The following is a 55,320-nucleotide window of genomic DNA, read 5'->3' as shown; positions in this document are numbered from 1 at the left end:
GCGTCACCTCGGCGGCATGGCCGATGGCGGCCTCGCGCTCCTCCGCCGTGCGCTTGTGCTGGGCGCTGCCCTGGTAGCTCTGCAATCCGCCGAAGCGCAGATGCCGGCTGCCGGCAATCATCTCCGCCAGCGCCACCGCCGCCGGCCCGGGCGCCACGCCGCAGCGGGCAGCGCCGCAGTCGATCTCGACCAGCACGGGGATTCGAACGCCCGCGGCCTCGGCGGCGGCCGCGATGGCCGCCACCTGCTCCGCGTCATCGGCGCAGACCGCCACATCGGCGATGCGCGCCAGCGCCATCAGCCGGTTCAGCTTGCGCGCGCCGACCACCTGGTTGCTGACGAGGATGTTGGGGATGCCGCCCCAGGCCAGCGCCTCGGCCTCTGCCACCTTCTGCACGCATTGCCCCACCGCGCCGCGCGCCATTTGCAGCTTTGCGATCACCGCCGATTTATGCGTCTTGGCATGCGCCCGCAGCTTCGTCCCGGTCGGCGCCAGCAACGCTGCCATGGCGTCGAGATTCGCTTCGAAGGCGTCCAGGTCGAGGATCAGGGCCGGCGTATCGACCTCTTCCTCGCGCATGCCGGGCTCGGCGGGTGGTGGTTGCAGCATGGGACTCTCCGCTGGGCTGGCGGACAGCTTAGGATGGAGATGGGCGTTCGTCTCGATCGGCTGCCAGACTCAAGGTTTCCAAAGGCCTTTCGGCCTTTGGTGGGGGGAGTTTGAGGGGGGCGAAGCCCCTCTCATCTTGCCCTATATTGGGGTATGGCCCCTCGCCGCCCTCCTGTCCCCGAACCCGATGCGGATTTGTTCGGTGCCCCGCCCCCGCGCCGCCCTGAGACCCCGCCCGGCCCTCGCCCGCTGGCCGATCGCTTGCGCCCCCAGGTGTTGGAGGAGGTGGTTGGCCAGGATCACCTGGTAGGCCCCGAGGGTGCGCTCACCGGCATGCTCGCCCGTGGCAGCCTGGCTTCGCTGATCCTCTGGGGCCCGCCCGGCGTCGGCAAGACCACCATTGCCCGGCTGCTGGCGGAGCGGGCCGGCCTCGATTTCGTCTCCCTCTCCGCGGTGTTTTCCGGCGTCGCCGACCTCAAGCGCGCCTTCGACGAGGCCCGGGCCCGTCGCCGTGCCGGCCGCGGCACGCTGCTCTTCGTCGATGAGATCCACCGCTTCAACCGCGCCCAGCAGGATGGCTTCCTGCCGGTGGTGGAGGACGGCACGGTGACGCTGGTCGGCGCCACCACCGAGAACCCTTCCTTCGTCCTGAATGGCGCCCTGCTCTCCCGCTGCCAGGTGCTGGTGCTGCGCCGGCTGGACGATGCGGCGCTGGAGAAGCTGCTGACCCGCGCCGAGGAAGAAGGCGGCCACCCCCTGCCCCTGGATGAAGCTGCCCGCGCCACGCTGCGCGCCATGGCGGATGGTGATGGGCGCTATCTGCTGAACCTCGCGGAACAGCTTCTCGCCCTGCCGGAGGGCACGCAGCCCCTCACGCCGGAGGGTCTGGCCGAGCTGCTTTCCCGCCGCGCCGCGCTCTACGACAAGGACCGGGAAGAGCATTACAACCTCATCTCCGCCCTGCATAAGTCGCTGCGTGGCTCTGACCCGGATGCGGCGCTCTACTGGTTCGCCCGCATGCTCCAGGGCGGCGAGGATCCGCGCTACATCGCCCGCCGCCTCACCCGCTTCGCGGCGGAGGATGTCGGCATGGCCGACCCGCGCGCCCTGCCGCTGGCCATCGCCGCCTGGGAGACCTATGAGCGCCTTGGCTCCCCGGAAGGCGAGCTGGCGCTGGCGCAGCTTGTGGTGCATCTCGGCACCGCGCCGAAATCCAACGCCGTCTATGCCGCCTGGGGCGCCGCCCGCCGGGCCGCGAAGGAGACCGGCAGCCTGATGCCGCCCATGCACATCCTGAACGCGCCGACCAAGCTGATGCAGGAGCTGGGCTACGGCTCCGGCTATGAATACGACCATGAGGCGGAGGACGCCTTCTCGGGCCAGAATTACTTCCCGGACGGCATGCGGCGGCAGAGCTTCTACCGCCCGACCGGCCGCGGGGCGGAAGCGGCGGTGCAGGAACGCATGGCGGAATGGGCGAAGCTCCGCGCCCGGAAGGGCGGGGCGTGAACCCGGCCTTCACACCGCTCTCCCTGGCGCTGGTGGCGCTGGGCGGGGCCATCGGCTCGGTGGCGCGCTATGTCGTCTCGGTGCAGGGGGTGCTGCGCTTCGGCACGCATTTCCCCTGGGGGACGCTGGCGGTGAACGTCATCGGCAGCGCGCTGATCGGCGTGCTGGGCGCCCTGGCTTTGCCGCAGGAGGCGCGGCTGTTCCTCATCACCGGCATCCTCGGCGGCTTCACCACCTTCAGCGCCTTCAGCCTGGAGACAGAGCTGCTGGCGCAGCGCGCACCCTTCCTGGCGGCGGCCTATGTCGGGCTTACCCTGGTGCTGGGCCTTGGCGCTTGCGCCCTCTGCTATACGCTGCTGCGGCGTCCATAAGCGGGGCGAACAGGCGTGATCGACATCATCGGCTGCTGGCGGCTGGTGCGGACGCGAGCGACCGGGGCGGATGGCGCGCCGATCGCCGACCACCAATATGGGCCGGAGCCTGCCGACGCGGTCGACGCCGTTCTGCAGCGTGAGGACGCACCGGCGTGAAGCCGGCACCTTCGGGAGCAACGAGCATGAAATGGGAACACCTCGTCATCGAGGAGACCATGAACTCCGAGGAGCTCAGCAGGCTGGGCGCGGACGGGTGGGAACTCGTCGCGGTCGTGTCCCCGGGGCACTTCATCCTGCACTACTTCTTCAAGCGGCAGGTTGCCGCGTGATTTCACGATGCGACAGCCCAGTCGAAGGGACGACGTCATGAGCAAGCCGGAGTTCTTCACCTACCCGGGCTTCGGGGAGCGCGCGCGGGAGACGCTGCACTATTCGCAGGCCGTGAAGGTTGGCAACCGCGTCGAGATCTCGGGCCAGGGCGGCTGGGACGACGATCTGAACTTCCCTGACGCGCTCGAGGAGGAGATCGAGCAGGCGTTCCGGAACGTGGAACGGGCGCTTGCGGCGGCCGGGGCGAGCTGGCGCCATGTGGTGCACATCAACACCTACCATGTGGGCGGCTTCCCGCCCGAGGTGAACGAGACGATGGGAAGGCTCAACCGGCATTACATGCCGGACAATCCTCCGATCTGGACGGAGGTCGGCGTGCAGTCGCTCGGCCACCCCAGGATGCGCATCGAGATCAGGGCCACCGCGATCCTCCTCTGAAGCGGGCACTGGCGTGAACGGGGGGTGGCGATGGCGCGGCGGACCTGGAACGCAACAAGGCGAACGTGATCGCCTTCTACGAGCTGATGTTCAACGCGTGCCGCCCGGCGGAGGCGATCGCGCGCTACGCCGGCGACGACTACATCCAGCACAATCCGCAGGTCGACACGGGAACGGACGCGTTCGTCGACTACTTCGACCGGATGGCCCGCGAGTGGCCTAGCAAGCGGGTTGAGATCAGGCGGGTGATCGCCGAGGGCGATTTCGTCGTGGTGCACTGCCGCCAGCACTGGCAGGGCGATCACGACTATGCGGGGATCGACATCTTCAGGCTCGACGCGCTGGCAGGCTAGTCGAGCATTGGGACGTGCTGCAGGTGATTCCGCAGAACGCCGCGAACCCGCACGGAATATTCTGACGGTTCCGCCGATTTCTCGACACGCCGCTGTCGGCATAGTCGCTAGAGCAGATCGCCGGAGGGCGGCATCGCTCGGAGGCGTGAATCTGCTCTACAATCCATAAGCTAGAGCGGTTTCGCGCTGCACAGTCAGCGTGAAACCGCTCTAGAGCTTGATCGGTTGAGGTCGAATCGACCGAAACCGCGAATCACGCGACCGAACAATGAGCTAGAGCGGGGCGGGTGAGCGCAGCTCAACCGATCACGCTCTAGTGTCCTGACCCCGGTCTGGGTTTTGCGGCTGAGCCGTCGGGTCTGAAACTCCCACCGGGGTCCGGCGACCGGTCCGGGTCGCCGACGGGAGTGGAGAGGGCAGAGCCCTCTGCCCGGGGGTTTGGGGGCATTGCCGCCACGGGCGAAGCCCCCCGAGACAGCGTCCTGCTGCCGCTACACCGCCCACCCCGCCAGGAAGCCCTCATACACCGCCTCCTCCGCGCTGCGCGGCGCCAGGCAGTCGCCGGCCAGATGCAGCTCCAGGCCCAGCCCGGCCAGCTCCCGCTCCAGCGTGGTCTGGGAAGCGTGGCCGGTGGCGAGCACCACCGTCTCGATGCCCTCGCGGATCACCGCCTCACCCGACGCCGCGTGCTGCAGATAGGCCTCGCCGTCGCCCACGCCGAACAGCCGCATGTCCGGCAGGATCTCCACCCCCAGCCGGTGCAGCCGCGCCAGCCAAGTGGTACGCAGATACATCTGCAAATTGAAGCCGGCATGCGGGGCGTCCACGGCCAGCACCACGCGGTGCCCTTCCCGCGCCAGCTTCTCCGCCAGCCCCATCCCCACCCAATCGGCGCGCCAATCGGCGACCAGCACGCTGGCGCCCGGGTTGGCGCCGCCCTGCAGCACCGCCCAGGCGGAGAGCACATGCCCTTCCTCCCGCCCCTCGATCGCCGGCTCATAGGGCGTGGCGCCGGTGGCGACCACCACCGCATCCGGCGCCAGCGCCGCCACCAGCGCCCGGTCCACCTTCGTGCGCAGCCGGATCTCGACGCCGGCCAGGGCCAGCTCCCGCTCCAGATTGGTGACGAGGCCGCCGAATTCCGCCCGCTCCGGCAACAGCTCCGCCAACCGCGCCTGGCCGCCGAGCCGTGGCCCCGCCTCGCACAGCGTCACGCGATGCCCCCGCTCCGCGGCCACCACCGCCGCCTTCATCCCGGCCGGCCCGCCGCCCGCCACCAGCACGCGGCGGGGCGCCGCGGCGGGACGCGCCGCCCCAAGCTTCGCCTCCCGCCCGCTCACCGGATTCTGGATGCAGGACAGCGCATGGCCGGTATGGAAATGCCCGATGCAGGCCTGGTTGCAGGCGATGCAGGCGCGGATGTCCTCCAGCCGCCCGGCCGCCGCCTTCCGCGGCATCTCGGGGTCCGAGATCAGCGCCCGCGTCATCCCGACCATATCGGCCTGGCCGGCGCGCAGCACCTGCTCCGCCACCTGCGGCTGGTTGATCCGCCCGGCGGTGAAGACCGGCAGCCCGGTCGCCGCCCGCATCCGCCCGGCCAGCGGCGCGATATAGGCGGGCGGGATGTCCATGGGCGGCACCACATGCACCGAACCCGCCTGCCCGGCCATGGAGCCCAGGGTGACGTTCACGTAGTCCACCGCCCCCAGCGCGGCCAGGGCCCGGCAGGCCTCGATCGCCTCCGCCGCCTCCAGCCCGTCCGGCTCCCGCTCCTCGATGGAGATGCGCAGGCCCACCAGCCTGCCGTCGCCCACCGCCCGGCGCACCGCGGCGAGGCTCTCCGCCAGGAAGCGCAGCCGCCCCTCGGCCGAGCCGCCATAGCGGTCCGTGCGAAGGTTGGTCCGCGGGTTGAGGAATTGCGCGTAGAGCAGCCCATGGCTCGCCAGCAGCTCCACCCCGTCCAGCCCGGCCTCCGCCATGCGGGCGGCGCCGGCGGCGGCGGCCGCCACCAGCTCCTCCACCATTTCCGTCGGCATTTCCCGCGGCATGGTCTGGAAGCGGTGGTCCGGCACGGCGGAGGCGGCAAAGGCCACCTCCCGCAGCCCGCCGCGCAGCCGCTTGCTCACCCGCCCGGCATGGGAGAGCTGGCCGAAGAGGCGCGCGCCCTCGGCATGCACCGCCGCCGCCAGCGCCCGGTAGCCCGGGATGCAGCGATCGTCGCAGACGATCAGCTCAGGCGAATCGCTGAAGGCGGAGGGGTGGAAGCGCGCCGATTCCACGATGATGAGCCCCGCCCCGCCCCGCGCCCTGGCGGCGTGGTAGGCGATCAGCGCCTCCCCCGGCGCGCCTCCTTCCGCCAGGAAGGTCTGGTGGCCGGTGGAGAGGATGCGGTTGCGGATCTCCAGCCCCTTGAGCCGCAACGGGGAAAACAGCATCTCCAGCGGCCTCGCCATGCCCCATCCCCCGTAACGGCGCCGTGGCATTGAAGGCGGCGGGGGCCGCCGTCGCAAGCCGCCCGGCCGACCCCGGGGGGGGTTCCAGGCCGGCCGGAGCCGCCGGCACGACGCTGCCCAGGACGCGCGATATCCGGAACGGACCGTCGCTCCTGGTCGAACGATCTTCCCTGCCGGCCCAACCCCCCGGCGGCCCCCAGCCCAGGCAAGCGCCGGCGCGATCACGATATGCTGCAACGCACCATCCATCTTGCAGTGCAGCATAGGCAGTTCTATGTCAGTACGGAGTACGGGAGATTGTGCCGCCACGGCCCTTACCTGAGACCGCCCGGCCTCCCGGCCCGGCACAGAGAGGGTCGCATGAATCGTAGGTTGTTCCTGGGCGCCGCGCTGGCGGCGCCCGCCCTGTTCCGCACCACCGCCGCGAAGGCCACAACGCCGGTGGATGTGGAGCTGATCCTCGCGGTGGATGTCAGCCGCTCGGTGGATCCGGAAGAGCAGGAATTGCAATTCTCGGGCTATGAGGCCGCCTTCCGCGACCCGCGCCTGATCGAGGGCATCATGGGCGGGCCGCTCGGCTCCATCGCCTGCACCATGTTCACCTGGTCCGACTGGCATATCCAGAACACCGTCGTGCCCTGGATGCATCTGGACAGCCCTGCGGCGGCCAACCGCTTCGCCGATGCCGTCGCCAATGCGCCGCGGCGGACCTGGCTCTACACCTCCATCTCCGGCGCCATGGACCATGCCGCCAAGCTGTTCGGCCAGGGCTTCGAGGGCACCCGCAAGGTCGTCGACATCTCCGGCGACGGGGTGAACAATTCCGGCCGGCCGCTCGCCGAGGCGCGGGCGGAGGCGCTGGCCCAGGGCATCGTGCTGAACGGCCTTGCCGTGCTGGACAAGACGCCGACGCCGCTCTCGCTGGCCGCCGCCCTGCCGCCGCTGGATGATTACTACCGCAACGAGGTGATCGGCGGCCCCGGCGCCTTCCTGGTGGTGGCGGAAGGCTTCGAGGCCTTCGAGGCGGCGGTGCGCCGCAAGATCATCCGCGAGATCGCCGCGGTGCCGGAAGCGGGGCCGGAGATCGAGCGCTTCGCCTGAGGCCGGACGGCCTCGGCGCCACTGTCCCGCCTCCGAAGTCCTGCGGACTTCGTTCTCGGGCCACCAGCTTTTGTTTCAGTGGCCTGCTTGTCCGCTGCCTTCGCTGGAAATCCAGCGAATTCGCGGGCAGGACACCAGCGGGTCGTCAGGCCAAGCGGGGCGGGCGCGGGGAGCGGGCCGAACTGCCGTCAGCGGATGGCGCCGCCGGCCCGGGGCATGGGCCTGGCGCATTGCCGCAGGCCTGGGGCGGGGCGCCGCAGCAGCCGCGAAGCGCCACAGGGGGCGCCCTGGCGACGGACCGCGGCAGCAGGCCGCCTGTTCCCGGAATATTCCGTTTCGGCTTCCGTGTAATTCTCAAGACATTCGGGGAGCCCGATCTTCAGGCCGGGCGTCGACCCTTCTGAACTCAAGGGGATATCGGGCCCGACCGCGAATTTCGTAGGTCCACCTGCAAATTCCTCGGCATTTTCGTTCTTTCTTCATTCCTACCCGCTCTGCTGCAGGCAAGGTCAGGAGGCAGGCAGGATGCCGCTCAGCAGCATGGGCCGCGCAAGCATGAGCCGCGCATTGAATGCGGCGGCCGGAGATTTCGCCCACAGCCTGCGCCGCAGCCTGCTGAGCGAGTTGCGCGGCGCCTGCCAGCGCGGCGAGCTCTCCCTGCACTACCAGCCCCGGGTTGCCCTGCCGGATGGCTCGCCGCGCGGGGCGGAAGCCCTGCTGCGCTGGACCAACCCCGTCTATGGCGAGGTCTCGCCGCTGCGCTTCATCCCCCTGGCGGAGGCCTCCGGCCTTATCCTGCCGCTCGGCGGCTGGGTGCTGCGGGAAGCGGCGAAGGAGGCCGCCACCTGGCCGGGGGGCGGCATACTCTCGGTCAATGTCTCGCCGCGCCAGGTGGAGGCCGGGGTGCTGGAAGCCCAGCTTGACCGGGCCCTGGCGGAAAGCGGCCTGCCGCCGGAGCGGCTGGAGCTGGAGCTGACCGAGACCCTCGCCCTGCCCGATACCGCGGAAATCCGCAGCAGCCTGGCCCGGCTGCGGCAGCGCGGCGTCGGCCTGGCGCTGGATGATTTCGGCACCGGCCATGCCTCGCTGGCCCGGCTGCGCCGCCTGCCCTTCTCCTCGGTGAAGCTGGACCGCCTTTTCCTCGGCAATTTGCCGCAGGATGCGGAGAATGCCGCCATCCTCCGCGCGGTGCGGCAGATTGCCAGCGCGCTGCGGCTGAAGCTGGTGGCGGAAGGGGTGGAACAGCCGGAGCAGCGGGATTTCCTCACTGAGATCGGCTGCGAGGAGGCCCAGGGCTGGCTCTTCGCCCGGGCCATGCCGGCGGGCGCGCTGCGGGACTATTGGCGGCGCGCGGCCCTGCCCGCCGCCGCGGCGCGGCCGGCGCCGAGCCTGGCCGCCGCGCTGCCCTGCTGAAAGGACCGCTCTGCTTCCTGAGTCGGCGGGTTGAGCCGTCGGGTCCAAAACTCCCACCGGGGTCCGGGGCCAGGTCCTGGCCCCGGCGGGGGTTCGGGGGCAGCGCCCCCGATCCGGCTGGCGCTTATGGGCCCTCCGCCCTCGCAGCGGCGGCCGTGCCATCAATGCCGGCCCAAGCCCCATCCCGAACCCCGATACTAGTCCCCCCGGACGCCGCCCCGGCCTATGCTGCTGCCATGACCCAGCCGAGCCAGGAGGCCATCGCGGCCGAGATCCTCGCCCAGACCGGTGCCTGCGGCCCCGGGGCCTCCATCTCCCCCAGCCAGGTCGCGCAGGCCCTGGCGGGCGGGGAGGAGACCGCCTGGCGTCCGCTCCTCACCCCCGTACGGCAGGCGGCGCTGGCGCTGCAGGCGGCGGGCGCCATCGAAATTCTGCGCAAGGGCAGGCCGGTGCCGGCGGCGGAGGTCCGCGGCGTCATCCGCCTGCGCCGGCGGGCGGAAGCGGCGGCATGACCAGCCTCGCCGCCCTGCTCGGCCGCGGCGCGGCGGGGCTGCCGCCGGCCGAGCCGGTGGAGTTCTTCGGGCTGAAGCTCCCCGCCTCCCCCAATACCTGCCTGGCCACGCCGCCAGGGGCGCATCCCCAGGCGCATCTCGCCACCCCGCCGCTCGGGCTGCCGGTGGAGCAGGCCTGGCCGCGGCTGCTGGCCGTGGCCGCCCGCTTCCCCCGCACGACGCTGCTGGCGAACTGGCCGGAGCGTTTCCAGGCGCAATGGGTGCAGCGCACGGCGGTGCTGAATTTCCCGGACATCATCGCTGCCGAGCTGGGCTCCGGCCCTGCCGGCACCGGGCTTTTCCTCTATTCCCGCAGCCTGTTCGGCTATTCGGATTTCGGGGTGAACCGGCGCCGGGTGCAGGCCTGGCTGGCGGCGCTGGAGGCTGAATTCGGGCAGGGCTGAGGGGCCGCAGCCGGGCTGGACATGGCACCGATACGGTGGCGGCGCCTTCCTCCGGCGCCCCGCACCGACGCCCCCACCTCGACCCTCCCCCGCAAGCGGGGGAGGGAAAGGGCGGCGGCTAGGACATCTTCAAGTCGGCGGAATCGCCGGACGCCTTGGAAAATCCAATCGAACAAAGGGCCGGAGCGGGTCCGCCGAGCACAGGCGAGATGAAACCGCTTCAGTATCCCGATTCCGAAGTCCCGCGGACTTCGTTCTCGGGCTGCTAGCTTGTGTTTTCGGCGGCCTGCCTGCCCGCTGCGTTCGCTGGAAAACCGGCGAACTTCGCGGGCAGGACGCTAGAGCAGATCGCCGGAGGGCGGCGTCGCCCGGAGGCGTGAAGCTGCTCTACAATCCATAAGCTAGAGCGGTTTCGCGCTGCACAGTCAGCGTGAAACCGCTCTAGTGCAGCAGCACCGGCGCCATTTCGTGCTGCAGGATAGCCGCCACGGCCAGTTCAGCGTTCGGCGCCGCGCCGATCGGCTGGCCGTCCGCGCCATGGATCGCCACCGCCCGCACGCCATTCACCATGACGGGGCGGAGATAGGCGATCTCGCCGGTGCCGAAACGCGCCCAATCGGCGGGGGAAAGCTGTTTGAGAGCGATGGCCGCGCCCACCGGGGCGTTGCTGCCATCCGTGCTGTCACTGCGGTTCATCTCTTACTCTCCGTTTCACGGGTCCCGAATGGGCCCCCGGCAAGGTCATTGTTTGGTCGCGCGATTCACGCCTTCGGGCCTTGCCCGCAAGCGATCGCGCGCCGGCGCCCGCGGGGGCTCAGCCCCGGTTGGCACGCCCTTCGACAACGGGCTTCGCCGCCCCGTTGACCCTGGTGTTCAGCGGCGCCTGCTGGCTGCCGCCATTGATCTGGATGGTCCGCACCCGCACTTCCGGCTGCGGCCGGCGCAAATCCACGTGCAGCAGCCCGTTGTCGAGCCAGGCGCCCTCCACCTCGATCCCTTCCGCGAGCACGAAGGCACGCTGGAATTGCCGGGCAGCGATGCCGCGATGCAGGAAGATCCGGCCTTCCGAATCATCCTTCTGCCGGCCGCGGATCACCAGCTGGTTGTCCTCCTGCGTGATCTGCAGGTCCTCCATGGCGAAGCCGGCCACGGCCAGGGTGATGCGCAGCCGGTTCTCGGCCGTCTGCTCGATATTGTAGGGCGGGTAGCCATCGGCGCTTTTCGCCACCCGGTCGAGCATCTGTTCCAGATGGTCGAAGCCGAGGAAAAGCGGCGAGCCGAAAACCGATGGACGCGACATGCGGAGGGGCCTCCTCATCCAGAGCGAAGCGGTGTGAAGGAGCCCGAAGCACCCCGTCACGGCTGGGAATGTTGTCAGCCCGGGGATCGGTTGCAAGGGGTCGAGGGCGGGGTCTATCTCCCCGCCATGTCCGACGCCGCTGCCGCCACCAACACCATCCCCATCCTGCTGGTTCCCGACCCGCGGCTGCGCGCCAAGGCGCGGGCGGTCGGCGCGGGCGATGCCGACCAGGTGCGGCTGCTGGCGCCGCGCATGCTGGATGCGATGTACAAGGCGCCGGGAATCGGCCTGGCGGCGCCGCAGGTGGGGGTAGGGTTGCGGCTGGTCGTCATCGACCTGCAGAAGGAGGAGAAGCCGGCGCCGCTGGTGCTGGTGAATCCGGAGATCGTCGCCGCGTCCGAGGAGCTGGCGACGAGGGAGGAGGGCTGCCTCTCCCTGCCCGGCCAGTATGCCGAGGTGACTCGCCCCGCCCGGGTGAAGGTGCGGTGGCAGGAGCTGGACGGGTCGAAGCGGGAGGTGGAGGCGGAGGGGCTTCTGGCCACCTGCCTGCAGCATGAGATCGACCATCTGAACGGCATGCTGTTCGTGGACCATCTCAGCCCGCTGAAGCGGAACATGCTGCTGCGCAAGCTGGCGAAGGAGCTGAAGGCGAAGGCGCGGGGATGATGGGCGGGGGCGCGTCCCCTCCCCCGCCAGGCGGGGGAGGGCCGGGGTTGGGGGTGCTTGGTGCCGCCATGATAACCGTGTCCGGCTCCAGCCACGCCCCCACGCCAGCCCTCCCCAGCCTTGCAGGAGAGGGAGGTGCCCGATGAGGCTCGCCTTCATGGGCAGCCCGGATTTCGCCGTGCCGGCGCTGCGCGCCCTGCATGCGGCAGGGCATGAGGTCGCCGCGGTCTATTGCCAGCCGCCGCGCCCGGCTGGCCGCGGGCAGAAGGAGCAGCCCTGCCCGGTCCATCGCGCCGCCCTGGCGCTGGGGCTGCCGGTGCGCACGCCCACCCGCCTGAAACGCGATGCCGCCGAACACGCGGTCTTCGCCGCGCTGGGGCTGGAGGTGGCGGTGGTGGCCGCCTACGGCCTGATCCTGCCGCCGGCGATGCTGGAGGCGCCGCGGCGCGGCTGCCTGAACATCCATGCCTCGCTGCTGCCGCGCTGGCGCGGGGCGGCACCGATCCAGGCCGCCATCCTGGCCGGAGACGCCGAAAGCGGCGTCACCATCATGCGCATGGAAGAAGGGCTGGACACCGGCCCGATGCTGCTGCGGGAGGCGGTGCCGCTCGGCCCCCGGATGACGACGCCGGCGTTGCACGATGCGCTGGCGGAGATGGGCGCCCGGCTGGTGCTGCGCGCCCTGGCGGAGAACCCGCCGCCGGTGCCGCAGCCGGAGGCGGGCGTGACCTACGCGCCGAAGCTGACCAAGGCGGATGGCAGGCTGGACTGGTCCCTGCCCGCTACCGCCCTGGATGCCAGGGTGCGGGCGCTGAACCCCTGGCCCGGCACCTTCTTCCAGCACCAAAGCGAGGCGATCCGCCTGCTGGCAGCCGAACCCGCCGCGGGCGCCGGCCCGCCCGGCATGGTGCTGGATGCGGCCGGGCTGGTCGCCTGCGGCGAGGGCGTGCTGCGGCTGCAGCGGCTGCAGCGCCCAGGGCGTGGGCCGCTGGCGGTGGGGGAGTTCCTGCGCGGCTGCCCGCTGCCGCCGGGCATGGTGCTGGGATGAGCCCGCCCGGGCCGCGCCGGGTTACGCCTGGGGGTGGCCGATGCCCCTCTATGCCCTGACGCTGGAATATGACGGCGCCCCCTTCGTCGGCTGGCAGCGGCAGGAGAACGGACTCTCCGTCCAGCAGGTGCTGGAGGAGGCGGCAGCGAAGCTGAATGGCGGGGAGCTGCCCCTCGCCGTCGCCGCCGGCCGCACCGATGCCGGCGTACATGCCGAGGGCCAGGTGGCGCAGATCGCGCTGACCCGCGAGCTGCCGCCGGACCGGCTGCGGGAGGCGCTGAATTTCCACACCCGGCCCCATCCCGTCTCCGTGCTGCGCGCGGCGCTGGCGCCGGAGGGGTGGAATGCGCGGTTCTCCGCCGTGCGGCGCGGCTATCGCTACCGCATCCTCAACCGCCGCGCCCGGCCGGCGCTGGAGGCAGGGCGGGTGTGGCATGTGCAGCAGCGGCTGGACGTGGCGGCGATGCATGCGGCGGCGCAGAGGCTGCTGGGGAAGCATGATTTCTCGGCCTTCCGCGCGGCGGCTTGCCAGGCGAAATCGCCGCTGCGGACGCTGGAGAGGCTGGATGTGGCGCGGCAGGGCGATGAGGTGGTGATCACCGCGGAGGCGCGCAGCTTCCTGCATCACCAGATCCGCAACCTGGCGGGGACGCTGTTCGAGGTGGGGATGGGACGGCGCGGCGAGGCGTGGCCGCGGCAGGTGCTGGACGGGCGGGACCGGACCAAGGCGGGGCAAACGGCGCCGGCGGAGGCCTTGGTATTCGCGTTCGTGCGCTATGAGCCGGAACCGGCGTGGTGTGATTGAGGGAGGGCTCTGCCCTCCCTCAAACTCCCACCCGCCAAGGGCCGAAGGGCCCTTGGAACCTTTGAGTCTTGGACCCGTCGGTCGAAGCGCAAACCTATAGGTTTCCAAAGGCCCTTCGACCTTTGGCGGGGAGAGTTTGAGAGGGGCAGCGCCCCTTTCAAGCGGTCACAGCAGTGGCGACTTCTTATGCCAGTCGGTCACAAGCTGGAACGCATCCCCCGCCCGCAGCACCGTGGCTTCGGCAAAGGGCCGCGCCGCCAGTTGCAGCCCCACCGGCAGCCCGCGGTCGTCGAAGCCGCAAGGCACGCTCAGCGTCGGCAGCCCGAGATAGTTGAAGGGTCGGGTATTCGCCGAGACCGCCATGAAGCGCGACCAATTCGCCGGATCGGCGTCGATATCCGTCTCCGCCAGCGTCGGCACCCTGGTGCGCAGCGTCGGCGTCGCCACCACGTCGAACCCCGTCAGCGTCTCCGCCACGAATTGGCGAAGCAGCGGCCCGCGCCGCGACAGCGCCTCGATGTACAGGTGGCCGGGGATGGCGAAGCCGCCATAGATCCGGCTGCTGAGATGGATGGCGTAGTCGCCCGGGAATTCCCGCATCCAATTCGCATGGATCGCCGGGCTTTCCGTGCGGCTGACCAGCGATACATAGGCCGCCACCGCCTGCATGCTCGGCGCCTTCACGCGGGTGATGCTGGCGCCGCGATCCGCCAGCACCTGCAGCGCCGCCTCGAAGGCGGTGACCACCGGGGCATCAGCGCCGTCGAAGAAATAGCTCTCGCAGACGGCGATCTTCAGGCCCTTGACGTCGCCGGTCAGCGCCGCCTCGTAATCCGGCACGGCTTCCGGCGCGCTGGTCGGGTCCTTCGGGTCCCGGCCGGCCGTCACCTTCAGGAAGCGCGCCGCGTCGCGCGCCGTGCGCACCAGCGGCCCGACATTGTCGCAGGAGAAGGAGAGCGGCATCACCCCATGCCGCGAAACCCGCGTCTGCGTCGCCTTCAGCCCCGTCACGCCACAGATCGTCGCCGGCAGCCGGATGGAGCCGCCCGTGTCGCTGCCCAGCGCCGCGGTGAAGAACCGCGCCGCCACGCCCGCGCCGGAACCGGAGGAGGATCCGCCCGTGCAATAGGCGAGGTTCCACGGATTGTGGCAGTCCCCGAAATGCGCGTTGTGGCCGGTGGGGTTCTGGGCGAATTCCGCCATGTTCAGCGTGCCCATGTCGAGCGCGCCTGCCGCATCCAGCCTTTGCAGCACCGTCGCCGTCACCGGCGGCACGAAATCCTTGCGGATCTTCGAACCGCAGGTGCTGACCTTGCCGGCGCGGTAGTACATGTCCTTGTGCATCATCGGCGCGCCGGCGAGCGGGCCGAGCGCCACGCCGCCCGCCCGCGCCTTGTCCTGCGCCGCCGCGGCTTCCAGCGCCGCCTCCCGGTCCAGCCGGATCACGGCATTCACCTTGCCGTCATGCGCATCGATGCGGGCAAGGCAGGCGCGCAGCATCGCCTCCGCCTTGATGTCGCCGGCGGCGAAGGCATCCGCCGCCTCCGTCATGGACAGCGCGGCGAGGTCGGAGCTGCCAAGGGGAGAGATGGGTACGTTCATTGGCCCGGCTCCTTGCACTCGCGCAGCGCGGCTTCGAAGCTGCTCGGCTCATCCTCGAACACCATGCTGCCGCGCAGCGCCGCCAGCTCGGCCATCAGCCCCTCGAAATCCACCAAGCCCTGCCGGGCCGCGGCATTCGGCACCGAAACGCCGCTCCAGCGGCGGATCGCCTCCATCATCGGCACCACGAATTCCGGTTCCACCGGCATCTGCTCCCCCTTTCGGCAATGGCGCCGGTATTCAGCGCCTCGCGGCCAGGGGTAGCAAGCCGCGTGCCCACGTGGCAGCCTGGGCGCAACAAACGGGGAAACGCGGCCATGGAGGTCACCGGGATCACCAGGCAGGCGAAGGCGGAAAAGCCCTTCGTCCCGGCCCGCGGGCGGGCCTCTGCCGCCCGCGCCTCCCACATCGTCGGAACGACCGCGCGCCGGGCCCGGGTGCCGACATCGGCCGCGACGCCCTGCCCCTCATCTGGATCGCACAGGATTTGAGAAGGGCGCCGCGGCACTGCCGCAACCCCGCCTCGAACGCCATCCGCAAAGGCCGAAAGGCCCGTCGAACCCTTTAGTTCGGAGCTCGTCCGCCCATGCAGGTCGTCCTGACGGAACCCATCGAACCCGGCGGCATGGCCGTCCTCCGCGCCGCGGGGCTCGACATCGTCGAGGGCCCGGGCGGCGAGCAAAGCCCGGAGCAGCTCCGCACCCTCTGCCGCGACGCCCACGCCGTCATCGTGCGCCAGAAACTGCCGGACGACCTCGCCTCCGCCTGCCCGAAGCTGCTCATCGCCGCACGGCACGGCGTCGGCGTGGACCTCATCCCGGTGGAGAACTGCACCGCCAACGGCGTCCTCGTCACCAACGTGCCGGGCGCCAATGCGGATGCCGTCGCCGAATTCGTCATCGCCCAGATGCTCGCCGCGGCACGCCGCGTCGAGACCATGAGCCGCGTCCATCTGGAGGAGGGCTGGAAGCCCGGCCGCGCCATCGCCGGCAGCGCCACCGAGCTGCGTGGCCGCACCCTCGGCATCGTCGGAATCGGCGCCATCGGCTCGCGGCTGGCGGAGATCGCCCATCACGGCTTCCGCATGCAGGTGCTGGGCTTCCAGCGGCGGCGCGAGGCGCTGCCGCCCTTCGTCGAATACGCCGACCTGCCCGCCCTCTTCGCCAGCAGCGACTATATCGCCCTCGCCTGCCCGCTGACGCCGGAAACCAGGGGCCTCGCCTCCGCCGCGCTGATCCGCAGCATGAAGCCCAGCGCCTGGCTGCTGAACGTCTCCCGCGGCGCCGTGGTGGAGGAGGACGCCCTGGTCGCCGCGCTGCGCGAAGGCGCCATCGGCGGCGCGGCGCTCGACGTCTATGCGGTGCAGCCGCTCGGCGCACAGCACCCGCTGCGGAAATGCCCCAACGCCATCCTCTCCCCGCATGTCGCCGGCCTCTCGCGCGAGAGCGCGGCGAAGATGAGCCAGGTGGCGGCCGAGGAGGTGGTCCGCGTGCTGCGCGGCGAGCGCCCGCGCAACCTCGTCAACCCCGAAGCCTGGGACGGGAGGCGCCGGCCATGAAGATCACCAGGGTCCATGCCACCTGGGTCAGCGTCCCCATCCCGCCGGAGCGCCAGCACCTCTCGGATTACGGCAAGCAGCCCAGCTTCGACAGCGTCATCATCCGCATCGAGACCGATGCCGGCCTCACCGGCTGGGGCGAGGCCAAGGCCGGCGTCGCCAGCACCGCCGCCTGCGGCGGCCTCGCCGCCATCATCAACCGGGACATGGCGCCGCTGCTGCTGGGCGAGGATCCGCGCGACATTTCCCGTCATTGGGACGTGCTCTACAACGCGCCGCGGCAAGGCTTCGCCCTTGACCGCGGCCATGTCTTCCCTGCCCTCGGCCGCCGCGGCCTGTCCATCAGCGCCATTGCCGGCATCGACACGGCGCTGTGGGACATCCTCGGCAAGTCGCTCAACGCGCCGGTCTGGCGCCTGCTCGGCGGCCGCCGCGCAGAACGCATGCCGGCCTATGCCTCGGGCGGCTGGGCGCCGGAGGAGCGCATCGGCGAACAGCTCCTCGGCTACGTCAGGCAGGGCGGCTTCCGCGCCGTGAAGATGCGCGTCGGCAGCATGGACGGCCCCGTCGCCCGCTCCGCCGCCCGGGTCCGCGCCGCCCGCGCCGCCCTCGGCCCGGAAATCGGCCTCGCCGCCGACGCGCATGGCACCTGGACCGTCTCCGAGGCGAAGACCTTCTGCCGCATGGTCGAAGACTGCGACCTGATGTGGTTCGAGGAACCCGTCACCGCCGATGACAAGCAGGGCCAGGCGGAAGTCCGTCGCAGCAGCGCCGTGCCCATCTCCTCCGGCGAGAGCGAGTTCACCCGCCACGATTTCCGCGAACTCGCCGAGCTCCGCGCCGCCGATGTGCTGCAGCCGGATCTTGCCATCGCCGGCGGCATCACGGAAGGCGTGCGCATCGGCGCCATCGCGTCCGCCTTCAACCTGCGCCTGGCGCCGCATCTCTGGTCCGGCGCGCCGGCCTTCGCCGCCGGGCTGCATCTCGCGGCCAGCCAGAGCGCCGGCTTCATCCTGGAATACAGCCTCGGCCACAACCCGATGCTGCACGACCTGATCGAGGAGCGCTTCCCGGTGGAGGATGGCTTCGTCGCCGTCCCGGACCGCCCCGGCCTCGGCATCACGGTGAAGGAGGCGTTCCTCGCTCAGCACGGGAGGGAATGATGAAGATCCGCGAGATCAAAGCCTACCCCACCAGCTTCCCCGTCCCGCCGGGCGGCGTCCGCCTCGGCATCGGGCAATCGGTGAAGCGCGACTGCGTGATGGTGAAGGTCACCACGGAGGATGGCATCACGGGCTGGGGCGAGAGCCATCACGGCCGCGCCCATACCGCCATCGCCCGGCTCATCGAGACCACGCTGAGCCAGCTCATCCTCGGCATGGATGCGGCGGATACCACCGGCATCTGGGCGCGCATCTACAAATACCAGCTCGGCAGCCATGGCATGGGCGCGGCCTGCGCCATGGCGATGTCCGGCATCGACATGGCGCTGTGGGACATCAAGGGGAAGGCGGTGGGCTGGCCGCTCTACCGCCTGCTCGGCGGCGCCCGCCGGCCGGTGCCGGCCTATGCCGGCGGCGTCGCCCTGGGCTACCAGCCCCCGGCGCAGCTCGTCGATGAGGCGGCGCCGCTCATCGCGGCCGGCTATCGCGCGGTGAAGCTGCGGGTCGGCGATACGGTGGCCGACGACATCGCCCGGATGGAGGCGGTGCGCCAGGGTTTCGGCGAGGGCCTCGCCATCCTGACCGATGCGAATACCGGCTACGGCATCGCCGATGTCCGCCGCGTCATGCCGGCGATGGATGAGCTGGATATCGGCTGGCTGGAGGAGCCCTTCCCGGCGCATGACCACCATCTCTACGCCCAGGCGGCCGAGCATGGCCGCACGCCGCTGGCCGCCGGGGAGAACCACTTCACCCGCTTCGAATTCACCCGGGTGCTGGAGGATGAGGTCATCACCATCTGGCAGCCCGACCTGTCCAAATGCGGCGGCATCACGGAGACGCTGCGCATCGCGGCCATGGCCAGCGCCTTCAAGATTCCGGTGAACCCGCATTCCTCCATGACGGGCGTGAACCAGGCGGCCTCCATCCATCTGCTCGCCGCCATCGAGAATGCCGGCTATTTCGAGGCCGACGTCTCCCGCAACAACCTGTTCCGCGACCAGCTCGGCAGCGAGCCCTGGCGCGTCGGTGCCGACGGCAATGTGCTGCCGCTGGAGGCGCCCGGCATCGGCGTGGAGGTGGATGAGGCGTTTCTCGTTGCCCATCCGGCGATCGAGGGACCAGGATACGTATAGCATTCCCCATGACGTCGCTGCGCGCCGTCATGGGGGCCGCGGGGGTCGCCGTATTCCCTGAGCATCGCACAGCCTGAAGCGGCGAAGCCGCTTCAGGACACCAGGCAACGACCTGGGCAACAACCGACAAGACGGGAGGATACTTCGGATGAGACGCCTGCTGCTCACGCTGTTGCTGCTGCTCGCCGCGCTGCCGGCGCGGGCGCAGGATTTCCCCAGCCGCGACATCCGCATTCTCTGCGGCTTCGCGCCCGGCGGCACCTGCGACCTGCTCACGCGGCTGCTGGCGGAACACCTTTCGCCCATCTTCAAGGTGAATGTGGTGGCGGAGAACCGCACCGGCGCCTCCGGCATGATCGCCGCCGATACGGTGGCGAAATCCGCGCCGGACGGCCATGTGGTCGGCCTCGCCACCATGGCGATGCACACCATCCTGCCGGTCATGCCCGGCATCCGCATGCCCTTCGAGGTGGATCGCGACCTGACGCCCATCGCCAATGTGGCGAATATCTACAATGTGCTGGTCGCCAACCCGAACGGCCCCTTCCGCACCATCCCGGAGCTGATCGCCCATGCCAAGGCCAACCCCGGCAAGCTGAGCTATGCCAGCGCCGGCAATGGCAGCAGCCAGCACCTGGCCGCCGAGCTGTTCCTGCGCCGGGCGGGGATCGAGATGCTGCATGTCCCTTATCGCGGCGGCGCGCCGGCCATCGTCGATATCGTCGCCGGGCGCACCGACATGATGTTCGGCAATTTGCCCGAGTTCATGGGCCAGATCCGCGATGGCGGGCTGCGCGCCGTGGCCTTCGGGGCGCCGCGCGCCAGCCCGCTGCTGCCCGGCGTGCCGCTGATCTCGGCGACGCTGCCGGATTTCGCCATCCGCAATTGGTTCGGCATCGCCGGGCCCGGCCGGCTGCCGAAGCCCATCCTGGACCGCTGGGTGGCGGCGCTGCGCCAGGTGGCGGCGGATCCGGTCTTCCAGCGCCGCATGGCGGAGAACGGCATGGAGGTGATCGTGGACGATCCGGACAGCTTCGCCTCCACCATCGCCCAGGACCGGCAGCGCTGGGGTGAGGTGATCCGGCAGGCGAATATCCGCGCGGACTGAGCTTCGCTCATTAGGATCGGAGCTCCGCCCGTTGGCGGCGGGCCGCCAACCTCCGCCGGGGAGGATACTCCTCCCCGGCCCCTGGTGTGAGTCGGCAGGTTCAACCTGTCGGGTCTAGAACTCTCACCGGGGTCCGGGGAGGGGTCCCCTCCCCGGCGGGGTCCAGGGGCAGCGCCCCTGGCGGGGGCAGGGGGCGGAGCCCCCATTCACCTCCCCCGCCGCCGCCCCGCCTCGGTCAGCGCCTCGCAGCGGTTATTCTCCCCCACGCCGAGTTGGATGGTCGGTAGCAGCGCCAGCGGCGGGAACAGCACGCCGAGTCCCGCCGCCGCCCCGGCCCGCGCCGCCAGCTCCCCGACCGCCGGCCGGATGGAGGGTTCCTTGAACCGCCCGGTAATGCCGATCGGCGTCGGCAGGGAGCCGATGGAGAACCGCTTGCTCTCCGTCTTCATCCAGATATCCAGCGTCTCCCGCGACAGCGAGGCGTCGCCGCCGCCGCTCACCAGGTAGCTGTCGGTGTCCAGCATCAGGGTCCGCAGCTGAAGCTGCCCGCGCCGCAGGCCGAAATCCCCGATCAGGCACTGGATCTCCGTCCGCGCCGGGATGCCGAGGGCGGAGAGCAGCGCATTGCCGAATTGCAGGCCGGAGAGATCGACCAGCAGCGAGGAGAGGTTGCCGCCCACCGTCACCACCGTCAGCGCCCCGTCGCCCCGCCCCAGCAGCTCCGCCAGCGACCGGCCGGTGGCATCGATGCGGCCCACCCCGCCGAGCGAGCCAGCGCCCCCCGCCCCCGCCGCCCGCATCAGGCGGGAGATATCGACGCGCCGCAGCTCGATCTCCGCCTGGGCCCGCAGCGCGCCGTTCTCCTGCGGCGTCAGCGTCGCGGTGGTGCCGATGCCGCCCTGGCCGATGCCGAAGCGCAGCGGCCGCAGCCGGATCACCCCGTCCTCGATGTCGAGCCGCGTCTCCATGCTGTCGAAGGGCATGCCGCGGCCCTTGATCTGGGCGGCGCGGTAGCGGAGGTGGACATCGGCGAAGCGCAGCCGCGGCACGCTCACCGGCGTGTCCGGCAGCAGGCGCGGGCTGGCTTCCTGCCGCGCCGCCTCCCGCCGCTGCTCCCGCGTCGCGCCGGGCGTGTCGGGCCGCACCGGCTCGGCGCCGATGAAGCCGCCGAGATCCTCCAGATCGACGCTGCGGGAGGTGAGGTCGGCCGCCAGCACCGGCCGCGCCCCGCCCGGGGTCACGGCGAAGGCGCCGTTCAGGTCACTGTTGCCCATCCGCCCCGCCACCTCGGTGAAGCGGAAGGCGCCCTCGTCATGCGCATAATCCAGCTTGCCGGTCACCCGGAAGGGCGGGGTGGGCGGCAGCGGCAGGCCGAGCAGCGGCGTCAGCCGCGCCATGTCCGGCCCGACGAATTCCAGCCGCAGATTCGCCCCGCCGAAGGCCAGCGGGTCCTGCAGCGTGCCCTGCAGCGCGACGCGCGTCGGGCCGTTGGCCAGGCGCAGCTCCACCGGCCAGGGCTGGCTCGGATCGCGCAGGTTGAGGATGGCGCCGCCGCGCAGCTCTCCGGTGATGGGCTGGGCGGCGTAGGTGCCTTCGGCGCGGGCCAACAGCCGGGGCGGCTCGCCCTCTGGCTCCTCGGTGGCGAGGGTGACGGTGAAATCCGCCTTCAGCCCGGCGAGCAGCGCATGCACCCGGGCGTCGCGCAGGATCAGCGCGCCGATCTGCGGCGGGGGGCGGCTGGCGGCCGGCTCCCCCTCCGCAGCCGCGGGGAAGCTGAAGCTGTAATTGTTCTTGCCATCCTCCTGCGCGCGCAGCGCGACGTCCGGCCGTTCCAGCGCCACCGAGGGGATCACCACGCTGCGGTCGCGCAGGAAGGCCATGGCGTCCAGCGCCACGCGCAGCCGCGGCACCGCGGCCAGCGGCCGGTCCGCCTCGAAGCCCGGCGGGTTGCCGATGGTCAGCCCTTCCAGCGTGACGATGGTGGTGCGGCCCAGCCCGACATGCAGGTGCTGGATGGTCACCGGCCGGCCGAGCGCCGCGCTGGCCTGGGCCTCGGCGATGGGGATCAGCCAGTCCCAGCGGAACAGCAGGACGAGCAGCAGCAGCGCCGCCAGCGGCAGGCCCAGCCCCAGCCCCCATTTCGCCTTCCTCGACCAAGCGCGCCGTTGCGCCATCGCTCCCGGCCTCCTGCCGGGAAAGCGCATCAGCGCCGCCAGGGTTCAGTGGGGGCGGGTCGGCGGGGCGGCAGTTCCGCCGCCACCCGCTCGCAATGGGTCAGCACTTCCCTGCCTCGTCAGGTTCCAGGTGGTGATGCCGCCCACCATCAGCATTGCACCAGGCCCTCCGCCAGCTCCTCCAGCGTCGGGTCGAGGCGGATGGCGTTGGCGGCAGGCGCCCTGGCGCCGAGATTCTGCCCCACCAGCACGTCCAGCAGGGCGAAGATCAGCTCCTTGGTCTTGAGGTCGAGGGCACCGCCCGCGTCCCGGTCCCGCATCAGGGAGGCCCGCAGCAGCCCGCAGCCGGCGAAAGCCCAGGGGGGGCGTGGCGGAGCCGCGGCTGGAAACTGTCCGGCACCCGGCCATGGCTGGCCCGGAGGTGGCGATGCCGGCGGCGAGCGCCGCCCCGGTCAGGGTCTCGCGACCCACGCCATCCTCCTCCGGGGAGGTCCGGCTCGCATCATGCGATTTCGCGCACCAGCTTGGCGCGCAGGGCGCGGGCGATGTCTCGCCGGTCCGCCGCCGTCACCACGAAGGCGCCGGGACCGCCGATCACCTCCCGCCGGTAGCTCTCCTCCAGGGGCTCGCCGTAGCGCGTCACCTGGCTGTTGGCGCTGACGGCCAGGGCGTTGATCTGGATGCCCGCCGCCACCGCCGCATCCCGCGCCGCCGGCGCGCGGCGGTGGGAGCGCATGTCGGGCCCGTCGCCGGAAAGGTCGATCACCCGCTCCGCCGCCGGGAAGGGCGCCGCCTGCAGCAGCCGGGCGCAATGGTCCAGCGCGTCGCCGATGGCGTTGTAGCTCTGCTGGCTGCGCGGCGCGGCCAGCACCGCCTCGGCGAGCGCCCGGGCGGAGGCGGCATCGGCGACGCGCATCCAGTCCACCACCGTCTCCGCCCCGCCTGGCGCGCCCCATTCCACCATGGCGACGCCGATCGCCGCGCGCGGCCGGGACTGGATGGCCGCGATGACCGAGGGGTGGGAGAGCGCCTCGGCATAGCCTTCCCGCTGCAGCTGGAACTCATCGGCATCGATGGAGCCGGAGGCATCCACTGCCAGCACCAGCAGCAGGTCCAGCTCCGCCGCCTGGGCGAGGAGGGGCTGCGCCGGGGCAGCCCGGGAAGCGACGCAAGGGGCGATGATGCCGGCCGGCATGGCGAGGAGGCGGCGACGCTGCATCGGGGGCTCCGCGGCGGGAATGATTGCCAGATGGGCGCCCTGGCGCCGGCGCCAAGGCTTGGCGGGCGGCAGGGCCGGGCGCATCCTGCCACCGCAAGGGAAGGGATGTGCCATGCCGAGCCGGACCATCGAAGGATATGAGCTGAGCTATGCCGAATCCGGCGCCGGGGACCCCGTGGTGCTGGTGCATGGCACGCTGGGCGACCAGCGGAGCTGGGCGCGGCAGATGGCGCCGCTCGGCGAGTACTACCACGTCATGGCGCTCTCCATGCGGCATTGCTGGCCGGGCGGCTGGACCGAGGGCGGGGATTTCACCATCGACCGGCATGTGGCGGATGTGGCCGCCTTCATCCGCAGCCTGAATGCCGGGCCGGTGCGGCTGGTGGGGCATTCCCGCGGCGGGCATATCGCCTTCCGGGTGGCGGAGCGGCATCCGGCGCTGCTGCGCGCTTTGGTGCTGGCCGAGCCGGGCGGAGAGCTGGATGAAAGCCTGGGCGGCAAGCCGGCCGCCGGGCAGCAGGCCGGCGCCTTCGCCGAGGCCGCCGCCCTGGTGGCGGCCGGCGACGAGGAGGGCGGGCTGAAGCGGGTGGCGGAACACACCGGCGGCCCCGGCGCCTGGGAACGCCGGCCGGAGGAGCGCAAGGTGATCTCGCGCGACAATGCCCGGACCATGCTGGGGCAGATGCATGAACGGCGCCGCCCCTATTCCCGCGCCGCGGCGGAGGCGATCCGCACCCCGACCCTGCTGGTGGTGGGGGAGCGGACGCTGCCGAATTTCGTCGCGAATGCGGATGCGCTGCAGCGCTACATCGCGGGCGCGGAGCGGGTCGGCATTCCGAATGCGGCGCATTCGATGAACTACGACAATCCGGGGGCCTTCAACGCGGCGGTGCTGGAGTTCTTCTCCAGGCATTGAGCAAGGCGGCGCCAGGGCTCCAGGGGCGTTCTTTGCTTCGCCCCCTTACTGCGCCCCGACAGCCGCCCGCGGCCGCCAGGCCGGCGCGCCCTGGCGCGCCGCGGCGCCGCCCTCCACCGGCTCCTGCCGCCGCAGCGGCAGGCACAGCTCGCAGCGCAGCCCATCCGCCAGCCACAGCCTTTCCAGCGAGCCGCCGAGCTGCCCCTCCACCGTCTGCTGGATGACGCGCGAACCGAAGCCCCGCCGCCCCGGCGCCGCCACGATCAGCGGCCCGCCCGTCTCCCGCCAGATCAGCGTCAGCGCCCGGCCATTCTCGTCCAGCCGCCAATTCACCGTCAGCAGCCCGCCCGGCGCCGAGAGCGCGCCGTATTTCACCGCATTGGTCGCCAGCTCATGCAAGGTCATGCAAAGCGGCTGCACCGCCCAGGCCGGCACGGTCAGCGGCGGGCCGACCAGCAGGGCGCGCGGCGCGCCGACGCTTTCCGGGCTGAGGAAGGGCTCCAGCTCCCCCTCCACCATCCGCCGCAGCTCCGCCCCTTCCCAGCGGCGCTGCGCCAGGGCGGTCTGTGCCCGGGCCAGGGCCGCCACCCGGCCCTCCACGATCCGCACCAGCTCCGTCGGGCTTTCCGCCTTGGAAAGCCGCAGCGCCGCCTGCACCACGGCGAGCGCGTTCTTCGCCCGGTGGTCCACCTCCCGCATCAGCAGCTGGCCGCGCGCCTCGGCGGCCTTGCGGGCGGTGATGTCCATGGCGATGCCGACCAGCCGCACCGGCCGGTCGCCGACGAAGCGGAGCTGGCCGGAGGCGGCGATCCAGCGCTCCCGCTTGTCCGCGATGCCGATGACGCGCAGCTCCACCTGGTAGATGCCGTCGCCCCCCGCCGCCATGGCCCGCCGCAGCGCGGCCCGGCGGCCTGGCCGGTCCTCCGGATGAATTGCCTCCAGGAAGCGGCGCCGGGTCACCGCCTCGCCCTCCGGCAGGGACCAGAGGGCGCGCATCCGCCCGTCCCAGGTCACCCGCCCGGTCAGGTAGTCGTAGTCATAGGTGCCGAGCCGCGCCGCCTCCTGCGCCAGGCGCAGCCTTTCCTCGCTCTCGGCCAGCGCCGCCTCGGCCCGGTGGCGGGCGGTGATGTCGAGGCAGACGCCACGGATGCGGGCCGGCAGCGGGCCCTGGCCGGGATCCCGCTCCGCCTCGCCCCGGGTGAGCAGCCAATGCTCCGAGCCATCCGGCCAGAGCACGCGGAATTCGAGGGCGAAGGCGCCGCCTTCCACGGCCAGGCGGCGATGCTCCTCCACCACCCGGATCACATCCTCCGCATGCACCCGGGTGAGCATGGCGGCGAAGTCGAAGGGCGCGCCATGCGGCAGGCCGTAGAGCATCGGCAAAGCGGGGTCGGTGTCCACCAAGCCGGTCCGGTCGATCTCGAAGGCGACGACGCCGCTCGCCTCCTGCGCCCGGCGCAGGCTGGCCTCGCTGCGGGCGACGTTCAGCTCCACCTGGCGCAGCTCGGTCAGGTCGGTCCGGGTGCTGACGAAGCCGTTGGGCCGGCCGGTGCGCGGGTCGTAGCGATAGGTCCAATGGTTGCCGGTGATGATGGGGGTGCCGTCCTTGCGGCGCTGGCGCAGCTCCCCCTGCCAGCTCCCCTCCCGCCGCACTGCGGCGATGACGGCGCGGATGCCGCCTGGCGGCAGGATGGTGCCGAGGATGTCCTGCGCCCTGCGGCCGAGGATCTCCTCCCGCGTCCAGCCATAGAGCCGCTCGCAGCCGGCGGACCAGTGCAGCACCCGGCCCTTGAGGTCCACGATCATGCTGGGGGAGAGATCGAGCGCGTCGGTCACCTCGCGCAGCGCCGCGGTGCGCTCCTCCACCCTGGCTTCCAGCGTGGCATTGGCCGCCAGCAGCGCCCCCTGCTGCTGGCGGACCAGCAGGCCGAGGCCGAGCAAGGCGAGGCTGGCGGTGAGGCCGAGGCCGAATTGCGGCAGCACTTCCCGCCACCAGAGCGGCAGGATGGCGGCATCCGGGCGATAGGCCAGGGCGAAGAGCGGAAAGCCCTCCAGCCTTGTGGCGGCGATATGGCCCGGGCCGGCCGGGCCGCGGATGCTGGCGCTGACGCGCCGCGCCTCCCCCTCCCCCGGGGCGGCCCGGGCCAGCAGCGTGCCGGGCGGCAGCGGCGCCCCGCTGCGGACCAGCAGCCCGCCATCCGCCCGCAGCAGGCCGATGGAGGTGCCGGGCGAGGCCTCGAATTGCCGCAGCCCCTCGGCCAGCGGGTCGGGGAAGACGGAGAGGTTGACGACGCCGTCGAAACTGCCGGGGGGCAAATGGTTGCCGGTCTGGGTCCGTCGCCGGCTGACGGCGAAGAAGGGCTGGGTATCGAAGGGCCCGGCATGCAGGCGGCTGACATAGAGCTCCGGCGCGTCCGCCGCCTGGAGCTCCTGAAAGAAGTCGCGCCCCGCCGCGGTGCTGTCCTCGGTCGCCTCCGCCTCCCCGGCGGCCACCAGGGGCACGCCGTGGCGGTCCAGGATGAAGCTATTCTCCACCTGCGGCAGTTCGTCCACCAGGTGCTGCAGCGCCGCATGCAGCTCCGTCCTGCGGTCGATGATTTCGGCATCGGACAGGCCGGCGACCAGCGCGTCCATCTGGCGTGCCGCCAGGGCATAGGCCAGCAGCACGCGCATGCCGTATTCCGCGGCCGCGTCGGCGCTGCGCTCCAGCTCCACCCGGGCTTCCCGCCACACCCCCTGCCAGGACCGCCAGGCGCCGGCCGCGGCGACCAGCAGCGGCAGGGCGACGATCACCGCGAGCAGCAATGGGCCCATGCGCCAGGGCGGCGCCATCACGTCAGGGCTGGGCTCCAGGCCCGGTCGCTGCATCAGCTCTCCAACTCCGCCCTCCGATGGGCCTCCCAGGCCGGGATGTATACCAAGCCGCTTGATCCCATTCGAGGCGCCGGCATCCAATCAACAGAGTTCGCGCTCACGTCAACGTGATGCGATGGTCAGCGGGCCAGGCAGCGCTGCATGCCGGGCTGGCCGAGCACCGCGGCAGGGCGCGTCCCTTCCGGACAGGCGCCCTGCTGGTGGCTGGGCGGCGGCAGCCCGGCATCCCAGCCCGCCCCGCCGCCGGCCACCGGCGGGCCCGGCACCCGGGCGGGGCGGCAGCGGCCGCGCTGGCCGGGCACCGGCGCCCCGCCATGCGGGCAGAGAAAGCGCCGCGCCGCCTCCATCGCGGTGTCCCGCCGCGTGGGGGCGGCCTCGGCGGCGATGCCGGCCAGGGCCAGCCCGGCCGCGAGGGCGCAGGGCAGGATGGACGCCGGCTGCCGGAGCAGCCTACACCAGCGCCGTAACGAGGCCCCCTCCCCCGACCGCCGCGGAACCGCCCGAATGTCCGAGACCACCATCCTCACCATCCGGCAAAGCCGGCGCTCCTACGGGATTGGGGGCATGCTGCTCGGCGTGCTGCTGCTTGGGCTGCCCTTTCTCGGGCGGCAGCGCATCACCCTGACCGATGAGCGGATCATCGTGGAGTCGGGCTTCTGGAACAAGCTGCGGGACGATGTCGAAGTGTTCCGCATCCGCGACGTGGTCTCCAGCCGCAGCCTGTTCCAGCGGCTGCTCGGCATTGGCGACGTGGTGGTGAAGGCGGCGGAGGGGCGGGGGCCGGAGGAGGTGGTGGTGCTGAAGGGCATCCCGGACCCGGTTGGGGTCAGCGAGACCATCCGGACGGCCTGGAACCGCAGCGCGCGGCCGCGGGGGCCGGCGATGTCGGTGGATTGAACGGGCGGGGGCTTCGCCCCCGAACCCCCGGCGGAGGCTGCTGCCTCGTTGGCGGCAGTGCCGCCAACCCCGCCGGGGCCAGGACCTGGCCCCGGACCCCGGTCTGAGTTTCAGACCCGACAGGTTGAACCAGCGGACTCACACCGGGGTCCGGGGGGTGGTCCACCCCCCGGCGGGGTCCAGGGGCAGCGCCCCTGGCGGGGGCAAGGGGGCGAAGCCCCCATATCACCTCTGGCAAAGCGCCTGTAACAGGCTGCTACACTGTCCGGATGCCCCAGCCCCCGCCCATCTCCCCCGCCTTCCGCGCGGCGCGCGCGGCATGAGGATCGGCATCATCGGCACCGGCGTTGCCGGCAGCCTGCTGGCGGAAATTCTCGCCGGCGATCGCGGGCTGCAGGTGGAAGCCTTCGACCGCCTGGCCGAGGGCGAGGAATCCGAGGCCGGCACCGGCCTCAATCTCGGCCCCAACGCGCTGAAGGCGCTGCGCCTGCATCTGCCGGCGCGCCATGCCGCGGTGCGCCGCGCCTCCTACCCCTGGCGCCGCTGGATCATCGAGACCGCGACCGGCCAGCGCCTCTTCGACCTCGATCTGCAGGAGGTGGCGGAGGAGCCCGGCATAAGGCTGCGCTGGTCGGAGCTCTACCGCGTGCTGCGCGCCCCGGTCGCGGGGATGACGCGGCACGGGCTGACGCTCATGGAGGTGGAGGAGGATGCGCGCGGCCGGCTGATCCCGGTCTTCACCACGCCGAGCGGCGCGCTGGTCCGCCCCGCCGCCTATGACCTGCTGGTGGCCTGCGATGGCCGCTATTCCCGGCTGCGGGCGCTGACCGCGGGCGTGCCGCAGCCGCGCTTCTTCGGCGTCGCGATGACCAGGCTGCTGGTGCGCAACGCCGCCTGGTGCCCCTATGACGAATACGGCCAGTGGTTCAACGGCAACCACCGGCTGCTCTCCTACCGGCTGCCGGGCGGCGCGGCCTATATCGCCGGCAGCGTGGTGCTGCCCTCGCCCGAGGCGGAGGTGGCGGAGAGCGCCAGGACGGCCGAATTCCAGCGCCTGCTCTATACCCCGGCGGAGGGCGCCCCCTGCCCTGCCGTCGCCTGGATGATCGAGCGGCTGGCCGAGCAGGTGGCGGAGATCCACTGGTCCCGGCTGCAGGAGGCGCCGCTGCTGCGCAGCGCGCTGGACGGGCGGGTGCTGTTCCTCGGCGATGCGGCCCACGCCATGGTGCCGACGCTGGGCCAGGGCGCCACCCAGGCGGTGGAGGATGCGGTGATCGCCGGCCAGGTGCTGCGGCGCGGCGGCGGGCCGGCCGACGTGGCGGCCTGGCGGGATACGCGGGTGGGCTTCGTCCGCCGCTTCAGCCTGGAGGCCTCCGACACGCTGTTTCCCGGCTGCGATCCGGTGGCCGGCAGCATTGCCAAGACCGCCGGGGCGTTCCGCGACAGGCTGCGGCGGCTCTACACCGATGTGCCGGGGCCGGAAGCCTTTGCCGGCGGGTGACGGCGTAGGTTGTCTCTTCGCAATCGGCTGAAGGCGCCTATTCGCAAAGGCCACGGTGCCGATGTCGAGGCAAGGACGCCGCGCGTCGTGCGAGCGGCACGCCTTCCACGTGACGCGCGGTGCGGCTTCGGCGCATCCTTGCCTCGACATCGGCACCGTGGTTGCGGGTTAAGGTGCGCTCGACGGTGTCGAGCGCGCGAGGCGCTCGGATGCGACGGCGTCCGAGGTGCCGGCCGGGGGCGCCCAGCCGGGCAACCGCCGGCCATGCGGCCTCAGCCCCGCAGCACCTCCAGGCTGTGCTCGGCGATCATCCGCTCCTCATCGGTGTGCCGTACCAGCACCCGCACCGGCGCGCCGGCCGGCGAGATCTCCGCCGCATGATGCGTGTTGCGCGCCGGGTCCAGCGCAATGCCGAGGAAGCCCAGCCCCTGGCAGATGCGGGCGCGGACCCCGGCGGCGTGCTCGCCGATGCCGGCGGTGAAGACCAGCGCATCGATCCCACCGATGCCGGCAGCCAGCGCCGCCACCTCCCGCCGCACCCGGTAGGCGAAATAGCCGAGCGCCCACTCCGCCGCCTCGCCCCCCGCCGCCTCGATCTCCCGAACATCCTGGGAGACGCCGGACATGCCCTTCAGCCCGCTGTTGTTGTAGAGCAGCCGCGAGACCTCCGCCGTGCTCATCCCCAGCGTGTCGATCATGTGCAGGACCACGCCGGGGTCGATCTGGCCGCTGCGGGTGCCCATCGGCACGCCGTCCAGGGCGGTGAAACCCATGGTGCTGCCCTGCGCCCTGCCATCGGCGATGGCGCAGAGCGAGGCGCCATTGCCGAGATGCGCCACCACCAGCCGCCCGGCGCCGAGCACCGGGTCCTCCGCCGCGAGCTGCCGGGCGATGTATTCATAGGACAGGCCATGGAAGCCATAGCGGCGGATGCCGCGGGCGTGGAATTCCGGCGGCAGGCCGAAAGTGTCGGCGAAGAAGGGCTGGGTGCGGTGGAAGGCGGTGTCGAAGCAGGCCACCTGCGGCACGCCGCGGAAATGCCTTGCGGCGGCGGCGATGCCGGCCAGGTTGTGCGGCTGATGCAGCGGCGCCAGGGGCACCAGCGCCTGCAGCTCCGCCATCACATGCAGGTCGATCCTGACCGGGGCGTGGAAATGCACGCCGCCATGCACCACGCGGTGGCCGATGGCGGCCACTTCCCGCCCGTCCAGCACCTGGTGCAGCCAGGCCATCACCGCATCCAGCGCGCCCACCTGGTTGGTGGGCCCTTCGCCCTGCTGCCAGCGCTGCTCGAACACCGGATGGCCGGTGGCGTCCCTGGCGATGATGTGCGGCGCGGCGCCGATCCCCTCCACCTGGCCGGCATAGCGGGCGGCAAGCCCGGTGGCGGCGGCGGTGTCGTAGACGGCGAATTTCAGCGAGGAGGACCCCGCATTGAGGACGAGGATGATGCCCGGCATGTATCCGCTCCGTCGGTGCGGCTGCGCTTCTAGCAGCCGGACGATGATGGCAGGATGACAGGAAAGCGGCGCCCCGTGTGGCGGCGCGCCGGGCGGGGTTCAGGACAGTTTCGGGTAGGTGGCAGCGTCGAAGAAGCCGGCGCCGGCAACATAGGCGCGGCCGGGGGACATGTCCGGCGGCGGGCCGGCCTCCCCCGCCCCCTCGAAGGTCAGCTCGCATTGCACGCCGGAGGGATCGTAGACGAAGAGCTGCCAGAGGGTGGTGCCGGGGACGAGGAATTCCCGCCACTCCAGCCCCGCCGCCCGGAACCGCGCGACATAGCCATGGAAGCCGCGGCAGGCGAGGGAGAGATGGTCGATGGCGGCGGTGCCGGAGGGCGCCACCCCGTCCGGCAGCAGCGCCGGCCCGCCGGCATAGATGTGCAATATGGCCGGGCCGCCCGCGACGGGCACGTAGAGCCAGGCGCCGGGATAGCCGAAATCCGGCCGGAAGCCGTTCCTGAGGCCGAGGATGCCTTCATAGAAGGCGAGTGTCGCGGCGAAGTCGTTGGTCTTCACCGCGACATGGAACAGGCCGGCCACCATCGGCGCGGTGTCGCTCATCCCGGGGCTCCCTTCGCGTGCGCGCGCATCATGCCATGGCGTAGCGGTTCGGCGGCACCGGAATGCCGAGATGCTCGCGCAGCGTCGTCCCTTCGTATTCCTTGCGGAAGATGCCGCGCCGCTGCAGCTCCGGCACCACCAGCGTACAGAAATCCTCGAGCGGGGCGGGGAAATGCGGGAACATCAGGTTGAAGCCGTCGCAGGCCCCGCCCTCCAGCCATTCCTGCATGCGGTCGGCGATGGTCGCCGGGGTGCCGACCTGAAGCTGGTGGCCGAGCGAAGTGCCGAGGTAGCGCGCCACCTGGCGGATGGTGAGGTTCTCCTTCCGCGCCAGGTCCATCAGCAATTGCTGCCTGGCCTTGGCGGCGTTGCTGGGCGGCAGGGGCGGCAGCGGGCCGTCGAGATCGTACTGGTAGATGTCGAGGTCGCCAGTGAGGCGCGCCAGCAGGCGCATCGCCGCATCGTCCGAAATCAGCGCCTGCAGGGCGCCAAGCTTGTCCTGCGCCTCCTGCTCCGTGCGGCCGACGATGGTCATCAGCCCGGGCAGGATCTTCACATGGTCCGGGTCGCGGCCGTGGCGCGCGGCGCGGGCGCGGACATCCTCGCGGAAGGCGCGGCCTTCCTCCAGCACGGTCTGGGCGGTGAAGATGAGGTCGGCGGTGCGCGCCGCCAGCTCCTTCCCCGCCTCGGAGGAGCCGGCTTCCGAGACCACCGGCCGCCCTTGCGGCGTGCGCGGCAGGTTCAGCGGGCCGCGCACCCGGAAATGCTTGCCCTCGTGATACTGGAAATGCAGCTTGTCCGGGTCGATGTAATGGCCGCTCGCCTTGTCGCGCAGCAGCGCGCCGTCCTCCCAGGAATCCCAGAGGGCGGTCACCACATCCCAGAATTCGCCGGCGCGTTCGTAGCGGAGCGCGTGGTCCATATGGCGGTCGAAGCCGAAATTGCCGGCCTCGTCCTCGACCTGGGAGGTGACGAGGTTCCAGCCGGCACGGCCGCCGCTGATATGGTCGATGGTGGCGAAGCGGCGGGCGAGATCGTAGGGGTTGCCATAGGTGGTGGTGGCGGTGGCGACCAGCCCGATGCGCTCCGTCACCGCCGCCAGCGCCGCCAGCAGGGTGACGGGTTCCAGATAGACCTGCCGCGCCGTCCTCGGCCGCTTGGCGCCGGCGCCGTCCAGGTTGGCGCTGCCATTCACCGCCGCCGTGTCCTGGAAGAACACGCAGTCGATCTTCGCCGCCTCTGCCATGCACGCCATGCGGGCGTACCAGGGGAATTGCATGTCCGTCTCCGGCACCGCATCGGCGTGGCGCCAGCCGGCGGAATGGCTGCCCGGCGTGTAGAGGAAGACGCCGAGGCGAAGCTGCTTCGGCTTGCCGGCCTGGGATAGGTCCTTCGGCATCACTGGGTCACCCGCACCGTGGTCGCCATGGTGAAACTGTCCGCTCGCGGCACCATGGTCAAGCCGCGGCGGATACCCCAGGAGATGCGGACGAAGAAGATCGGGATCAGCGCCTGCTGACCCACCGCGTAATGGGCGGCGGCCTGGATCGCCTTCTCCCGCGCCGCGTCGTCAAAGGTGCTGTCTGCTACGGTCAGCAGCCGGTCCAGCTCCGGGTTGGAATAGCGGGTGCGGTTCCAGCCGCCATGGCCGAGGTCGCGGTTGATGGTGCGGATCAGGCTGGTGAGCGTCTCCGAGGCGATGCCGAGGCTCGACCCGTACATCGAGAGATGCGCCGACATCTCCGGCTCCCCGCCCGGCGCGGATTGCGTGCCGCGGCGGAGATAGATGGACATGGGCAGCGCCTCGATCTTCGCGCGGATGCCCACCTGGGTCAGCATCTGGCCGATCGCCTGGCAGGTGCGGGCATCGCCGGCGAAGCGGTCCGCGGTGCATTGCAGGTTCAGGGTGAAGCCCTGCGGATAGCCGGCCTCGGCTAGCAGGGCGCGAGCCCGGGCGGGGTCGTAGGGCAGCGGCGGGGTGCTGGGATCATGCCCGATCAGCCCCGGCGAGGCCACCTGCCCGGCCAGGCTGGCACCGCCTTCCATGGCGCGTTCGGCCAGCGCCGTGCGGTTGATCGCGAGGCTCATCGCCTGCCGCACCCGCTGGTCCCGCAGCGGGTTCTGCGGCAGGGGCTGGCCATCCGCGCCCAGCGCATTGGCGATGCGCGGCGACATGCTGTCCATGAACAGCCAATGGGTGAAGATGCTGTCGGTGGAGATGAGCTGGGTGCGGTCGCTCTCCCGCACCCGCTGGTAGAGGCCGGCGGGAATGGTGTCCACCACATCCACATCGCCGGCGAGCAGGGCGGCGACGCGGGCGCTGTCGTTGGGGATGTTGCGGAAGGTCACGCGCTGCCAGGGCTCCGGCGTGCCGCGCCAGGTGTCCGCACGTTCCAGCACCACATCGGCGCCCGGCGTCCAGCGCACCCAGCGATAGGGGCCGGTGCCGATGGCGGCGCGGCCGCCGTTGAAATCGCCCTCCGCCGCCTCCGCCGCGGCGCGGGCGGAGACCATGCCGACGCTGGCGATGTGGTGCGGCTGCATCGGCGTCGGTGCGCGCATCCGCAGGATCAGCGTGTGCGGGTCCGGCGTCTCGATGCCGATGACGTTGCGCACCGCGCTGGCATAGGTGCGGGCGCCCTGCACGCTCTGCACCCGGCGGATGGAGAAGGCGGCGTCCTCGCTGGTGAAGGGCGTGCCGTCATGGAAGCGGGCATTGGGCACCAGCTTGAATTCCCAGGTCAGCTCATCGATGGCGCGCCAGGAGGAGGCGAGGTTCGGGATCGGCCGCAGGGTCGGGTCGAGATCGGTCAGCGTCTCGAAGACATGCAGCCCGACATTGCGGTTGGGGGTGTAGGTGAGGTGCGGGTCGGCGCTGTCCACCGCCGCCTTCATGCCGATGCGGAGCTCCTGCGCCGCGGCGGGTGTCGCGAGGAGCAACAGGGCGGCGATGGTGGCAAGGGGTCTCATTCGGCGGCACTCCGGCGTTGGGCGTAGCGGTTGGGGGCGGGGTCGGCGCCGAGCAGATCGCGCAGCGTGTGCCCCTCGTATGCGGTGCGGTAGAGGCCGCGGCGCTGCAGCTCCGGCACCACCTGGTCCACCACCTCTTCCAGGCCGCCGGGCAGCCAGGGCGGCAGGATGTTGAAGCCATCCGCGGCCCCCTGGGTGAACCACTCCTCCATCGCGTCGGCGATGTCGGCGGGCGTGCCGATGATGGTGCGGTGGCCGTTGCCGCCGGCGATGGCGAGGTAGAGCTGGCGGATCGAGAGGTTGTCCCGCCGCGCCATGTCCAGCAGGATCTTCGCCCGGCTCAGCATGCGCGGATTGGTCGGCTCCGGCACCTTCCCGTCCAGCGGGAAGGCGGAGAGGTCGCCGAGCGAGCCGGCGATCGCCGCCAGCCCGACGACCGGGTGGATCAGCTCCTGCAGGATCTCGTATCGGTCATGCGCCTCCTGCCTTGTGCGGCCGGGGATGGCCATGAGGCCGGGCATGATCTTCAGCGATTCGCGCTGGCGGCCGTATTTCGCCATGCGGCGCTTGACGTCGGCGTAATAGGCCTGCGCGTCCTCCAGCCTCTGCGCCGCGGCGTAGACCACATCGGCCGTCGCCGCCGCCAGCTCCCGCCCCGGGTCGGAGGCGCCGGCCTGCACCAGCACCGGGGCGCCCTGCGGCGTGCGCGCCACGTTCAGCGGGCCGGCGACGGTGAAATGCTTCCCCTGGTGGTTCAGCACATGCAGCTTGGCGGGGTCGAAATTGATCCCCGACGCCTTGTCCCGGACGAACGCATCGTCCTCCCACGTGTCCCACAATCCGCGCACCACCTCCACGAACTCGGCGGCACGGTCGTAGCGGCTGTCGTAGTCGGGCGGTGCCTCGCGGCCGAAATTGCGGGCTTCCTGTGCCGTCACGCTGGTCACCACATTCCAGCCGGCACGGCCGCCGCTGATATGGTCCAGCGAGGCGAATTTCCGAGCGATGTGATAGGGCTCGTTCCAGGTGGTGCTCGCCGTGGCGATCAGCCCGATGCGCGAGGTGACCATCGCCAGCGCCGAAAGCAGCGTCAGCGGCTCGAATTGCACGTTCTTCGAGGAGCGGGAAAGGGCGCCCGGCGGCTCGTCATACATCCTGATGCCGACGCCATCGGCCAGGAAGAACATGTCGAACAGCCCACGCTCGGCCGCATGGATGGCGCGGACGAAATGCCCCAGCTCCATATTGCCGCCGGCAGAGGCATCCGGGTGCCGCCAGGCGGCAATGTGGTAGCCCATGCCGATCGCCGATACGCCAAGCCTGATCTGCCGCTGCGGCGCGCCCATACCGTCTTGCCTTGGTCCGGAGGCCGGGATGGAATGCAATCGGCGTGCCGAGGCATGCGAATTGCTTGGCGGGCGGCGGCGCCCCGCAGGCCGGCGCCACCGCCTGTCATATCGGCGCCGTCGCCTTGACGGCCGATGGAGTGAACGAGAAGATGTCCCCTTCCCCACGCCAGATGCATCTTGGCGTTTTCGTCCTCGGCACCGGCAACCACATCGCCGGCTGGCGCTACCCCGGCGCGGCGCAGAGCTTCGAGGATCTTTCCGTCATCCAGGAGATCGGCCGCATCGCGGAACGGGGGAAATTCGACCTCATCTTCCTCGGCGACAACCTCGCCAGCGAACCGGGCATGCACCCCAGCTTCGCCGCGCGCTTCGAGCCGCTGACCATGCTGGCGGCGCTGGCCGCGACGACGACGCATGTCGGCCTCGGCGCCACCGCCTCCACCACCTATGCCGAGCCCTACAATGTGGCGCGGATGTTCGCCTCGCTCGACCATCTTTCCGGCGGCCGCGCGGCCTGGAACGCGGTGACGAGCTCGGGCGGCAAGGTGGCGGAGAATTTCGGCCGCATCCACCCGGAGCATGATGCGCGCTACGAGGTGGCGGAGGAATTCGTCGATGTCGTCCGCGGCCTCTGGGATTGCTGGGATGACGGCGCGGTGGTGCGCAACGTGGAAACCGGCCAGTACATCGACCCCGCCAAGGTGAAGCCGCTGAACCATGTGGGGAAGTTCTTCAAGGTGAAGGGACCGCTTTCCAGCAGCCGCACGCCGCAGGGCCAGCCCATCATCCTCCAGGCCGGCTCCTCCGAGCCCGGGCTGAAGCTGGCCGCCCGCACCGCCGATGTGGTCTTCGCCGTGGTGCAGGATATGGGCGAGGCGCAATCCGGCTACCGTGCGCTGAAGGAACGCATGCCGGCCTATGGCCGCCACGCCTCGGAAATCGCCGTGCTGCCCGGCATGATGCCGGTGATCGGCCGCACCGAGCGCGAGGCGCGGGACAAGCTGAACCTGCTGCAGTCCTTCGTGAACCCGGCCAATGCCAATTCCATGCTCGCCGCCCGCATGGGCATGGATGTCTCCGGCTTCCCGCTGGATGAGAAGGTGCCGAAGGACTTCCCCCTGCCCGACACCTCCCACGGCTTCGCCAAGGCGATGCTGGCCAAGGCCTGGCGGGAGAACATGACATGGCGGGACATGTTCAGCCTGGCCGGCGCCGCGCGCGGCCATTGGGTGGTCTGCGGCACGCCGGTGCAGATCGCCGACACCATGCAGGAATGGTTCGACAGCTACGCCTGCGACGGCTTCAACGTGCTGCCGCCCTATTTCCCCGGCGGCTTCGACGATTTCGTGGACATGGTCGTGCCCATCCTGCAGGAGCGCGGCCTCTACCGCGCCGACTACACCGGCCGGACCCTGCGCGAGCATCTCGGCCTGCCGCGGCCAAAGAGCCGCCTGTTTCAATAAGCCATTGCGCGGTGCAGCATGGCCCCCCATGCTGCGGGGCGATCCTCGTTCGGGCGGCCTCGCCCGAACAAGGATCGCCCAGACAACAAAGGTACAGAGCAGCTTGTGCCCGATCGGGTGGGACCCGCGGCTGCGGGTCCACCCCGATCGGACGCCGCTCTGGCAGAGGAGCACCAGCGCGACGCACGGCCCCACGTCACCGCCGGGGGTTGAGACATGCTGCGACGCCATTTCACCGCGGGCCTGACCGCCACCGCCCTGATCCCCGCCCTGCCCGCCAGGGCGCAGGGCGAGAAGGTGCTGCGCGTCGGCATGACCGCGGCCGACATCCCCACCACCACCGGCCAGCCCAGCCAGGGCGCGGAGGGCATCCGCTTCGGCGGCATCACCGGCTATGACGGGCTGAGCAACTGGGACCTTTCCCATGGCGACCGCAAGGCGCGCATCCGCCCCGGCCTCGCCGAAAGCTGGTCCACCGATCCTGCCGACCGCAACCGCTGGACCTTCAGGCTGCGCCAGGGGGTGAAATTCCACGACGGCTCGGAATTCAACGCCGAGGCGGTCGTCTGGAACCTCGACAAGGTGATGAAGAAGGAAGCGCCGCAATATGACAGCGCCCAGGCGGCGCAGGCCGCCACCTTCGTCGCCCCCATCGCCAGCTACCGCGCGGTGGATGGCAGCACGGTGGAGATCATCACCAAGGATCCGGTGGCCAGCCTGCCCTACAAGCTGGTCAGCGTGTTCTTCTCCTCGCCGGCGCGGTGGAAGGAGCTGGGCGGAAGCTGGGCGCGCTTCGCCCTCAACCCCTCCGGCACCGGCCCCTGGAAGTTCGACAAGGTGGTGCCGCGCGAGCGCATCGAATATGTCCGCAATGCGGAGTACTGGGACAGCGCCCGCATCCCGAAATGCGACCGGCTGATCGTCATGCCGATGCCGGACCCGTTGACCCGCGGTGCGGCCCTGCTCTCCGGCCAGGTGGATTGGATCGAGGCGCCTTCGCCGGACATGATCCCGCGGCTGCGCAATGCCGGCATGAAGATCGTCACCAACCCCTACCCGCATATCTGGCCCTATCTGCTGAGCTGCCTGCCGGACAGCCCCTTCCGCGATGTGCGGGTGCGCCAGGCGATCAATCTCGGCCTGGACCGCGACGGGCTGGTGGCGCTGCTGGACGGCACGGCGCAGGCGGCCAAGGGGCTGACGCTGCCGAACGACCCTTGGTTCGGCAAGCCGGGCTTCGAGCTGCGCCACGACCCGCGCGAGGCGAAGAAGCTGTTGCAGGCCGCCGGCTACGGCCCGCGCAACCCCTGCAACGCCACGGTGCTGATCTCCACCAGCGGCAGCGGCCAGATGCAGCCCTTGCCGATGAACGAGGCGATCAAGCAGGGCCTGGCCGAGATCGGCATCAATGTCCGGCTGGAAGTGCTGGAATGGGAGACGCTGCGCGGCCGCCGCCGCAGCGGCGCCGCGGCGCCGGAGAATCGCGGCATGCATGCGCTGAACAATTCCCTGGGCTCGGCCGAGCCTTCCGCGCTGATCGACGTCACCTGGTCCAGGCGCAACCCGCCGGTCGGCACCAATTGGGGCTATTTCGCCGATCCCAAGGTGGATGACCTGGCCAGCCGGGCGGAGGTGGAGTTCGACCCGGAGAAGCAGGACATGTTGCTGGCGGAGCTGCACGCTGCCTGCGTGGACCAGGCGCTCTGGGCCTTCATCGTGCATGACCTGAACCCGCGCGCCATGTCGCCGCGGGTGAAGGGCTTCGTGCAGGCGCAGAGCTGGCAGCAGGATCTGACCACCGTGGAGATCGCCTGATGCAACCCTGCGAACTCACCGCCGCCGAGGCGGCCGCGCTGATCCGCGACCGCCAGCTTTCGGTGGAGGAGCTGACCCGTTCCTGCCTCGCCCGCATCGCGGCGCGGGACGCGGTGGTGAAGGCCTGGCTCTTCCTCGACCCCGATCTCGCGCTCAAGCGGGCGCGGGAGCTGGACAAGCGCGCCGCCGCCGGCTGGCCCATGGGCGGGCTGCATGGCCTGGGCTTCGGCGTGAAGGATGTGATCGACACGGCGGACATGCCGACGACGCACAACTCGCCCATCTACGAGGACTCGCAGCCAGGGCGGGATGCCGCCTGCGTCGGCATCGTGCGGGCCTCCGGCGCGCTCATCCTGGGCAAGACGGATACGGTGGAATTCGCCGCCGGCGGGCGGAAGGCGCTGAGCACCAACCCCTTCAATGCGAAGCACACGCCGGGCGGCTCCTCCTCCGGCTCCGGCGCGGCGGTGGGCGACTTCCAGGTGCCGCTCGGCTTCGGCACCCAGACCGGCGGCTCGCATATCCGCCCGGCCTCCTTCAACAACATCTACGGGCTGAAACCCTCCTGGTCCCTGGTCAGCCGGGAGGGCGCGCGGATGAGCAGCATCACGCTGGATACCGTCGGCTGGTACGGCCGCTGCGTCGCCGATCTGCGGCTGGTGGCGGAATGCTTCCGCCTGCCCGGCCTGGGCGGGAAGAAGCGCAGCGTGAAGGGCTTGCGCATCGGAATGTGCAAATCCCCCGTCTGGCGGCATATCGAGCCCGCCGGCGTCGCGGCGCTGGAAGCCGCGGCGCAGCGCCTGGAAGCGGCGGGCGCGATCGTCGAGGAGCTGACATTGCCGCTCGCCTTCGACGGCATGGCGGCGGCGCGCGACCTGATCGCCGCCTATGAGGGCGCCGGCGCCTTCCTGCCGGAAGTCCTCGCCGCCCCGCACATCACCCCGCCCGACATCAAGGCGCGGGTCGAGGCCCGCGCGCAATTCGATGCCGGGAAGCTGCGCGCCGCCTACACCCTGGCCGACCAGTGCCGCGCGGTCTTCGACGCGCTGTTCGGCCCGAAGCTGGATGCGGTGCTCACCCCGGCCTCCCCCGGCGATGCGCCGGAAGGGCTGCACACCACCGGCGACGCCATCTTCAACGGCATCTGGACGCTGCTGCAGGTGCCCTGCCTCGGCATTCCCTGCATCCGCAGCGCCCGTGGCCTGCCGGTCGGCATCCAGCTCGTCGGCCCGCGCTTCGCCGATGCGGCGCTGATCGAGATCGCCGAGGCCTGCGCGCCGGTGGTCGACACCGAACCCGACTGGGCGCGCAAGACCCTGTTCGCCTGAGAGAAAGGAAGGACGCCATGGCCGAGACCACGGAGGAAGAGCTGAAGGTGCTGGCCGCCAAGGCCGGCCTTTCCGACCTGCCGGCGGAATACAAGGCGGAGCTGCTCTCCGCCTATCGCCATCTGGAGGTGATGATCGCCCGCATCTGCCGCGACCGCCCGCAGGCGGATGAGCCGGCGCATGTCTTCGACGCCGCCACCTTTGCGCGAAAGGCATAGGGTCATGGCGGAATTTCTCACCATCGCCGAGGCCGCGCGGCGCATCGCCACGCGCGACCTCTCGCCGGTGGAGCTGCTGCACACCTGCCTCGCCCGCATCGATGCGGTGGATGCGGAGCTCAACAGCTTCGTCGCCCTGACGCGGGAACGCGCCCTGGAAGAGGCCAAGGCGGCAGAGGCCGAGATCATGGCCGGCAATTACCGCGGCAAGCTGCACGGCATCCCCTACAACCTGAAGGACATTTTCGAGACCAAGGGCATCCGCACCACGGCGCAGTCGAAGACGCTGGCCGACTACGTCCCGGCCGAGGATTGCGACGCGCAACAGCGACTCGCCGCCGCCGGCGGCGTGCTGCTGGGCAAGTCCGCCACCTGGGAATTCGCCCATGGCGGCCCCTCCTGGGACGTGCTGTTCCCGCCCTGCCGCAACCCCTGGGACCTGGACAAGGACCCGGCCGGCTCCTCCTCCGGCTCCGGCGCCTCCATCGCGGCCGGCATGGTGCTGGGGACGATGGGGTCGGATACTGGCGGCTCCATCCGCGGGCCGGCGGCGGCCAACGGCATCGCCGGCCTCAAGCCAACCTATGGCCGCGTCTCCCGCCGCGGCGTGCTGCCCAATTGCTTCTCCCACGACCATGCGGGGCCGCTGGCCTGGACCAGCGAGGACCTCGCCATCCTGATGAATTGCGTCGCCGGCTTCGACCCGCGCGACCCCGGCAGCGTGGACCTGCCGGTGCCTAACTACACCGCCGCCCTGACCGGCGAGGTGAAGGGCCTCACGATCGGCGTGCCCTATCGCTGGCTGGAGGAGGAGGCGCCGCCCTCCGCCCCCACCCGCACAGCGCTGGACGCCGCGCTGAACGTCTTCCGCGCCATGGGCGCCAGCGTCCGCCCGGTGGAGCTGCCGAAGCTGCGCGCCTATGAGGACGCGAAGAAGATCATCGCCATGGCGGAGCTCTACACCATCCACGGCCCGGAGCTGCGCCAGCGGCCGGAGCTGTTCGGCGCCAGCCTGCGCTACCGCATCATCGCCGGCGGGCTGATCCGGGCGGAGGACTATATCCAGGCCATGCGCCTGCGCACGGAACTGGCGCGGGCGATGCAGGCCACCTTCGCGGAGGTGGACCTGATGATGCTGCCGGCAGGTGAGCCGGCGAAGAAGCTGCAACCGCAGCCGCCGGAAAGCCTCTTCACCAAGGTCGGCTACACCACGGCCTTCAATGTCGGCGGCAACCCGGCGCTGGCGCTCTGCATGGGCTTCAACGAGGAGGGGATGCCCTTCTCATTGCAGATCGTCGGCAAGCTGTTCGACGAGGCGACCGTCCTGAAAGCAGGCGACGCCTATGAGAAGGCGACGCCCTGGCGGGAGAGGCGGCCAGCACTCGTCGCGTGACTCTTGAGAGGGGCGCCGCCCCTCTCAAACTCACCCCGCCAAGGGCCGAAAGGCCCTTGGAACCCTCGAGTCTTCCCCGTTGCTGAAGCACCTTGCCGCAAAGCGCCGAGGAGGACCCGCGGATTTCGGCCTGACGCCGGAACAGCACGACAGCATCGAAGGCGTCGCCAGCACGGTGCGGCGCTTCGGCGACGAGTACTGGCGCGACTGCGAGGCGGAAGCGCGCTTCCCGCGCGAATTCCACCAGGCCATGGCCGAGGGCGGCTGGCTCGGCGTTACCATGCCGCAGGAATTCGGCGGGGCGGGGCTCGGCGTCACGGCAGCCGCGCTCGTCATGCACGGCGTCGCGCGGCATGGCGGCGGCATCGGCCAGGACGCGCTGGACCGTGCCGCCCGCTATGCCCGGGAACGCGTGATGTTCGGCCGGCCCATCGGGCAGAACCAGGCCATCCAGCACCCGCTGGCGGAATGCGGGCAGCGCATCCTCTCCTTCATCGCGGGGCGGGTACTCGGCCAGCCCAGATCCTCTTGATGTGATCCCCACGACACCGCTGCGCGGCGTCGTGGCGGCCTGACCTCAGGCCGCGGCGATCCGCTCCAGCCCACCCATATAGGGCAGCAGCACCTCGGGGATCAGCACGCTGCCATCCGCCTGCTGATGCGTCTCCAGCACCGCGATCAGCGCGCGGCCCACCGCCACGCCGCTGCCGTTCAGCGTGTGCAGGAAGACATTGCCCTTGCCCTCGCCGGGCTTCATCCGCGCATTCATCCGCCGCGCCTGGAAATCCCGGCAATTCGAGCAGGAGGAGATCTCCCGCCAGGCCTGCTGCCCGGGCAGCCAGACTTCCAGGTCGTAGGTCCGCGCCGCGCCGAAGCCGGTATCGCCGGCGCAGAGGAAGACGCGCCGCCATACCAGGCCGAGCTCGGTCAGCACCCGCTCGGCGCAGCGCGTCATCCGCTCATGCTCCGCGTCGCTGTCCTGCGGGCGGGTGATGGAGACCATCTCCACCTTGTGGAATTGGTGCTGCCGCAGCATGCCGCGGGTATCCCGCCCGGCGCTGCCGGCCTCGGAGCGGAAGCAGGGCGTCAGCGCGGTGAGGCGGAAGGGCAGCGCCGCCTCGGGCACGATCTCCTCCCGCACCAAATTGGTCAGCGGCACCTCGGCGGTCGGGATCAGCCAGCGGCCGTCATCGGTGTGGAAGAGGTCGTCCTTGAATTTCGGCAACTGACCGGTGCCGTACACCGTCGCGTCATTCACCAGATAGGGGACGGTGGTCTCGGCATAGCCATGCTGTTCGGTATGCAGGTTCAGCATCCACTGGCCGAGCGCCCGCTCCAGCCGCGCCAATGGACCGCGCAGGATGGTGAAGCGGCTGCCGGCCAGCTTGGCGGCATTGGCGAAATCCATCTGGCCCAGCCGCTCGCCCAGCTCGAAATGCTGCAGCGGCGTGAAATTCACCCGCGGCGGCTCGCCATGCTGGTGCAGCACGACATTGGCGGATTCGTCCGGCCCGTCCGGCACTTCGGGGTCGAGGATATTGGGCAAGGTGGCGAGCAGCGCCGTCACCTCATCGGCCGCGGTCTCGAAGGCGTCCAGCGCCTCCTTCAACGCGCGCGCCTCGGCTTCCAGCGCGGCGCTGTCCTCGCCCTTGCGCTTCGCGATGCCGATCTGCTTCGCCAGCTCGTTGCGCCGTGTCAGAGCGGCCTGCTGCCGGGTGATCTGCTCCCGTCGCGCCGCATCCAGCTCCAGCACGCGGTCCGAGACCGGCCCCAGCCCCCGCCGCGCCATCGCCGCGTCGAACGCCGCCGGATCCTGCCGGATCGCCCGAATGTCATGCATCGCCGAAACCCAATCCGTTCGCCGCCTGAGGGCAGCTTCGCCACGCCGCCCATGCCCCGCTCCCCGCCGGTCAGCGGCGACTGAGGCCATGCCCCCAGAATTGCCGCAGCGCCGGGTGAAGGTCCTGGCCAGCCGCCAGGGGCAGCGACGTCGCGTGCATCCCCGCCCCCTTCAGCTCTTCGTCTTCTCGGCTGCTGCTTTCGCGTTCCGCGCCATCAGCGTCGCCGCCAGGATGGAGACCTCGTAGAGCGCGATCAGCGGCACCGCCAGCCCGACCTGGCTGATGATGTCCGGCGGCGTCAGCACCGCCGCCACCACGAACATGCCGACGATGGCGTAGCGCCGCCCCTTCTTCAGCGTCTCCACGCTGAGGATCCCGACGCGGCACAGCAGCGTCAGCAGCACCGGCAGCTGGAAGGCGATGCCGAAGGCCAGGATCATCTGCATGACCAGCGACAGGTATTCGCTGACCTTCGCCTCGAGCTGGATCGGCAGCGCCCCGCCCTCAGGCGGCGTCTCGAAGCTGATGAAGAAGCGCCAGGCCAGCGGGAAGATGAAGTAATAGGCCAGCGCCGCCCCCGCCACGAACAGGAAGGGCGAGGCGATGAGGAAGGGGTAGATCGCCCGCTTCTCGCTGCGGTACAGCCCCGGCGCCACGAACAGCCAGAGCTGCGTCGCCCACATCGGGAAGCTGAAGAAGACGGCGCCGAAGAAGGCCACCTTCAGATAGGTGAAGAAGGCCTCGTAGAGGGCGGTGAAGATCATCCGCCGCTCTCCGCCGCCCTGCTGCTGCAGGATGTCCGCCAGCGGCCGCGCCAGGAAGCCGTAGATCTGGGCGGAGAAATAGTAGCAGAGGGCGAAGGCGATGCCGAAGGCGCCGACCGACCAGAGGAGCCGCGTGCGCAGCTCCATCAGGTGGTCGAGCAGCGGCATCGGCTTGTCGTCGATGGTGTCTTCGGGGTCGCGCGGCACGGGCGTGGATGCTCAGGTCTTCTGGATATGGGGGGCCGGCTCCGGCGCGGGCGCCGGCGGCACGAAGGCAGGGGTGGCGGTCGGCGGGGGCGGTTCCGCAGCGGCCATTGGGGGCGGCGCGGCAGGGGGCACGAAGGCCGGGGGGACGAAGGCCGGCGCGGCGGGCGGCGGGGGCGGCGCGGCGGCGCTGCCCGCCGCATCCGCGCTGCCCGGCGCGGCTGCCGCCCCTTCCGTCGCGGCCTCGCCCGCCGGCGGCGGCGCGCTGGCGGCGGGCGGCCCGTAGCTGTCCTTCAGCGGATCCTCGGTGAAGCTCTTCCGCAGCGAGCCGTCGGCGTCGATATGCTTCTCGATCTCGCCGCGGATGTTGAAGTTGCGGATCTCGTTGATCGAGTTCCGTACCTCGTCCAGATTCGCCTCGCGCACCAGCTCATCGGCCTGGCCCTGGAATTCGCTGGCCATGCGCCGCAGCTTGGCGATGCCGCGCGCCACGCCGCGGATCGCCTCCGGCAGATCCTTGGGGCCGATGACGACCAGCGCCACCACGCCGATCAGCGCAATTTCGGACCAGGCTAGATCGAACATACCCTCTCCGGCCGCGCCAAAGCCCCCGGCGGGGGCCCATGCAGCGCAGGGCCGCCTCCCGTAGCAGAGACACCTCGCCCCGCCAATCTAGGGTGCCGGGGGCGGAAATACGAAGGCGCGTTCGGGATCCATCCGGACCCGCACCTTCTGCCCGCGGGTCAGCGCCAGCCCGGGCGGCAGCCGGGCATGCAGGTGCAGCACCCCGCCGGCGCCATCCGCCAGCGCCAGATGCACCAGGGTGGTGGCGCCGAGCAGCCGGCAGGCCTCCACCTCGGCCGGCGCGCCCTCCCCCTCCGGCAATACCTGCACGCCTTCCGGCCGCAGCAGGAGCTGGGCGGGGCCTTCCGGCAGGGGCGGGGCCGGCAGGGGGCCGAGCGGGGTCTCCGCCTGCCCGCCGGCGATCCGCGCCGGCAGGCGATTCACCTCGCCGAGGAAGGTGGCGACGAAGGGCTCGGCGGGGCGGAGATACAGCTCCTCCGGCGTGCCGAGCTGCACCACCTGCCCGGCCCGCATCAGGGCGATGCGGTCGGCGAGAAACATCGCCTCCTCCGCATCATGGGTGACGATCAAAGCGGGGATGCCGGCGCTTTGCAGCACATGCAGGGTGTCGTCGCGCACCTGCTCGCGCAGGCGGGCATCCAGGCTGGCGAAGGCCTCGTCCAGCAGCACCACCTGCGGGCGGGGCGCCAAGGCGCGGGCCAGGGCCACGCGCTGCTGCTGCCCGCCGGAGAGCATGTGCGGCCAGGCCTTGGCGTAGCTCTCCAGCCCCACCCGCGCCAGCGCCTCCGCCACCTGCCAGGCGCGCTCCCCGCGCGGGGTGCGGTGCAGGCCGAAGGCAATGTTCTCGGCGACCGTCAGATGCGGGAAAAGGGCGTAATCCTGGAAGACGAAGCCGACATGGCGCTGCTCCGGCGGCACCTCCCGCCCCGGCTCCGCCACCACCTGGCCGCCCAGCTCGATCCGGCCGGCCTGCAGGGGCTCCAGCCCGGCCACCAGGCGCAGCAAGGTGGTCTTGCCATCGCCGGAGGGGCCGAGGAGGCAAAGGATCTCGCCGCGCCCGACCTCGAGGTCGATGCCGCGCAGCACCTCCCGCCCGCCATAGGCGTGGCGGAGGCCGGACAGACGAAGGCTCATGCGGCGGGGCTATAGCCGGCGGCGGCGGCGCGCGGGAGTGGAGCGGGGCCCCTTGTCCCCGAGCAAGGGGCGCTGCCCCGTAGGCGCCAATTTAGGAGCTTCCCCATACAACGATCGGGGGCTCTGCCCCCGAACCCCCGCCGGGGCCAGGACCTGGCCCCGGACCCCGGTCCGAGTCCGCAGGTTGAACCGCAAAACTCACACCGGGGTCCGAGGGGGGGTGGTCCCCCGGGGGAGTGCAGAGGGCGGCGCCCTCTGCTGGGGGTTTGGGGGCGAAGCCCCCGCTCAGCCTGGCGATGCCGCCGCCAGCAACGGCGCGCCCGGCTCGTTCACCAGCTCCTCCCGCCGCGGCAGGTCGGAGAGGGATTTCAGCCCGAATTGCTCCAGGAAGCGCGGCGTGGTGCCCCAGAGGGAGGGCCGCCCCGGCACCTCCTTCCGCCCGCGCGGCTGCACCAGCCCCATCTCCAGCAGCGATTCGAGGGTGGATTGGGAGAGGCTGGCGCCGCGAATCTCCTCCACCTCCGCCCGGGTCACCGGCTGGTGGTAGGCGATGATGGCGAGCGTCTCCATCGCCACCCGGGGCAGGCGGCGCGGCACCTCCACCACGCGGGTGATGGCAGGGGCGAGTTCCGGCGCGGTGCGGAAGGCGAAGCCGCCCGCCACCTCCACCAGCGGCACCGGACGGTCGGCGGAACGGGCCTGGAGCGCGGTCAGCACCGGGCCGGCGGCGATGCCGGGGGGCAGGGCCTGCTGCAGCCGGGCGGGCGCCACCGGCCGGTCGCTGGCGAAGATCAGTGCCTCGGCGATGCGGAGGGCGTGTTCGAACACCGCCGGGTCGGCGGATTCGAGGGCGGCGGCAGCGGGGTCCGCCGCCCCGGTGGCTGGTGCCGCGGTCTCCGGCTGGGGATCGGCGCTGGCCGCCGCCGAGGGGCCAGGAGCCGGGTCGGCGACCGCTTCCGGCCGGGGATCGGGCAGCGAGGCGGCGCTGGCCTCAGCCTGGGCCCTGGGCATCGGGTTGCCAGCCGCGTCCAGCAAGGGCTCGGCCGGCAAATCGGCGCCGACTTCCGAGGCGTCGGGCACCGGCTCAGCGGCTGCTTCCGGCATGGGGTCAGCCGGCGCCTCCGCGCTGGCCTCCGCCGGGGCGTCGCGCACCGGATCAGCCGCCGCTTCCGGCATGGGGTCAGCCGGCGCCTCCGCACTGGCCTCCGCCAGAGCGTCGAGCACCGGATCAACCGCCGCTTCCGGCATGGGGTCAGCCGGCGCCTCCGCGCCGGCCTCCGCCGGGGCGTCGTGCACCGGATCAGCCGCCGCTTCCGGCATGGGGTCAGCCGGCGCCTCCGCGCTGGCCTCCGCCGGGGCGTCGCGCACCGGATCAGCCGCCGCTTCCGGCATGGGGTCAGCCGGCGCCTCCGCGCTGGCCTCCGCCGGGGCGTCGCGCACCGGATCAGCCGCCGCTTCCGGCATGGGGTCAGCCGGCGCCTCCGGGCCGGCCTCCGCCAGAGCGTCGAACACCGGATCAGCCGCCGCTTCCGGCATGGGATCAGCCGGCGCCTCCGCGCCGGCCTCCGCCGGGGCGTCGCGCACCGGATCGGCAGCCGCGTCCAGCAGGGGATCGGGCGGCAAATCGGCGCCGGCCTCCGCCAGAGGGCCCGGCGCCGCATCGGCCATGCTCTCCGGCGCGACAGGCTCCGGCACCGCCGGAAACGCCGTCCCCTCCCCCTCCGGCGCGGCGTCGGCCGGGGCCTCGCTGCGCTCCGGCTTGCAGGGGTCAGGCAGCTCGTTCATGGGGCTCCGCCTCATTCTCCGCCCGGCGGCGGATCAGGATGGGGCTGAAATCGCGATCCTGCCGCAGCTCGATGCCGCCGCCCCGGGCAGTCTCCAGCGCCGCCACCAGCGTGCTGGCCAGCGCGGCGCGGCGCTCCACCGGGTCCAGCAGCCCCTCCGGCAGGAATTGCGCCAGCACCGCCCAGCCCGGCAAGGCCCCGACCAGCCGGGAAAGCCGCGCCAGCGCCTCCTGCACCGTCCAGAGCTTCCGCGCCTTCGGCGTATAGGGCCGCCGCGCCAGGGCCCGGCGCCGCGCCGCGGCATAGGCCTGCAGCAGCGCCGGCAGATCGGCGGCGATCCCGCTGCGGTCCTGCTGCGTCAGCGACTCCGGGGCACCGCGGGCAAACACCTCCTGCCCGAGCTGCACCCGCTGCCCCAGCCAGCGGGCGGCGGCGCGCATCCGCTCCAGCTCCGCCAGCCGGTCGGTCAGGGCGGCGGCCAGGGCTTCGGGGTCCTCGCCCTCCACCGCCTCCTCCGGCACCAGCAGGCGGGATTTCAGCCAGGCGAGCCAGGCGGCCATCACCAGCCAATCGGCGGCCAGCTCCAGCCGCACCGCCCGGGCCTGCTCCACCACCGCCAGGTACTGGTCCACCAGGGCCAGGATGGAGATCTTCGCGATATCCACCTTCTGCGCCCGGGCGAGGTCCAGCAGCAGGTCCAGCGGGCCCTCGAAGCCCTCCAGCCGGAGATGCAGGGAGGGCTGGGTCATCCGTGCCCCGCCAAGCGCAGCACCAGGTTGAAGGCCCCCGTCACCACAAGGCGCAGCGCCCAGCCCACCGGGTCATAGCCCGGCACCAGCCGCGGCAGCAGGAACACCACGAAGAGCACGATGAGGATCCCGTAGCGTTCCAGCGACAGGAAAGGCAGCGCCAGCCGCAGGGGCAGCAGCCCGGCGAGGATCCGGCCGCCATCGAGCGGCGGTATGGGCAGCAGGTTGAACAGGCCGAGCACCAGATTGGCGAGAATGGAAAGCGCCAGGAACCGATAAGCCCAGCCGGCCGAGTCGGGCGAACCGAAATCGCCAAGCAGCCAGGAGGCATGCAGCAGCAGCGCCGCCAGCCAGGCGAGGAAGAAATTCATCGCCGGCCCGGCGGCGGCCACCAGCATCATGCCCTGCAGCGGGTGGCGCAGGCGGGTGACGTCCACCGGCACCGGCTTGGCCCAGCCGAACATGAACTCCACCCGGCCGAGGGTCAGCAACTGCCCCAGCAGCAGCACCCCCGGCACCAGGATGGTGCCCACCTTGTCCACATGCCGCAGCGGGTTCAGGCTCAGCCGCCCCGCCTCCCGCGCCGTGGGGTCGCCCAGGCCGAGGGCGGCATAGCCATGCGCCGCCTCATGCAGGGTGATCGCGATGACGGAGGCCAGCACCGCGGCCAGCAGCTCCGGCAGCCAACCGGGATCGAACATCAGGCGGCCGCTTGGCCGCTGCGGGCCGCATCCAGCGCGGCCGGGTCCAGCGGGCGGCGGCGATGCTGCATCCGCGCCCGGGCCAGCTCCAGCCGCTGCCGCGCCGGTTCCGCCAGCGCCGGGCATTCCGCCAGCAGCTCGGCCGCCTCGCCGATCTCGCCATTGCAGTGCAGCACCAGGTCGCAGCCGGCCTGGATCGCCTGCCGCGCCAGCCGCCCCGGCGCGCCCTTCAGCGCCTGCATGCAGAGATCGTCGCTGACCAGCACGCCGCCGAAGCCGATGGCGCCGCGGATCACCTGGGCAATGACGGTGGGAGAGAGGGTGGCGGGCAGGACGGGGTCGAATTCCGGGTAGAGGATATGCGCCGTCATCGCCCAGGCGCCGCTGCCGGCGAGCGCCCGGAAGGGGCCGCAATCCTCGGCGAGGTCGCGCCGGCTGGCGGTGACCCGGGGCAGTTCCAGATGGCTGTCCGCCAGCGCCCGCCCATGCCCCGGCACATGCTTGAGGACGGGGATGCAGCCGGCCGCTTGCAGCCCCTCGACGAAGGCGCGGCCGAGGCGGGCGACCTCCGCCGGCTCGGCGGCGAAGGCGCGGTCGCCGATGATGCCATGCGCGCCGGGCAGGCGGAGATCCAGCACCGGGGCGCAGACCACGTCGATCCCCTCCTGCCGACAGGTCAGGCCGAGCAGGGCGGCATTCGCCTCCGCCGCCGCGGCCGGGCCGCCCTCGAAGCTGGCAGCGGGGGGGAAGGCGGGCCAGTGCGGCGGGCGCAGCCGGGCAACGCGGCCGCCCTCCTGGTCCACCAGGATGGGCGCCTGCTCCCCCAGCAGCTCCCGGATGCTGGCGGTGAGGGCCCGAAGCTGGGCGGGCTCCTGGATGTTGCGGGCGAAGAGGATGATGCCGAGGGGCGGGGTGGCGCGTAGCAGCGCCACCTCCGCCGCCGTCAGGGTCGGGCCGGCCAGGCCGATGATGGCGGCGCGCGGCCGTTCCATGCCGGGCTCAGCCGCCGATCGGCGTGCAGGCGCCACCCCTGGCGCGGACCAGATCGCAGAGGGCGCGGGCGGCGGCGGCATCGGAGAGATTGCCGGCGCGCAGGCGGTAGAGCGGCGCCTGGCCCTCCCCGCGGTCGAAGCGGGTGACCCGGGGCTGGAAGCCGGCGAGTTCCGGGATGCGGCGGCTCAGCCTCTCCCATTCCGCCCGGGCCGATTCCTCGGAATTCAGTGCACCGAGCTGCACCTGGGCGCGGCCATGCGCCACCGGGGCAATGGCGACGGGAGCGGCGGCGGGCGCCGGCGCGGCGGGGGGTGCGGCCACTGGCGTTGCGGGCACCGGCGGCGCGGCGATGGGCGCCGGCGCGGCAGGGGTAGCGGGCGCAGCGACGGGCGGTGCCAGGCCGGGCGCCACCAGGGCGGAGGCCTGCGGTCCCGGGGCTGGCCCAGGCGCGGCATCAGATGCAGAGTCGGCGGCCGGCGCCTGGGCGGCAGGCGGCGCGGGCGGCGCCGCCTGGCGGCGGAGCTGGTCCAGCGCCGGGGCTTCCGGCCCCTCCGCCAGCCGGGCATTGGCGCCGGTGCTGCGTTCCGCGGCGCGGCGTACCGCGGCGGGTTCCAGCACGAGCTGGTCCTGATTCGGCACCTGCAGCCCGCCCGGGTTTTCCGGCCGCACCTTCACCGGGCGGTTGTCCGGCTCGATCACCGGGATGGTCCGCGGCCCGCTGCTGCGGGAGAGGCCCCAGGCCACGGCCCCGGCCACCGCCACCACGCCCAGCGCGCCGCCGGCGAAGGCCAGCATCCGCCAGGACGTCCCGGAGGACCGTTCCGGCCGCGCCCGCCAGGAAGGAACCGCAAGATCGCTCACCGCATCTCCTCGACAGGCGTGACCCCCATCACCTTGAGGCCGGAGCGGATGACCATGGCGGTCGCCGCGACCAAGGCGAGGCGGGCGCGGGTCGCCCCGGGCTCCTCCGCCCGGATGAACCGCAGGGTCGCATCCTCCCGACCCCTGTTCCATAGTACATGAAAGTCGCTCGCCAAGTCATGGAGAAAAAAGGCGATCCGGTGGGGCTCCCGGGCCAGGGCGGCGGCTTCCACGGTGCGCGGCCATTGCACCAGGCGGCGGATCAAAGCGAGTTCCGCGGCATCGGCCAGCGCGTCCAGCGGCGCGGCGGCCAGGGCCTCCGGCGCAGGGTCCTCCGCCTGGCGCAGCACGGAACGGCAGCGGGCATGGGCGTACTGCACGTAGAAGACCGGGTTGTCGCGGGACTGCTCCACCACCTTGTCGAGGTCGAATTCCATCTGCGCATCGGATTTGCGCGTCAGCATGGTGAAGCGGACGGCGTCCCGCGCTTCGCGCGGGCTGGCCATCTTCTGGCCCACCTCCTCGATCAGGTCGCGCAGGGTGATGTAGGTGCCGGCGCGCTTGCTCATCCGCACCGGCTGGCCGTCCTTCACCACATGCACGATCTGGGTGAGGACCACATCCAGCGGCACGCGCCTGTCCGAGAGGGCGGCGACGGCCGCCTGCATGCGCTTCACATAGCCGCCATGATCGGCGCCCCAGACATGCACCAGCTCGTCGAAGCCGCGCTCGAGCTTGTGCAGGTGGTTGGCGATGTCGTTGGCGAAGTAGGTACCGCTGCCGTCCGACTTGCGCAGCGGCCGGTCGACCTCGTCGCCGAATTGCGTGGCGCGGAACAGGGTCTGCTCACGCGGCTCCCAATCCTCGGGCGTCTTGCCCTTGGGCGGTTCGAGGACGCCGCGATAGATGAGATCCTTGGCGGCGAGCAGGGCTTCCGCCTGCTCCAGCTTGCCCTCGCGGACGAGCTGGGCCTCGGAGATGAAGACATCCTGCACCACGCCGAGGGCGGCGAGGTCTTCCTTGATGGCCTCCATCATGCGGGCGATGGTGAATTCCCGCACCGTCGCCAGCCAATGGTCGGGGCCGGTCATGCCGATGCCATGGACCGGGTCCTGGACCGCGAGGGCGTCGCCGAAGCGCTCGCGCAGCGCCTCCCCTACCGGGATCAGGTATTCGCCGCGGTATTGCAGGCCGCCGGGGACGAGCTGGGCGTATTCCTCCTCGGTCATCCGCGTGCCGAGGGCCTGCAAATAGCGCCAATAGGCGGCATAGCCGAGGGCCTGCACCTGCGCCCCGGCATCGTTGACGTAGTATTCCTTAGTGACGTCATAGCCGGCCTTGGCCAGCAGATTGGCCAGCGCATCCCCCACCACCGCGCCGCGGCAATGGCCGACATGCATGGGGCCGGTGGGGTTGGCGGAGACGTATTCCACATCGATCCGGCGGCCGGTGCCGGTGGCGCCGTCGCCGTAATGCTCCGCGGCGGCGAGGACCACGGGGAGCTGGGCGCGGAGGAAGCTCTCGCGCAGGCGGAGGTTGACGAAGCCGGGGCCGGCGGGGGTGGCGCTTTCCACCTCCGGCAGGGCGGCGAGCTTCTCCGCCAGCGCGGCGGCCAGCTTCGGCGGGGCCTGCTTCGCCGCTTTGCCGACAACAAGCGCGCCATTGGTCGCCATGTCGCCATGGGAGGGGTCGCGCGGCGGCTCCACCAGGACGCGGGCGAAGGCCTCCGGCGGCAGCTCGGGCAGCAGGGCGGCGAGGGCGTCCACCACGCGGGTGCGGAGGGCGGCGAAGATGTCGTGGCTCGGCATGCGGCGGGGTTTAGAGCGGATCGCCGAGGGGCGGCAATGTCCGGGGGCGAATCCGGCGTGCAATCAAACGGCTAGAGCAGGACATCCGATCAGGTGATTCCACCCGATCGGATATTGCTCCAGTGTCCCGCTTCTGAAGTCCTGCGGACTTCGGAATCGGGCCGCTGGCCTTGGTTTTCAGTGGCCTGCTTGTCCGCGGCGTTCGCCGGAAATCCAGCGAACTTCGCGGGCAGGACACTAGCGCGGGGCGCGGCGAACAAGACCCCTGGCGTGGCATTCCGCTTCTCCGCCCGGCCGAATTCCTCGCCAGCCGCGAGGCCCGATCCCCCGTCAGCCCGGAATATTCGGGTCCGTCAGCCTTCTGTGCTCCTCCAGCGCGAAGCGGTCCGTCATGCCGGCGATGTAGTCGCAGACCAGCCGGGCACATTCGGCGCTGCCGGGCTCCCCCGCCCGCGCCTGCCAGTCCGGCGGCAGCATCTGCGGCCCGCCATGCAGGAGCTGGAACAGCAATTGGCTGACCCGCTTGGATTTCTGCATTGCCCGGTTCACCCGCCAATGGCGGTACATCCGCTGAAACAGGAAATCCCGTACCTCCTGGTTCATCGCCTGCATGGGGGCGGAAAACGCCACCACCGGCGCCGCCGCGGCGCGGATATCCTCGGCGCTGCGCGGCGCCAGGGCGGCGATGCGCCGCTCCGTCTCCTGCACCACATCCTGCACCATGCGGTTGATGACGCGGCGCACCGTCTCCGTCACCAGCCGGTCATGCGCCATGCCGGCATGGGCGGCGCGGGCTTCCTCATAGGCCTCGCCGATCAGCGGCAGGGCGGCCGCCTCCTCCAGCCGGAACAGCCGGGCGCGGACGCCGTCATCCAGGTCATGATTGTTGTAGGCGATGTCGTCCGCCAGCGCCGCCGCCTGCGCCTCCGCCGAGGCGTGGGTACCGAGTTCCAGCGGATGCAGCCGGTCATATTCCGCCAGATAGGGCGGGGGGCGGCGGACCGGGCCGTTGTGCTTGGCCAGGCCCTCCAGCGTTTCCCAACTCAAATTCAGCCCGTCGAAGGCGGCGTAACGGGCTTCCAGCTTCGTCACCACCTTCAGCGACTGGGCGTTATGGTCGAAGCCGCCATAGGGGCGCATCTGGCTGTCCAACGCCTCCTCCCCGGCATGGCCGAAGGGGGGGTGGCCGAGGTCATGCGCCAGGGCCAGCGCCTCCGCCAGGTCCTCGTCCAGATGCAGGCGGCGGGCCAGGGCGCGGGCGATCTGCGCCACCTCGATGGAATGGGTCAGGCGGGTGCGGAAATAATCGCCCTCATGGAAGACGAAGACCTGGGTCTTGTATTGCAGCCGGCGGAAGGCGCCGGTGTGGATGATGCGGTCCCGGTCCCGCTGGAAGGGCGAACGCGCATCCCCGCCCGGCTCCGGATGCAGCCGTCCACGGGAAGCTTCGGGGCGGACGGCCCAGGGGGCACGATCTTGGGCGCGATCCGGGGCGTGGGACTCGGCCGGCATGGGCGGGAGACTGGCAGCCCCGCCGCGGAGCGGCAATACCGACCGACCGCGGAGCGGCAATACCGACCGACCGCAGAGCGGCAATACCGACCGACCGCAGAGCGGCAATACCGACCGACCGCAGAGCGGCAATACCGGCCAACCGCGGAGCGGCGATACCGGCCAACCGCGGAGCGGCGATACCGGCCAACCGCGGAGCGGCGATACCGGCCAACCGCGGAGCGGCGATACCGGCCAACCGCGGAGCGGCGATACCGGCCAACCGCGGAGCGGCGATACCGG

General features: G+C 71.3%; 53 protein-coding genes (1 of these 53 cut by a window edge). 26 read left to right on the top strand and 27 right to left on the bottom strand.

What is annotated here, in order from left to right; translation table 11 throughout:
- Positions 1–610 carry the 5' portion of a DSD1 family PLP-dependent enzyme gene (locus E5N76_RS24740; protein ID WP_149540177.1) on the bottom strand. The gene continues 497 nt to the left of window position 1, outside the view, so 610 of the gene's 1,107 nt are visible here — the first part of the coding sequence; its start codon is at positions 608–610; its stop codon lies off the left edge, out of view.
- Between the two features lie 153 nt (positions 611–763).
- Here E5N76_RS24740 and E5N76_RS24735 point away from each other — a divergent pair, with 153 nt between their 5' ends.
- From E5N76_RS24735 to E5N76_RS24720, 6 genes are all read left to right on the top strand, one after another.
- Complete coding sequence (locus E5N76_RS24735; protein ID WP_149540175.1) at positions 764–2,119, top strand: replication-associated recombination protein A; 1,356 nt, start codon at positions 764–766, stop codon at positions 2,117–2,119.
- On the top strand, positions 2,116–2,490 hold the full coding sequence (locus tag E5N76_RS24730) for a fluoride efflux transporter FluC (protein ID WP_235907863.1): 375 nt from the start codon (positions 2,116–2,118) through the stop codon (positions 2,488–2,490). The genes E5N76_RS24735 and E5N76_RS24730 overlap by 4 nt, the downstream gene beginning before the upstream one ends.
- 15 nt (positions 2,491–2,505) lie before the next feature.
- Entirely contained in the window at positions 2,506–2,649 is a 144-nt protein-coding gene (locus tag E5N76_RS29825; protein ID WP_187830376.1) for a hypothetical protein, read from the top strand.
- 26 nt (positions 2,650–2,675) lie between these two features.
- Positions 2,676–2,822, top strand: coding sequence for a hypothetical protein (locus E5N76_RS29820; RefSeq protein ID WP_187830375.1), 147 nt, complete (start codon positions 2,676–2,678; stop codon positions 2,820–2,822).
- A gap of 37 nt (positions 2,823–2,859) precedes the next feature.
- Positions 2,860–3,261: a RidA family protein gene (locus E5N76_RS24725; protein WP_149540171.1), complete on the top strand. Its 402-nt coding sequence runs from the start codon at positions 2,860–2,862 to the stop codon at positions 3,259–3,261.
- Positions 3,262–3,326: 65 nt separating this feature from the next.
- A complete protein-coding gene (locus tag E5N76_RS24720; protein WP_207792103.1) occupies positions 3,327–3,614 on the top strand; it encodes a nuclear transport factor 2 family protein in 288 nt (95 codons plus the stop codon).
- 491 nt (positions 3,615–4,105) lie between these two features.
- Here E5N76_RS24720 and E5N76_RS24715 read toward each other — a convergent pair whose 3' ends face one another.
- Positions 4,106–6,067, bottom strand: a complete 1,962-nt coding sequence (locus E5N76_RS24715) for an oxidoreductase (protein ID WP_149540169.1) — start codon at positions 6,065–6,067, stop codon at positions 4,106–4,108.
- 360 nt (positions 6,068–6,427) lie between these two features.
- Between E5N76_RS24715 and E5N76_RS24710 the strand changes: the two genes are divergently transcribed.
- The 4 genes from E5N76_RS24710 (at position 6,428) to E5N76_RS24695 (ending at position 9,536) form a co-directional block, all read left to right on the top strand.
- Positions 6,428–7,168, top strand: a complete 741-nt coding sequence (locus E5N76_RS24710; RefSeq protein ID WP_149540167.1) for a DUF1194 domain-containing protein — start codon at positions 6,428–6,430, stop codon at positions 7,166–7,168.
- 555 nt (positions 7,169–7,723) lie between these two features.
- Positions 7,724–8,581 (top strand): putative bifunctional diguanylate cyclase/phosphodiesterase, encoded by an 858-nt coding sequence (locus E5N76_RS24705; protein WP_187830374.1) that lies wholly within the window; start codon positions 7,724–7,726, stop codon positions 8,579–8,581.
- Positions 8,582–8,817: 236 nt separating this feature from the next.
- Positions 8,818–9,093 carry a DUF3253 domain-containing protein gene (locus E5N76_RS24700; protein WP_149540163.1) on the top strand — a complete coding sequence of 92 codons (276 nt, stop codon included), beginning with the start codon at positions 8,818–8,820 and terminating at the stop codon, positions 9,091–9,093.
- Positions 9,090–9,536, top strand: a complete 447-nt coding sequence (locus tag E5N76_RS24695; protein ID WP_149540162.1) for a DUF1499 domain-containing protein — start codon at positions 9,090–9,092, stop codon at positions 9,534–9,536. Before E5N76_RS24700 ends, E5N76_RS24695 begins: the two co-directional genes overlap by 4 nt.
- A 441-nt stretch (positions 9,537–9,977) precedes the next feature.
- Here E5N76_RS24695 and E5N76_RS24690 read toward each other — a convergent pair whose 3' ends face one another.
- The gene (locus E5N76_RS24690; protein WP_149540160.1) at positions 9,978–10,232 is read right to left on the bottom strand and encodes a DUF1150 family protein; all 255 of its coding nucleotides are present in this window, start codon (positions 10,230–10,232) and stop codon (positions 9,978–9,980) included.
- Between the two features lie 118 nt (positions 10,233–10,350).
- Positions 10,351–10,836 (bottom strand): Hsp20 family protein, encoded by a 486-nt coding sequence (locus E5N76_RS24685; RefSeq protein ID WP_235907862.1) that lies wholly within the window; start codon positions 10,834–10,836, stop codon positions 10,351–10,353.
- Between the two features lie 126 nt (positions 10,837–10,962).
- Here E5N76_RS24685 and def point away from each other — a divergent pair, with 126 nt between their 5' ends.
- From def to truA, 3 genes are all read left to right on the top strand, one after another.
- Complete coding sequence (gene def / locus E5N76_RS24680) at positions 10,963–11,502, top strand: peptide deformylase (protein WP_149540158.1); 540 nt, start codon at positions 10,963–10,965, stop codon at positions 11,500–11,502.
- Positions 11,503–11,644: 142 nt separating this feature from the next.
- Positions 11,645–12,550 (top strand): methionyl-tRNA formyltransferase, encoded by a 906-nt coding sequence (gene fmt, locus E5N76_RS24675; RefSeq protein ID WP_149540156.1) that lies wholly within the window; start codon positions 11,645–11,647, stop codon positions 12,548–12,550.
- A gap of 40 nt (positions 12,551–12,590) precedes the next feature.
- A complete protein-coding gene (gene truA / locus E5N76_RS24670) occupies positions 12,591–13,355 on the top strand; it encodes a tRNA pseudouridine(38-40) synthase TruA (protein ID WP_149540154.1) in 765 nt (254 codons plus the stop codon).
- A 165-nt stretch (positions 13,356–13,520) separates the two neighbouring features.
- On the opposite strand, the gene E5N76_RS24665 is transcribed toward truA, so the two are convergent.
- Together E5N76_RS24665 and E5N76_RS24660 are read right to left on the bottom strand one after the other, a co-directional pair.
- Positions 13,521–14,957, bottom strand: a complete 1,437-nt coding sequence (locus tag E5N76_RS24665; protein WP_149540152.1) for an amidase — start codon at positions 14,955–14,957, stop codon at positions 13,521–13,523.
- Positions 14,954–15,166, bottom strand: a complete 213-nt coding sequence (locus tag E5N76_RS24660; protein WP_149540150.1) for a hypothetical protein — start codon at positions 15,164–15,166, stop codon at positions 14,954–14,956. Before E5N76_RS24660 ends, E5N76_RS24665 begins: the two co-directional genes overlap by 4 nt.
- A gap of 377 nt (positions 15,167–15,543) precedes the next feature.
- On the opposite strand from E5N76_RS24660, the gene E5N76_RS24655 reads away from it, so the two are divergent.
- From E5N76_RS24655 to E5N76_RS24640, 4 genes are all read left to right on the top strand, one after another.
- Positions 15,544–16,515 (top strand): hydroxyacid dehydrogenase, encoded by a 972-nt coding sequence (locus tag E5N76_RS24655; protein WP_149540148.1) that lies wholly within the window; start codon positions 15,544–15,546, stop codon positions 16,513–16,515.
- On the top strand, positions 16,512–17,678 hold the full coding sequence (locus tag E5N76_RS24650) for a mandelate racemase/muconate lactonizing enzyme family protein (protein ID WP_149540146.1): 1,167 nt from the start codon (positions 16,512–16,514) through the stop codon (positions 17,676–17,678). Before E5N76_RS24655 ends, E5N76_RS24650 begins: the two co-directional genes overlap by 4 nt.
- Positions 17,678–18,814 carry a mandelate racemase/muconate lactonizing enzyme family protein gene (locus E5N76_RS24645; RefSeq protein WP_149540144.1) on the top strand — a complete coding sequence of 379 codons (1,137 nt, stop codon included), beginning with the start codon at positions 17,678–17,680 and terminating at the stop codon, positions 18,812–18,814. The genes E5N76_RS24650 and E5N76_RS24645 overlap by 1 nt, the downstream gene beginning before the upstream one ends.
- Positions 18,815–18,962: 148 nt before the next feature.
- Complete coding sequence (locus E5N76_RS24640; RefSeq protein WP_149540142.1) at positions 18,963–19,922, top strand: Bug family tripartite tricarboxylate transporter substrate binding protein; 960 nt, start codon at positions 18,963–18,965, stop codon at positions 19,920–19,922.
- A gap of 206 nt (positions 19,923–20,128) precedes the next feature.
- On the opposite strand, the gene E5N76_RS24635 is transcribed toward E5N76_RS24640, so the two are convergent.
- From E5N76_RS24635 to E5N76_RS24630, 3 genes are all read right to left on the bottom strand, one after another.
- Positions 20,129–22,096 (bottom strand): AsmA family protein, encoded by a 1,968-nt coding sequence (locus E5N76_RS24635; protein ID WP_149540140.1) that lies wholly within the window; start codon positions 22,094–22,096, stop codon positions 20,129–20,131.
- A gap of 149 nt (positions 22,097–22,245) precedes the next feature.
- The gene (locus E5N76_RS29815; RefSeq protein WP_187830373.1) at positions 22,246–22,416 is read right to left on the bottom strand and encodes a hypothetical protein; all 171 of its coding nucleotides are present in this window, start codon (positions 22,414–22,416) and stop codon (positions 22,246–22,248) included.
- Positions 22,417–22,598: 182 nt separating this feature from the next.
- The gene (locus E5N76_RS24630) at positions 22,599–23,315 is read right to left on the bottom strand and encodes a DUF1194 domain-containing protein (protein WP_149540138.1); all 717 of its coding nucleotides are present in this window, start codon (positions 23,313–23,315) and stop codon (positions 22,599–22,601) included.
- Between the two features lie 112 nt (positions 23,316–23,427).
- Here E5N76_RS24630 and E5N76_RS24625 point away from each other — a divergent pair, with 112 nt between their 5' ends.
- Entirely contained in the window at positions 23,428–24,231 is an 804-nt protein-coding gene (locus E5N76_RS24625; RefSeq protein ID WP_187830372.1) for an alpha/beta fold hydrolase, read from the top strand.
- A 45-nt stretch (positions 24,232–24,276) separates the two neighbouring features.
- Here E5N76_RS24625 and E5N76_RS24620 read toward each other — a convergent pair whose 3' ends face one another.
- Positions 24,277–27,099: a PAS domain-containing protein gene (locus E5N76_RS24620; protein WP_149540134.1), complete on the bottom strand. Its 2,823-nt coding sequence runs from the start codon at positions 27,097–27,099 to the stop codon at positions 24,277–24,279.
- A gap of 125 nt (positions 27,100–27,224) precedes the next feature.
- On the bottom strand, positions 27,225–27,626 hold the full coding sequence (locus tag E5N76_RS24615) for a hypothetical protein (protein WP_235907861.1): 402 nt from the start codon (positions 27,624–27,626) through the stop codon (positions 27,225–27,227).
- Between E5N76_RS24615 and E5N76_RS31155 the strand changes: the two genes are divergently transcribed.
- Positions 27,610–28,002 carry a PH domain-containing protein gene (locus E5N76_RS31155; protein WP_187830371.1) on the top strand — a complete coding sequence of 131 codons (393 nt, stop codon included), beginning with the start codon at positions 27,610–27,612 and terminating at the stop codon, positions 28,000–28,002. The two genes, E5N76_RS24615 and E5N76_RS31155, sit on opposite strands and share 17 nt — an antisense overlap.
- Positions 28,003–28,321: 319 nt before the next feature.
- Positions 28,322–29,503, top strand: coding sequence for an FAD-dependent monooxygenase (locus tag E5N76_RS24605; protein ID WP_149540130.1), 1,182 nt, complete (start codon positions 28,322–28,324; stop codon positions 29,501–29,503).
- 272 nt (positions 29,504–29,775) lie between these two features.
- Here the strand turns inward: E5N76_RS24605 and E5N76_RS24600 are convergent, their stop codons facing one another.
- The 5 genes from E5N76_RS24600 to E5N76_RS24580 form a co-directional block, all read right to left on the bottom strand.
- On the bottom strand, positions 29,776–30,963 hold the full coding sequence (locus E5N76_RS24600; protein WP_149540128.1) for an acetate/propionate family kinase: 1,188 nt from the start codon (positions 30,961–30,963) through the stop codon (positions 29,776–29,778).
- A gap of 99 nt (positions 30,964–31,062) precedes the next feature.
- Positions 31,063–31,566, bottom strand: coding sequence for a VOC family protein (locus E5N76_RS24595; RefSeq protein ID WP_149540126.1), 504 nt, complete (start codon positions 31,564–31,566; stop codon positions 31,063–31,065).
- A gap of 28 nt (positions 31,567–31,594) precedes the next feature.
- Complete coding sequence (locus E5N76_RS24590; RefSeq protein ID WP_149540124.1) at positions 31,595–32,965, bottom strand: LLM class flavin-dependent oxidoreductase; 1,371 nt, start codon at positions 32,963–32,965, stop codon at positions 31,595–31,597.
- Positions 32,965–34,536 carry an ABC transporter substrate-binding protein gene (locus E5N76_RS24585; protein ID WP_149540122.1) on the bottom strand — a complete coding sequence of 524 codons (1,572 nt, stop codon included), beginning with the start codon at positions 34,534–34,536 and terminating at the stop codon, positions 32,965–32,967. Before E5N76_RS24585 ends, E5N76_RS24590 begins: the two co-directional genes overlap by 1 nt.
- Positions 34,533–35,882, bottom strand: a complete 1,350-nt coding sequence (locus E5N76_RS24580; RefSeq protein WP_149540120.1) for an LLM class flavin-dependent oxidoreductase — start codon at positions 35,880–35,882, stop codon at positions 34,533–34,535. Before E5N76_RS24580 ends, E5N76_RS24585 begins: the two co-directional genes overlap by 4 nt.
- A 44-nt stretch (positions 35,883–35,926) precedes the next feature.
- On the opposite strand from E5N76_RS24580, the gene E5N76_RS24575 reads away from it, so the two are divergent.
- The 6 genes from E5N76_RS24575 (at position 35,927) to E5N76_RS24550 (ending at position 42,634) form a co-directional block, all read left to right on the top strand.
- A complete protein-coding gene (locus tag E5N76_RS24575; RefSeq protein WP_235907860.1) occupies positions 35,927–37,348 on the top strand; it encodes an LLM class flavin-dependent oxidoreductase in 1,422 nt (473 codons plus the stop codon).
- Positions 37,349–37,564: 216 nt separating this feature from the next.
- Entirely contained in the window at positions 37,565–39,163 is a 1,599-nt protein-coding gene (locus E5N76_RS24570) for an ABC transporter substrate-binding protein (RefSeq protein ID WP_149540118.1), read from the top strand.
- Complete coding sequence (locus tag E5N76_RS24565) at positions 39,163–40,491, top strand: amidase (RefSeq protein WP_149540116.1); 1,329 nt, start codon at positions 39,163–39,165, stop codon at positions 40,489–40,491. Before E5N76_RS24570 ends, E5N76_RS24565 begins: the two co-directional genes overlap by 1 nt.
- A 17-nt stretch (positions 40,492–40,508) precedes the next feature.
- A complete protein-coding gene (locus E5N76_RS24560; RefSeq protein ID WP_149540114.1) occupies positions 40,509–40,709 on the top strand; it encodes a hypothetical protein in 201 nt (66 codons plus the stop codon).
- Positions 40,710–40,713: 4 nt separating this feature from the next.
- Entirely contained in the window at positions 40,714–42,102 is a 1,389-nt protein-coding gene (locus E5N76_RS24555) for an amidase (protein WP_187830370.1), read from the top strand.
- A gap of 79 nt (positions 42,103–42,181) precedes the next feature.
- Positions 42,182–42,634 carry an acyl-CoA dehydrogenase family protein gene (locus E5N76_RS24550; protein ID WP_149540110.1) on the top strand — a complete coding sequence of 151 codons (453 nt, stop codon included), beginning with the start codon at positions 42,182–42,184 and terminating at the stop codon, positions 42,632–42,634.
- A gap of 45 nt (positions 42,635–42,679) precedes the next feature.
- Here E5N76_RS24550 and serS read toward each other — a convergent pair whose 3' ends face one another.
- From serS to E5N76_RS24490, 11 genes are all read right to left on the bottom strand, one after another.
- Complete coding sequence (serS, locus tag E5N76_RS24545) at positions 42,680–43,942, bottom strand: serine--tRNA ligase (protein ID WP_149540108.1); 1,263 nt, start codon at positions 43,940–43,942, stop codon at positions 42,680–42,682.
- A 171-nt stretch (positions 43,943–44,113) separates the two neighbouring features.
- Positions 44,114–44,875 (bottom strand): twin-arginine translocase subunit TatC, encoded by a 762-nt coding sequence (tatC, locus tag E5N76_RS24540; RefSeq protein WP_149540225.1) that lies wholly within the window; start codon positions 44,873–44,875, stop codon positions 44,114–44,116.
- A 51-nt stretch (positions 44,876–44,926) separates the two neighbouring features.
- Positions 44,927–45,496, bottom strand: coding sequence for a Sec-independent protein translocase protein TatB (tatB, locus tag E5N76_RS29810; protein ID WP_187830369.1), 570 nt, complete (start codon positions 45,494–45,496; stop codon positions 44,927–44,929).
- Between the two features lie 87 nt (positions 45,497–45,583).
- Positions 45,584–46,630 (bottom strand): ABC transporter ATP-binding protein, encoded by a 1,047-nt coding sequence (locus E5N76_RS24530; RefSeq protein WP_149540106.1) that lies wholly within the window; start codon positions 46,628–46,630, stop codon positions 45,584–45,586.
- Between the two features lie 285 nt (positions 46,631–46,915).
- Complete coding sequence (scpB, locus tag E5N76_RS31420) at positions 46,916–48,415, bottom strand: SMC-Scp complex subunit ScpB (RefSeq protein WP_408021728.1); 1,500 nt, start codon at positions 48,413–48,415, stop codon at positions 46,916–46,918.
- The gene (locus tag E5N76_RS24520; protein WP_149540104.1) at positions 48,399–49,163 is read right to left on the bottom strand and encodes a segregation and condensation protein A; all 765 of its coding nucleotides are present in this window, start codon (positions 49,161–49,163) and stop codon (positions 48,399–48,401) included. Before E5N76_RS24520 ends, scpB begins: the two co-directional genes overlap by 17 nt.
- On the bottom strand, positions 49,160–49,864 hold the full coding sequence (locus E5N76_RS24515; RefSeq protein WP_149540102.1) for a site-2 protease family protein: 705 nt from the start codon (positions 49,862–49,864) through the stop codon (positions 49,160–49,162). The genes E5N76_RS24520 and E5N76_RS24515 overlap by 4 nt, the downstream gene beginning before the upstream one ends.
- The gene (nagZ, locus tag E5N76_RS24510; RefSeq protein ID WP_149540100.1) at positions 49,864–50,856 is read right to left on the bottom strand and encodes a beta-N-acetylhexosaminidase; all 993 of its coding nucleotides are present in this window, start codon (positions 50,854–50,856) and stop codon (positions 49,864–49,866) included. The genes E5N76_RS24515 and nagZ overlap by 1 nt, the downstream gene beginning before the upstream one ends.
- 7 nt (positions 50,857–50,863) lie before the next feature.
- Positions 50,864–51,718: an SPOR domain-containing protein gene (locus E5N76_RS31150; RefSeq protein WP_187830368.1), complete on the bottom strand. Its 855-nt coding sequence runs from the start codon at positions 51,716–51,718 to the stop codon at positions 50,864–50,866.
- Positions 51,715–53,526: an arginine--tRNA ligase gene (gene argS, locus E5N76_RS24495; protein WP_149540098.1), complete on the bottom strand. Its 1,812-nt coding sequence runs from the start codon at positions 53,524–53,526 to the stop codon at positions 51,715–51,717. The genes E5N76_RS31150 and argS overlap by 4 nt, the downstream gene beginning before the upstream one ends.
- A 330-nt stretch (positions 53,527–53,856) precedes the next feature.
- The gene (locus tag E5N76_RS24490) at positions 53,857–55,038 is read right to left on the bottom strand and encodes a deoxyguanosinetriphosphate triphosphohydrolase (RefSeq protein ID WP_149540096.1); all 1,182 of its coding nucleotides are present in this window, start codon (positions 55,036–55,038) and stop codon (positions 53,857–53,859) included.
- Positions 55,039–55,320 lie beyond the last annotated feature (282 nt).

Origin of the sequence: Siccirubricoccus phaeus (assembly GCF_008360935.1) — a bacterium.
GTDB classification, from domain to species: domain Bacteria; phylum Pseudomonadota; class Alphaproteobacteria; order Acetobacterales; family Acetobacteraceae; genus Siccirubricoccus; species Siccirubricoccus phaeus.
Note: the sequence above shows the minus strand (reverse complement) of the source record. Positions and strands in the feature narration are given on the sequence as shown.

Coding starts and splice junctions, on each gene's coding strand:
- E5N76_RS24735 (WP_149540175.1), top strand. CDS start 764: ATGGCCCCTCGCCGCCCTCCTGTCCCCGAACCCGATGCGGATTTGTTC.
- E5N76_RS29820 (WP_187830375.1), top strand. CDS start 2,676: ATGAAATGGGAACACCTCGTCATCGAGGAGACCATGAACTCCGAGGAG.
- E5N76_RS24725 (WP_149540171.1), top strand. CDS start 2,860: ATGAGCAAGCCGGAGTTCTTCACCTACCCGGGCTTCGGGGAGCGCGCG.
- E5N76_RS24715 (WP_149540169.1), bottom strand. CDS start 6,067: ATGGCGAGGCCGCTGGAGATGCTGTTTTCCCCGTTGCGGCTCAAGGGG.
- E5N76_RS24710 (WP_149540167.1), top strand. CDS start 6,428: ATGAATCGTAGGTTGTTCCTGGGCGCCGCGCTGGCGGCGCCCGCCCTG.
- E5N76_RS24705 (WP_187830374.1), top strand. CDS start 7,724: ATGAGCCGCGCATTGAATGCGGCGGCCGGAGATTTCGCCCACAGCCTG.
- E5N76_RS24700 (WP_149540163.1), top strand. CDS start 8,818: ATGACCCAGCCGAGCCAGGAGGCCATCGCGGCCGAGATCCTCGCCCAG.
- E5N76_RS24695 (WP_149540162.1), top strand. CDS start 9,090: ATGACCAGCCTCGCCGCCCTGCTCGGCCGCGGCGCGGCGGGGCTGCCG.
- E5N76_RS24690 (WP_149540160.1), bottom strand. CDS start 10,232: ATGAACCGCAGTGACAGCACGGATGGCAGCAACGCCCCGGTGGGCGCG.
- E5N76_RS24685 (WP_235907862.1), bottom strand. CDS start 10,836: ATGTCGCGTCCATCGGTTTTCGGCTCGCCGCTTTTCCTCGGCTTCGAC.
- def (WP_149540158.1), top strand. CDS start 10,963: ATGTCCGACGCCGCTGCCGCCACCAACACCATCCCCATCCTGCTGGTT.
- fmt (WP_149540156.1), top strand. CDS start 11,645: ATGAGGCTCGCCTTCATGGGCAGCCCGGATTTCGCCGTGCCGGCGCTG.
- truA (WP_149540154.1), top strand. CDS start 12,591: ATGCCCCTCTATGCCCTGACGCTGGAATATGACGGCGCCCCCTTCGTC.
- E5N76_RS24665 (WP_149540152.1), bottom strand. CDS start 14,957: ATGAACGTACCCATCTCTCCCCTTGGCAGCTCCGACCTCGCCGCGCTG.
- E5N76_RS24660 (WP_149540150.1), bottom strand. CDS start 15,166: ATGCCGGTGGAACCGGAATTCGTGGTGCCGATGATGGAGGCGATCCGC.
- E5N76_RS24655 (WP_149540148.1), top strand. CDS start 15,544: ATGCAGGTCGTCCTGACGGAACCCATCGAACCCGGCGGCATGGCCGTC.
- E5N76_RS24650 (WP_149540146.1), top strand. CDS start 16,512: ATGAAGATCACCAGGGTCCATGCCACCTGGGTCAGCGTCCCCATCCCG.
- E5N76_RS24645 (WP_149540144.1), top strand. CDS start 17,678: ATGAAGATCCGCGAGATCAAAGCCTACCCCACCAGCTTCCCCGTCCCG.
- E5N76_RS24640 (WP_149540142.1), top strand. CDS start 18,963: ATGAGACGCCTGCTGCTCACGCTGTTGCTGCTGCTCGCCGCGCTGCCG.
- E5N76_RS24635 (WP_149540140.1), bottom strand. CDS start 22,096: ATGGCGCAACGGCGCGCTTGGTCGAGGAAGGCGAAATGGGGGCTGGGG.
- E5N76_RS29815 (WP_187830373.1), bottom strand. CDS start 22,416: ATGCGGGACCGGGACGCGGGCGGTGCCCTCGACCTCAAGACCAAGGAG.
- E5N76_RS24630 (WP_149540138.1), bottom strand. CDS start 23,315: ATGCAGCGTCGCCGCCTCCTCGCCATGCCGGCCGGCATCATCGCCCCT.
- E5N76_RS24625 (WP_187830372.1), top strand. CDS start 23,428: ATGCCGAGCCGGACCATCGAAGGATATGAGCTGAGCTATGCCGAATCC.
- E5N76_RS24620 (WP_149540134.1), bottom strand. CDS start 27,099: ATGCAGCGACCGGGCCTGGAGCCCAGCCCTGACGTGATGGCGCCGCCC.
- E5N76_RS31155 (WP_187830371.1), top strand. CDS start 27,610: ATGTCCGAGACCACCATCCTCACCATCCGGCAAAGCCGGCGCTCCTAC.
- E5N76_RS24615 (WP_235907861.1), bottom strand. CDS start 27,626: ATGGTGGTCTCGGACATTCGGGCGGTTCCGCGGCGGTCGGGGGAGGGG.
- E5N76_RS24605 (WP_149540130.1), top strand. CDS start 28,322: ATGAGGATCGGCATCATCGGCACCGGCGTTGCCGGCAGCCTGCTGGCG.
- E5N76_RS24600 (WP_149540128.1), bottom strand. CDS start 30,963: ATGCCGGGCATCATCCTCGTCCTCAATGCGGGGTCCTCCTCGCTGAAA.
- E5N76_RS24595 (WP_149540126.1), bottom strand. CDS start 31,566: ATGAGCGACACCGCGCCGATGGTGGCCGGCCTGTTCCATGTCGCGGTG.
- E5N76_RS24590 (WP_149540124.1), bottom strand. CDS start 32,965: ATGCCGAAGGACCTATCCCAGGCCGGCAAGCCGAAGCAGCTTCGCCTC.
- E5N76_RS24585 (WP_149540122.1), bottom strand. CDS start 34,536: ATGAGACCCCTTGCCACCATCGCCGCCCTGTTGCTCCTCGCGACACCC.
- E5N76_RS24580 (WP_149540120.1), bottom strand. CDS start 35,882: ATGGGCGCGCCGCAGCGGCAGATCAGGCTTGGCGTATCGGCGATCGGC.
- E5N76_RS24570 (WP_149540118.1), top strand. CDS start 37,565: ATGCTGCGACGCCATTTCACCGCGGGCCTGACCGCCACCGCCCTGATC.
- E5N76_RS24565 (WP_149540116.1), top strand. CDS start 39,163: ATGCAACCCTGCGAACTCACCGCCGCCGAGGCGGCCGCGCTGATCCGC.
- E5N76_RS24560 (WP_149540114.1), top strand. CDS start 40,509: ATGGCCGAGACCACGGAGGAAGAGCTGAAGGTGCTGGCCGCCAAGGCC.
- E5N76_RS24555 (WP_187830370.1), top strand. CDS start 40,714: ATGGCGGAATTTCTCACCATCGCCGAGGCCGCGCGGCGCATCGCCACG.
- serS (WP_149540108.1), bottom strand. CDS start 43,942: ATGCATGACATTCGGGCGATCCGGCAGGATCCGGCGGCGTTCGACGCG.
- tatC (WP_149540225.1), bottom strand. CDS start 44,875: ATGCCGCTGCTCGACCACCTGATGGAGCTGCGCACGCGGCTCCTCTGG.
- tatB (WP_187830369.1), bottom strand. CDS start 45,496: ATGTTCGATCTAGCCTGGTCCGAAATTGCGCTGATCGGCGTGGTGGCG.
- E5N76_RS24530 (WP_149540106.1), bottom strand. CDS start 46,630: ATGAGCCTTCGTCTGTCCGGCCTCCGCCACGCCTATGGCGGGCGGGAG.
- scpB (WP_408021728.1), bottom strand. CDS start 48,415: ATGAACGAGCTGCCTGACCCCTGCAAGCCGGAGCGCAGCGAGGCCCCG.
- E5N76_RS24520 (WP_149540104.1), bottom strand. CDS start 49,163: ATGACCCAGCCCTCCCTGCATCTCCGGCTGGAGGGCTTCGAGGGCCCG.
- E5N76_RS24515 (WP_149540102.1), bottom strand. CDS start 49,864: ATGTTCGATCCCGGTTGGCTGCCGGAGCTGCTGGCCGCGGTGCTGGCC.
- nagZ (WP_149540100.1), bottom strand. CDS start 50,856: ATGGAACGGCCGCGCGCCGCCATCATCGGCCTGGCCGGCCCGACCCTG.
- argS (WP_149540098.1), bottom strand. CDS start 53,526: ATGCCGAGCCACGACATCTTCGCCGCCCTCCGCACCCGCGTGGTGGAC.
- E5N76_RS24490 (WP_149540096.1), bottom strand. CDS start 55,038: ATGCCGGCCGAGTCCCACGCCCCGGATCGCGCCCAAGATCGTGCCCCC.